Genomic DNA, 57,671 nt, shown 5'->3' with positions numbered 1-57,671 from the left:
CAACCGGCCCAGAAGCGGATCACTTCGATCGGCATCGGCGCACTGGCGCTGGCCGTCCACATCAGCCGGTCCATGCCCGCCAGCCCCAGCAGCGGGTCCAGCACCTGCTCCTTGGCCCGGGCGTACGAGGCTTCGAGCGCGGCCGGCACCTCCTCGCCGCGCTCCCGGTGGGCGGCCCGGGCGCGGGCCAGGTCGTTGGCCGCCTCGATGGCCGCGCGCTGCCCCTCGGGGAGCTGCGCGAGGACCGCGCGGACCGAGGCGGCGAGCTTCTCCCACACCCGGGGCACGCCGAAGAACTGCACCGGGTGCAGCTCGCGGACCGCCCCCGAGACGGCGGCGGGGTCGGCGCACAGCCGTACGTGCGAGGCCCGCAGCAGGGGCAGGTAGATGCCGAGGACCCGCTCGGCAATGTGCGCGAAGGGCAGGTAGCAGATGTGCTCGGCGTGCTCGGGCAGGTCCACGTGCCGGTCGACGCGGATCGCCTGGAGCATGAGGTTGCGGTGGGTCAGCCGCACGCCCTTCGGGTCGCCGGTGGTGCCCGAGGTGTAGACGACGGTCAGCGGGTCCTCGGGGCGCGTCTCCTGCCAGGCCTTCTCGAAGTCGTCGGAGCGGTGGAGCCGGGCCCCGCCGGAGTACAGGGAGCCGTAGGTGGAGTGCCCGCCGGCCTCGGCGGCCTCGGCCACGACGAGACGCTCCAGGGGCAGGCCCGGGTCGGCCAGCAGCGGCTCCCACCGCACGAGTTCGCGGGCGCCCTCGACGACGGCGACCCGGGCCCGGCTGTGCCGGGCGATGTGGGCGAACTGCTCGGGGGCGGAGGTCCCGTACACGGTGACGGGCACGGCGCCGAGGTGGACGAGGGCGAGGTCGCTGAGCCAGTGCTCGGGTCGGTTGCCCATCACCATCAGCACGTGTTCGCCGCGCTCGACGCCGAGGGCGGCGTATCCGGAGGCGAGGACGGCGACCTTGCGGCGCACCTCGCTCCAGGTGAGGGTCGTCCACTCGGCGGCGTCGGGGCCGGCCCGCCAGGAGAGGGCGGGCAGCTCCCCGTGCTCGGCGGCGTTGCGGGCCAGCAGGGCCGGCAGGGTGACCTCTTCAGGTCGTCCGGGCAGTCTCAGATTCGTGGGCATGGGCAGCTCCTCGCCGTTTCACATCGTTGGTGCGACAGCAATACTGTTGAACCCAAGCTGTGGAGCAGAGAGCGAGGCGCAGACGATGGCCGACCAGGCACCCGAGCCGATGCTCACCGTCGACGAGCTGGCGGCCAGGGCGGGCGTCACCGTGCGCACCGTTCGTTTCTACAGCACCCGCGGGCTTTTGCCCCCTCCCGTGATCGGCCCTCGTCGGGTGGGGCACTACGGGCCGGAACACCTGTCCCGGCTGGCACTGATCGAGGAGCTGCAGCACCAGGGCATGACCCTGTCCGCCATCGAGCGCTATCTGGACGCGCTGCCCGACGACCTGAGCGCCCATGACCTGGCCATCCACCGGGCGATGGTGGCCAGTTGGGCTCCGGACGCGGCCCAGGATGTGTCGCGGGAGGAGCTGGAGAAGCGGGCGGGGCGGAGCCTGTCGGACACCGATGTCCGGCGGTTGACGGCGATGAACGTGCTCGCCGCCTCGGGGGACGGGTTCCGGGTGGACGTGGGGCTGCTGCGGCTCGGGGTCGCGCTGCTCGACGTACCGATCGCCCACGAGACGATCCTGGCGGCGCGCCGGGTGCTGATGGAGCACACCAGGTCGGCGGCGCACGAGCTGACGGCCCTGTTCCGGGACGAGGTGTGGGGGCCGTTCACGGAGGGCGAGAGCGATCCGGAGCGGGTGGAGTCGATGAAGGCGCTGTCGGCGCACATGCAGCCCATGGTGGTCCAGGCGCTGGTGACGGCCTTCCAGCGGTCGCTACGGGAGGAACTGCGGGCGGCGTTCGCCTCGGAACCGGAGGCGGAAGCCGAGGCGGAAGCCGGGTCGCGCGACCGGTCGACGCTCCTGCCGCCCGGGTAGTTTGTGGATCATGGCTGTCATTCACCGCACCACCATGTCGCCCGGCAAGCTCGAACTCCTGGCCGGCTGGCTGCCCCGCCGCCCCTGGTACCGGGGCGGCACGGGTACCCCGCAGCTCGCCAAGGCCGGCGGTTTCCGGCTCGACGACCCCGAGGGCGAGGTGGGCATCGAGTTCATGGTGGTCACCGACGCCGCCGGGGACGGGCCGGTGACCTACCTGGTCCCGCTGACCTACCGCGGGGCCCCGCTCGAGGGGGCCGGGGACGGCCTCATCGGCACCTCCGAGCACGGTGTGCTGGGCCGTCGCTGGATCTACGACGGGACCCACGACGTCGTCCTGGTCGAGCAGTTGCTGGCCCTGCTGGCGGGCCGCACGACGGCCCAGGACCAGAACGAGAGCGGCGTCCCCGACCCGACGGTCGAGGTCCTTACCGAGGGGGCCGGGGTGCCGCAGGGCCTGACCGGCCCCGGGACCGTGACGGACACCGCCGACGCGAGCCTCGTCACCATCGGCCCGGCGGGTCAGGAAGGCCCGGTGGCGACCCTGACCGTGCCCCGCGTGCTGCACGACGGTCCCGTCCCCGCCGGGGACGGCGCACCGGGACGGATCCTGGCCGGCTGGTCCGCCCCGGACGGCGCCCGCCAGCACGGGCTGTTCGCCCACCTGGCCGCGTTCGCGGGCTGACCGGAAGGACACCCCCGGGCCCGCTCACGGGCGGGCCCGGGGGTGCCGCGCGGTCAGTCCGCGTAGGTCTCGCCGCGCTCCGACTTCGCGACCAGCGAGGCCGGCGGGATGAAGCGCTCGCCGTACTGGTCGGCGAGCTCGCGGGCACGGGCCACGAAACCGGGCAGGCCACCCTCGTAGCCGTTGATGTACTGGATCACGCCGCCCGTCCAGGCCGGGAAGCCGATGCCCATGATGGAGCCGATGTTGGCGTCGGCGATCGAGGTGAGCACGCCCTCGTCGAGGCAGCGGACGGTGTCCAGGGCCTCCGAGAAGAGCATCCGCTCCTTCATGTCCTCGAACGGGATCTCGTACCCCGGCTTGGCGAAGTGCTCGCGCAGGCCCGGCCAGATGCGGGCGCGCTTGCCCGCCTCGTCGTACTCGTAGAAGCCGGCCCCGCCGCTGCGGCCGGGGCGGCCGAACTCGTCCACCATGCGGTCGATGACCGCGTCGGCGGGGTGCTCGGTCCACGCCTTGCCCTCGGCCTCGAAGGCCTTGCGGGTCTCGTTGCGGATCTTGCGCGGCAGGGTGAGGGTGAGCTCGTCCATCAGCGAGAGCACCTTGGCCGGGTAACCGGCCTGGGCGGCGGCCTGCTCGATCGAGGCGGGCTCGACGCCCTCGCCGATCATCGCGACGCCCTCGTTGATGAACTGGCCGATGACGCGGGAGGTGAAGAAGCCGCGCGAGTCGTTGACCACGATCGGGGTCTTGTTGATCTGGCGGACCAGGTCGAAGGCGCGGGCGATGGCCTCGTCGCCGGTCCGCTCCCCCTTGATGATCTCCACCAGCGGCATCTTGTCCACGGGCGAGAAGAAGTGCAGTCCGATGAAGTCGACCGGCCGCGCAACCCCTTCCGCGAGGCCCGTGATGGGCAGCGTGGAGGTGTTGGAGCACAGCAGCGCGTCCGGCTCGATGACGTCCTGGATCTCCTGGAACACCTTGTGCTTGAGGGAGGTGTCCTCGAAGACGGCCTCGATGACGGCGTCGCAGCCCGCGAGGTCGGCGGCGTCGGCGGTCGGGGTGATCCGGGCGAGCAGTTCGGCGCGCCCCGCCTCGGTGGTCCGGCCCCGGGAGAGCGCCTTGTCGAGCAGCTTCTCGGAGTACGCCTTGCCCTTGGCGGCGGCCTCGGCGGTGACGTCCTTCAGCACCACCTCGATGCCCGCGCGGGCGCAGGAGTAGGCGATGCCCGCGCCCATCATCCCGGCGCCGAGGACGGCGACCTTGCGCACCGTGCGGGGCTCCACGCCCTGCGGGCGGCTGCGGCCCGCGTTGACGGCCTGGAGGTCGAAGAAGAACGCCTGGATCATGTTCTTGGCGGTCTGACCGGTGACCAGCTCGGTGAAGTAGCGGGCCTCGATGGTCAGCGCGGTCTCGAAGTCCACCTGGGAGCCCTCGACGGCGCAGGCCAGGATGTTGCGCGGGGCCGGGTACGGGGCCCCGTTCAGCTGCTTCTTCAGGTTGGCCGGGAAGGCCGGGAGGTTGGCGGCGAACCGCGGGTTGGACGGCGTACCGCCCGGGATCTTGTAGCCGGGTACGTCCCAGGGCTGCTTCGACTCGGGGTTCGCGTCGATGAAGGCGCGGGCCTTGGCCAGCATCTCCTCGGGGGTGGCGGCCAGTTCGTGCACCAAACCGTTGTCCAGGGCGCGCTGCGGGGTGTACTGGGTCCCTTGCAGCAGCACCTTGAGCAGCGCGTCGGCGATGCCCATCAGGCGCACGGTACGGGTGACACCGCCACCAGCGGGGAGCAGGCCGAGGGTGACCTCGGGCAGGCCGATCTTGGAGCCCGGCGCGTCGAGGGCGACGCGGTGGTGGGAGGCGAGGGCGATCTCGTAACCGCCGCCGAGGGCCGCGCCGTTGATGGCGGCGACGACGGGCTTGCCGAGGGTCTCGATCCGGCGCAGGGAGCGCTTGATCTCGGTGCCGGTGTCGAAGGCGATCTGCGCGTGCTCGGGGCGCAGTTGGATCACGTCCTTGAGGTCGCCGCCCGCGAAGAAGGTCTTCTTGGCGGAGGTGTAGATGATGCCGCGGATGGAGTCCTGCTCGGCCTCGGCGCGGTCGGCGATCGCCGCGATGGAGTCCTTGAAGGCCTGGTTCATCGTGTTGGCGGACTGGCCCGGGTCATCGAGGATCAGGGTGACGACGCCGGTCTCGTCCTGTTCCCAGCGGATCGTGGTGGACTCGCTCATGGTCACTGCTTTCGTTTCGGAAGGTCCGGTGGGCAGGGGGAACAGGGCTGATCAGAGGCGTTCGACGATGGTGGCGACGCCCATGCCGCCGCCGACGCAGAGGGTGACGAGCCCGTAGCGCTTGTCCTGGCGTTCCAGCTCGTCGACGATCGTGCCGAGGATCATCGCGCCGGTGGCGCCGAGCGGGTGGCCGAGCGCGATGGCGCCGCCGTTGACGTTGACCTGGTCGAGGGACAGGCCCATGTCCTTGACGAAGCGCAGGACGACGCCCGCGAAGGCCTCGTTGATCTCGACGAGGTCGATGTCGTCGATGGTCAGTCCGGCCTTGGCGAGGGCCTTGCGGGTGGCGGGGGCGGGGCCGGTGAGCATGATGGTGGGCTCGGAGCCGGAGACGGCCGCCGAGACGATCCGGGCGCGCGGGGTCAGGCCGTTCCGCTCCCCCGCCTCGCGGGAGCCGATGGCGACGAGCGAGGCGCCGTCGACGATGCCGGAGGAGTTGCCCGCGTGGTGGACGTGGTCGATCTTCTCGACCCAGTGGTACTTCTGGAGCGCGACCGCGTCGAAACCGCCGAGCTCGCCGATGTCCGCGAACGAGGGCTTCAGCTTGGCGAGGGTGTCGGCGGTGGTGCCGGGGCGGACGAACTCGTCGTGGTCCAGGACGATCAGGCCGTTGCGGTCGGTGACCGGGACCACGGACTTCGCGAAGCGGCCGTCCTTGATGGCCGCGGCGGCGCGCTCCTGGGAGAGGGCCGCGTACTCGTCGACGTCGCGCCGGGAGAAGCCCTCGATGGTGGCGATCAGGTCGGCGCCGATGCCCTGCGGGACGAAGCCGGTGTCCCAGTTGGTCATCGGGTCGGCGAACCAGGCACCGCCGTCGGAGGCCATGGGGACGCGGGACATGGACTCCACGCCGCCCGCGAGGACCAGGTCCTCCCAGCCGGAGCGGACCTTCGCGGCGGCCAGGTTGACGGCCTCCAGGCCCGAGGCGCAGAAGCGGTTCTCCTGGACGCCGGCCACCGTGTCCGGGAGCCCGGCGGCGATGGCCGCGATCCGGGCGATGTCGGAGCCCTGGTCGCCGACGGGACCGACGACGCCGAGCACGATGTCGTCGATGGTGGCGGGGTCCAGGCCGGGGTTGCGCTCGCGCAGGGCGTCGATGAGTCCGACGACCAGGTCGATCGGCTTGGTGCCGTGCAGGGCGCCATTGGCCTTGCCGCGGCCGCGCGGGGTGCGGATCGCGTCGTATACGTAAGCTTCGGTGCTCACTGGTCAAGCCTTTCGGAGGTGTCCACGGGGGAGGTGTCCAAGGGGGAGTTCTCCACGGGGGAGGTGTCCACGCGGAAGGTGTCCACGGGGAAGGTCAGCCGAGCAGCGAACGGCCGATGATCTCCTTCATGATCTCGGTCGTGCCGCCGTAGATGGTCTGGATGCGGCCGTCGGTGAAGGCCCGGGCCACCCGGTATTCGGTCATGTAGCCGTAGCCGCCGTGGAGTTGCAGGCACCGGTCGGCGACGCGCTTCTGCAGCTCGGTGGCCCACCACTTGGCCATCGAGGCGTGTACGTGGTCCAGTTCGCCGTTCGAGTGGTCCGTGATGCAGCGGTCGAGGAAGGTCCGGGTGACGGCGACCTCGGTGGCCATCTCCGCTATCTCGAACCGGATGTGCTGCAGCTTGGCCAGCGGACGGCCGAAGGCCTCGCGCTCCTTGACGTACTGGGTGGTGATCTCCAGCAGGTGCTCGGCGGCGGCGATGCCGGCCATCGCGATGCCCATCCGCTCCTGCGCGAGATTGGTCATCAGGTGGACGAAGGCGCCGTTCAGCTCGCCGAGCAGGTTCTCCTTCGGGACGCGCACGTCGTTGAAGAACAGCTCGGCGGTGTCCTGGGACTTCTGGCCGATCTTGTCGAGGTTGCGGCCGCGCTCGAAGCCCTCCGCGCCGCGCTCGACGACCAGCAGCGACAGGCCGTGCGCCCCGCCCTCGGGGGTGGTCTTGGCGACCACGATCACCAGGTCGGCGAGGATGCCGTTGGAGATGAAGGTCTTGGAGCCGTTCAGCACCCAGTGGTCGCCGCGGTCCTCGGCGGTGGTCCGGATCCCCTGGAGGTCGGAGCCCGCGCCCGGCTCCGTCATCGCGATGGCGGTGATGGTCTCGCCGGAACAGAAGCCGGGCAGCCAGCGGCGCTTCTGCTCCTCGGTGGCGAGCGAGGTCAGGTAGGGCCCGATGATGTCGTTGTGCAGGCCGATGGCCAGGCCGGGGGCGCCCGCGCGGGTGAACTCCTCGGCGATCACGGCGGCGTAGCGGAAGTCGGTGTTCCCGCCGCCGCCGTACTCCTCCGGCACGGCGAGGCCCAGCAGCCCCTGCCGGCCCGCGGCGCGCCAGGCCTCGCGGCTGACGATGCCGTCTTTCTCCCACTGCTCGTAGTGCGGCAGCACCTCCTTGCTGAGGAAGGTGCGCACGGTCTCGCGGAACGCCTCGTGGTCGGCGTCGAAGATGCGTCGTTGCATCGGGGCCCCCTAGAGCCAGCTCTTGACGGTTTCGATCAGCTTGGCCGGGTCGGGGCCGACCGGTGTGACGTTGAGCATGGTGACGCCCGCCTCGCGGAAGGCCTCGACGCGCTCGCGCACGTAGCCCTCGGGCCCGCACAGCGTCATCAGCTCGCAGAACTCGTCCGGGACGGCGGCAGCGGCGTCCCGCTTGCGCCCGGCGAGGTACAGCTCCTGGATCCGGCGGGCCTCTTCCTCGTACCCGTAGGCGACGGCCAGGTCGTTGTAGAAGTTCTTGCCGACCGCGCCCATCCCGCCGACGTACAGGGCGATCTGCGGGCGCGCGAGGTCCCGTGCGGCGGCCGCGTCCGGGCCGATGGCGAGCAGGCCGCCCGCGACGGTCTGGAGCGGGCCGAGGTCCGGCGACCGCTTGGCCGCCCCCTCGGCGAGCGGACCGCCCCACACCGCGGCGGTCTTCTCCGGGATGAAGAGCGTGGGCAGCCAGCCGTCCGCGATCTCGGCGGTCAGCCGGACGTTGGCCGGGCCGAGCGAGGCGATGTAGACGGGGATCTCGGGGCGGACCGGGCGGGTGAGGATCTTCAGCGGCTTGCCGAGCCCGCTGCCCCGCTCCGGCGGCAGCGGCATGTCGGTGATGCCGTGGTGGTCGATCGTCTCGCGGCGCCAGATGCGCCGGCACAGCTCGACCGTCTCGCGCGTGCGGCCGAGCGGCTTGTCGTACGGCTTCCCGTGCCAGCCCTCGACGACCTGCGGGCCGGAGGCGCCGAGCCCGAGCAGCGCTCGGCCGCCCGAGATCGCGTCCAGGCCGGCGGCCGTCTGGGCGATGAGGCCGGGGGTGCGCGAGTAGACGTTGAGGATGGCCGAGCCGATCTTCAGCCGCTCGGTGCGGGCGGCGAGGTAGCCCATGATCGTCGGGGAGTCGAAGCCCCAGGCCTCGGCCACCCACACGGCGTCGAGCCCGGCGGACTCCAGCGCGGCGGCCTCGTCGGCGGCCCGGCGCGGGTCCCCGGCGTAGTCGAGCATCATCGACAGTTTCATCAGGCCTCTTTCGGGAGCAGGGCCGGTACGTCCCAGTCGGCGGCCACCGACTCGGTGTCCGCGCCGGGCAGGGCGGGTTCGGAGGTCACGCGGGTCGGGGTCGCGGAGAACCGCGGAGCGGGCGCGGGCTGGACGATCCCGGCGTACTCGGTGAAGGTCCCGCGGGCGGCGAGGTGCGGGTGGTCCGGGGCCTCGCGCAGCGACAGCACCGGAGCCACGCAGGCGTCGGTGCCCTCGAAGACCGCCGTCCACTCCTCGCGCGTACGGGTCCGGAAGCGCGCGGCGACGGCCTCCCGCAGCTCGCCCCAGCGGGCGACGTCCTTGCGGGCCGGCGCCCGGTCCCCGATGCCGAGGAGCTCCGTGAAGGTGTCGTAGAACTGCTGCTCCAGCGCGCCGACCGCCATGTACTGGCCGTCGGAGGTCTCGTAGGTGCCGTAGAAGGGACAGCCGCCGTCGAGGAGGTTGGCCCCGCGGCGGTCCTGCCAGCCGCCCGCCGCCATCATTCCGTGGATCATGGCGGTGAGGTGGGCGGTGCCGTCGACGATGGCCGCGTCGACGACCTGGCCGGAGCCGGTGGCGCGGGCGTGGTGCAGGGCGGCGAGGACCCCGATGACCAGGTAGAGCGAGCCGCCCGCGTAGTCGCCGACCAGGTTGGCGGGCACGGCCGGCGGCTCTCCCGGCTTCCCGATCATGCCGAGGGCGCCGGTGACGGCGATGTACGCGATGTCGTGCCCGGCGGTCTCGGCGAGCGGGCCGTCCTGGCCCCAGCCGGTCATCCGACCGTAGACGAGCTGCGGATTGCGGGCGTGGCACGCGGCCGGTCCGACCCCGAGGCGCTCGGCCACCCCGGGCCGGAGCCCCTCGACGAGCACGTCGGCCCGCTCGACCAGGTCCAGGACGCGGGCGGGCCCGTCGGCGGACTTGAGGTCGACCAGGACCGACCGTTTGCCGCGGTTGGTGATGTCGTAGGCCGGATCGACCGCGAGCCCTCCGCCGCCGGGCCGGTCCACGCGCACGACGTCGGCGCCCAGGTCGGCGAGGAGCATGGCGGCGAACGGTCCGGGGCCGATGCCCGCCAGTTCGACGACGCGCACCCCGGAAAGCGGGCCGGGCCCGCTCGCGTCCCGGTTCCCGTTCCCTGTCACTGCCATCGGGCCCCCAGCGGCTCTGGTGTGCATGGTGTGCGTGGTGTGCGGCTATGTGACACAACTGATGTAACACCAGTGATGCTAGGAACGTGTTCCATCGAACACAAGCCCCCGGGCGGGGCTCCCGGCGGATCGTGCCGCCCCGGAGTGTCCGGCTCCGCACGATCGGGCGGGGCGCCGTTCTCCGCTGACCGGCGCGCCGTACCCGCTCGCGCTGACGGTCGAGCACCACGCTAGCCTCGGCCACCGAAACCCCCTGGGAGGAGCCGTTCATGAACGCAACTGTCCCGCACGACCGGCCGGAACGCGCCTATGACGTCGTACTGTTCGGCGCCACCGGGTTCGTGGGCGCGCTCACCGCCGAGTACCTCGCCGCGCACGCGCCCGCCGGCTGCCGGTGGGCGCTGGCCGGCCGGGACACCGCGAAGCTGGAGCGGCTGCGCGAACGGCTGGCTTCGATCGATCCGGCATGTGCGCGGCTGCCGCTGTTGCGGGCCGACGCCCAGGACCCCGCGGCCGTACGCGAGCTGGCCGCGTCCACCCGGGTGCTGGCCACGACGGTGGGCCCGTACGTCTGGTACGGGGCGGAGCTCGTGGCCGCCTGCGCCGGGGCGGGCACGGACTACGTGGACCTCACCGGGGAGCCGGAGTTCGTGGACCGCATGTACGTCGAGCACGACGCACGGGCCCGGGAGACCGGGGCGCGGATCGTGCACGCCTGCGGCTTCGACTCGATCCCCGCCGACCTCGGGGCGTACTTCACGGTCCGGCAGCTGCCGCAGGGGGTCCCGCTGGCGGTCGACGGGTTCATGCGGTCCAACGCCTTCTTCTCCGGCGGCACCCTGGCCTCGGCGCTGACCGCGCTGAGCCGCGGCCCCCAGACCCTGGCGGCCGCGCACGCCCGCCGGCTGCACGAACCCCGCCTGCTGGGGCGGCGGGCGCGCGGGCCGGTGGGGGCGCCGCGGTTCAGCCGGGAGACCGGGACCTGGGCGCTGCCGCTGCCCACGCTGGACCCCCGGATCGTGGCCCGGTCGGCGGCCGCGCTGGAGCGGTACGGCCCGGACTTCCGCTACCGGCACTACGCCTCCGTCAAGCACCTGCCCGTCGCGGTGGGCGGTACGGCGGCGCTGGGCGCGGCGGTGGCCCTGGCGCAGGTGCCGCCGGCCCGGCGGTGGCTGATGGACCGCTGGGAGCCGGGCCGGGGGCCGGACGCGGAGCGCCGCGCGCGCAGCTGGTTCAGCGTGCGGTTCGTGGGCGAGGGCGGCGGCCGGCGCGTGCTCACCGAGGTGGCGGGCGGCGACCCCGGCTACGGCGAGACGGCGAAGATGCTGGCCGAGTCGGCGCTCTGCCTGGCCCACGACGCCCTACCGGAGGCGGCCGGGCAGCTGACGACGGCCGTGGCGATGGGCGACGCCCTGATCGCCCGCCTCCAGAAGGCGGGGATCACCTTCCGGGTGGCGGACACCCGCTGACCGGCGTGACCGCCGACCGGCCGGCCCGACCGCCGGCGGGACCGCTGACCAGCGGGCCGACCGGGCAGGGTTCACCGGCCGGGGCCGACCGGCCGGGCGGGTGCACCGGCCGGGTGCGTCAGGAGGCCTCCCGCAACGCCCTGCGGCACAGGGAGTCGGCGTGCCGGGTGGTCTCGGGGATCCGGAAGCGGGGGCTCAGGGCCAGGGCGTGCGCGCAGGCGTTGTCCAGCGAGACCCGGTGCCCTACGGAGACGTAGACGGGCTTGATCCCGTCCTGCGTGCGCAGCGCCCGCCCGACCTCGGCCCCGTCGGCCGCGAGCAGTGCGGCGGCGTCGCCCCGCCGGGCGCCCGGTTCCTCGTAGGTGAAGGTGAACGGATTCTTCGCGACGCCGATGGTCGGGAGCCCGGTGACCACCCCGAGGTGGCAGGCGAGGCCGAAGCCGCGGGGGTGCGCGAGGCCGTAACCGTCGCAGACGACGAGGCCGGGCTCGGTCTTCAGGGAGTCGAGGGCGGCCAGTACGGTCGGCAGCTCGCGGAAGGCGAGCAGCCCGGGCACGTAGGGGAAGCTGACGCGCCCGACGGCGGTGGCCTCCTCGACGACCTCCAGGGTGGCGGCGTCGAGCACCACGGCCGCGGCGGCGACCAGGTCGCGCCCGTCGTCGTAGGCGACGTCCACTCCGGCGACGAGGCCGCGGCCGGGTGGCGGGCCGGGCTCGGTGAGCACGACCTGATGGCGTAGTTCGTCCTGTATCGCCCGGGCCTCGGCCTCGTCGGCGGGGGTCTTCACACTCGTCATGATGCAGCGAGAGTAGCCTGGCGATCATGTTCGTCATGGAGCTCAGCTACACCGCCCCCCTCGAGTCCGTCGAAGAGCAGATGGACGCTCACATCGCCTGGCTGGACGGCTACTACGCCGCCGGCGTCTTCCTCGCGTCGGGGCGCAAGGTCCCGCGCGACGGGGGCGTGATCCTGGCCGGCGGGGTGTCCCGGGCCGAGATCGAGCGGATCGCGGCCGAGGACCCCTTCTCGGTGGCGGGCGTCTGTGACTACACCATCACCGAGTTCATCGCCACGAAGACCTCGGCGGACCTGTCGACGGTGCGGGAGAACCCGGTCACGTAGCGCTGTGACCGGCACGGCCCACCGGTGGCGACGCCCGGCACCGCACCGGACGACGCCGTCCGGGGGCGGACCCCCGGGTTGCCGGACCGCGCCAGGGCGTCCCGTACGAGCCGCGGCCCTTCGCCCGGTACCCCTCCCGGCGGAAGGGCGTGTCCGCAAAGTCCCGCCCGCCCCGCGACGCCCGGCACCGGACGCCGCGGGGCTCGCCTTCCGGGCGGCCGGCGCTACTTTGCGTACACGCCCCAGCCGTGGAAGACGCACCGCACCTGACGCCGCAACCCGGTGACCCCTTCCAGGTCACACCACCAGCCGCGCGGGGACGGCGCCGGCCCTGCCCGACCCGCCGCCTCGCTCCCCCGCCTCGGCCCGCCCTCCTCGGCCCGTCGTCCGGCCCCTGCGTCGGGCTCGACCGGCCCGCCTCCCATGCCCGCCCGACCGCCCCTGCCCACCGGAGTGTCCATGCAGCCGCGCCCCGCCGTTCCCGCCGACGTCCCCGAGCTCATACGCCTGCGCGCCGTCGCCCTCGACTCCCTCGGGGTCGACCCCGGGCCCGCCGACACCGCCTGGCGGCAGATCGCCCGCACCTGGTTCCTCGACCGCATCGGCGAACGCCCCGACGTGCACTGCCTGGTCATCGGCGGAGCTCCCGGCGAACCGCTGCTCGCCACCGGCATGGCCTGGGTCACCTACCACCTGCCCAGCCCCCTCTGGACCGACGGCCGGCGCGGCTACCTCGACGGGATCGTCACCGACGCCGCCGCCCGCGGGCGGGGCCACGGCCGCCGGATCGTCGACGCGCTGGTCGAGTGGCTCGACGGCATCGGCATCCACTACGTCCAGCTGCACGCGAGCCCGGACGGCGAGCCCGTCTACCGGGCCGCGGGCTTCACCGCCGGGCGCTACCCGGGCATGGACCTCGTCACCGCACCGGCGCCCCAGACACCCCCAGTGCCCGGGGCACCCGCTCCCGCGCCCGCTCCCGCGAGCTGATCAGCGCCGCCGTTCCAGCCGCGCCACGCGTCCCTTCTCCCCCGCCGCCCAACATCCCGCGCCGGCCGCGCAGTCGACCGTGTCGAAGGATCCCGCGTCCAGGGACCGCCAGCTGCGGCCCCCGTCCGTGGTCACATCGGTGCCCGTGGGCCCCACCGCGAGGGCCGTCGCCCGGCCGTACGGGAACCAGGCCGCGCCCGAGCGGTAGGCCGGCGGCGGCGTCGCCGCCTGGGTCCAGGTGCGTCCGCCGTCGGCGGACACCGCCGCGGCCTGCGGGGAGGCCTGCCCGGTGCGGTAGTCACCGCCGACCGCCAGTCCCCTCGTACGGTCCCGGAAGGCGAGGGCGAAGACCCCGCGCGCCGGATCGCCCGCCGGGACGGTGGATTCGGCGACCCGCCAGGTCAGACCGCGGTCCGCGGAGTGCAGCACCCGGGCGCGGGCACCACCGCCGGTGGCCAGCCAGACATCGCGCGGGCCGGAGCTCACCAGGCACTGGCCGCTCGCGGCGAAGCCCGCCTCGCCCGGTAGGGCCTCGGGCATGCCCCCGCTCGGCAGGACCCGCCAGTTCCGCCCGCCGTCGTCGGTGGCGAGGATGCGGAACTTCCCGTCCACCGGATCGCTCATCGCCAAGCCGTGCCGGGCGTCGAAGAAGGTGAGGCAGTCGTAGAAGGCGCGCGGGTCGGGGTTGCGGAAGGTCTCGGTCCAGGTGGCTCCGCCATCCTCGGTGCGCAGCACCCTGGAGGCCTCGCCCTCTCCGATGGACAGGGCCACCGCGCGCCGCGCGTCGAAGGCCTCGATGTCGCGGAACTCCAGGGCCTCCGCGACCGCGCCCGGCGGAGAAACGTCACGCCAGCTCCGGCCGCCGTCCACCGTGCGCAGCACGGTCCCCTTCGAACCGGCCACCCAGGCCGTGGTCCGGTCGACCGCAGCGAGCCCGCGGAAGCGCACGTCCTTCCCGGTGTCCTTCAGCGCCCAGCCGGCGCCGCGTAAGTCCTGCGCCAGCGGGGCCGGGTCGGGGGCCTGGGCCGCATCGGCCTGGGCGGGGGCGGCGAGTACCCCCACGACCAGGGCTGCCGCGCACATGCCGATTCCGAGTTCCAGAAGTCTCATGGCGCCGGAAGCTAACGCACCCCGGATGCGCCGTCCAGGGCGCCTTCCGGCCCCTGCCACCCCACGTGTCGGCGCACGTGTCGGCGCACGTGTCGGCCCACGTGCCGGAGCACGTACCCGCGCGCTCGTTCCCCGGTCACAGGCTCGCGGCGCGGTGGGTCACTGTGCCGTCGACGACGGTGAGGAGCACGGGCAGGTCCGGCAGTTCGGTGGCGGCGACGGTGAGCGGGTCGTCGGCGAGGACCGTCAGGTCGGCGCGGTGGCCGAGGGCGATCCGGCCCGCCAGGTGCTCCTCGCCCGCCGCACGGGCGGCGTTGACGGTCATGCCCTGGAGGGCCTGCAGGGCGGTGAGGGCCTGCTCGGGACCGTGCGGGGCTTGGGTCAGGTCGCGGCTGGGGCGGCGGTGGCGGGCGCCGCCCATGACGCCGAGCGGCGGGTACGGGGCGATCGGCCAGTCCGATCCGAGGACCACGGTGGCGCCGGAGTCCCACAGGTCACGACAGCGCCAGGCCCGCGAGGCGCGCTCCTCGCCGAGCCGGCGGGACCAGTTGTCGGTGTGGTCGGCGCGGGTGAAGTCGCAGCAGTGGGTGGGCTGTACGGAGGCGATGACGCCGAGCTCTGCGAAGCGGCGCAGGGTGTCGTCGGGAACGGTCTCGATGTGCTCGACCCGGTGGCGGACCCGGGGCCCGGGCCCACCGGAGGCCTGGGCCTTCTCGACGGCGTCGAGCACGTGCCGTACGGCGGCGTCACCGATCGCGTGGGTGGCGGTGGGCACCCCGGCCCGGTGGAACTCGCCCACGATCCTCGTGTAGACCTCGGGGTCGGGCCAGAAGGCGTGCGTGGACTCGCCGTTGCGGTCCGGGTGTTCCAGCCAGGCAGTGCCGTTGTCGATCGTGCCGTCCATGAAGATCTTCACGCCCTCGGTGCGCCAGAGCCTGCCGCCGACGCCCTGCTGGGCGATGAGCGCGCGCACGGCGTCGGCGTCGATGCCGGGCTGGCACCAGGGCGCGACGCGCAGGCGCAGCGGCAGTCGTCCGGCCCCGTCGAGTTCGGCGTAGAAGTCGAGGCTGTCCCCGTTCGCGTCCATGGCGTGGCCGCCGGTCAGCCCGGCGGCGGCCATCTTGAGCAGCGCCGCGGCCAGCCGCTCGCGGCGCTCCTCGCGGGTGGGCTGCGGGGCGACGCGTTCGACGAGTTCGCAGGCGGCGTCCTCCAGGAGCAGCCCGGTGGGCCGACCGGCCGCGTCGCAGACCACTTCGGCGGACGCCTGGTCGAAGGTCCGCGGTCCGTCGACGCCCGCGAGTTCGAGGGCGCGCCGACTGGCCAGCATGGAGTGGGCGTCGAAGAGCAGGAGGGTGGCCGGCACGCCGTCGAGCACGGAGTCGAAGGGGGCGGTCTCGACGGGCCGGTCCCCGAAGGCGTTCGGGTCCAGGCCCCAGCCGCTCAGCCAGGCGCCGGGCGCGAGTCCGCTTACACCGGCGGCGAGTGCCGTGCGTACCTGTTCCAGGTCGGTGCAGCCCGACAGGTCCAGTCCGTGGGTCAGTTCGGCGCCCGAGACGGGGTGGATGTGGCCGTCGACCAGTCCGGGGGTCACGACGGCTCCCTTGAGGTCGACCACCGTGGTCGAGGCGTCGGCGAGGGCACGGATGTGGCGGTCGTCGCCGAGCGCGGTGATCTGTCCGCCGGAAGCGGCCAGGGCGGTGTCCGGCAGGAACCGGCCCGTGGCCGGATCGAGCAGGCGGGCGTTGAGCAGGACGAGGGGGGTGCGCACGGAGCCTCCAGCGGGGGCGGGGTGGGGTACGTCGGGCGGGGAACGTCGGGCGGGGAACGTCGGGCGGGGAACGTCGGGCGGGGAACGTCGGGCGGGGGGAGGCTCGGGTGGGGAAAGGGCCGGGCGCGAGCGGTCAGGCGTCGCCGGCTGCTTCACCCGCGGCGTCACCGGCTGCTTCGGCGGCGGCGTCACCGGTGAGGGCGCCGCGGGGCAGGCCGAGTTCGCGTTCCGCGGTGGTGACCGCCATCCGGGTCACCGCCTCGGGGCGGTCGCGGTCCTCGGTGTTGGCGTGGACGCCGAGGCCGTCGAGGACGACGAGGATCTGAATGGCCGTCACGTACGGGTCCTCCGTACGGAACTCGCCGCGCTCCACGCCCTCGCGGATCACCCCTTCCAGGCGGCCGCGCCAGGCGGCCTCCTGCTCGGCGACCCGGTCGCGCAGGAGGGGCCGGTAGCGGCTGAGGTGGCGGGCGTTGATCCAGAGTCGACTGATGGCGTCGTAGGCCCCTCCGGACGTACGGGCGAAGAACCGCTCCAGCCGCCCGGTCGGGGTCGACGCGCCCCCCTCCGCTCCGGCCGCCCCGTTCACCCCGGCCGCCCCGTTCACCCCGGCCGACCCGGCCACCCCGGCCCACCCGGCCGGCCCGGCCGCTCCGGGCTCTCCGGGCGGCAGCAGGACCTCCAGCTCGGCCCCGGCGGCCGTCCCGAACGCCTCGGCGACCAAGTCCTCCACCGAGGGGAAGTAATGGCTGATCAGACCCGGCCGGACGGCGAGCTCTTCGGCGATGCGGCGCAGCGTGAGGCACTCCAGCCCTTCGGCCAGGGCGACGGTCGCGGCCGTGTCGACGATCTCGGCCCGCCGGGCCTCGGGGGACTTGCGGATCCGCTTGCGCTGGACGCTTGACGACATACCGGGGATGCTATTGAGTGTGCGACCAATAAGCAAGCGAGGCGGACACGCCCAGCATCCGGAGGTCCCCCATGGCGTCCCCGATTCCCGACCCGCCTCCCGGTTCGCACCCGGCCCCCGGAACGCTCGGACAGGCCGCGCCGACCCCGGAGCGGGCCACCCGCATCGAGGCCCACGGCATCGACCACATCCCCGATTCCGAGCGCCACGGCCGCCCCCGGGACCTCTTCGCCGTCTGGGCGGCGGCGAACGTCAACTACCTCAGCCTGGTGATCGGCGGCGCGCTGGTCCTCATGGGGCTGAGCCTGTGGCAATCCGTCGCCGTGATCGTGGTCGGCAACCTGTTCTGGCTGCTCACCGGCCTGCTCGCCACCTCGGGCCCGGCCGCCGGGGCACCGAGCGAGGTGATCACCCGGGCCATGTACGGAGTCATCGGCAACCGTGTGATGAACGCGGTCGGCGGCTGGTTGGTCTCCGTCTGCTACTTCGCCCTCAACCTGGCCGCCGCCGCGGCCGCCGCCTTCGCCCTCGTGGACCGGGTCGGCATCACGACGAACACCGGGATCAAGGCCGCCGTCATCGTGACCATCGCCGCGCTCACCCTGGCCATCAGCGTCTACGGCCACGCGATGATCATGAAGCTCTACCTCCCGATGACCCTGGTCCTGGCCGCCGCGTTCGCCGTCGTCGGCTTCTCCGTGGTCGGCCACACGGACTTCGCCTACCGGCCCGCCCCGCCCCTGACCGGGGTCGCCCTCTGGGCGGCGCTCCTCGCCGGCACCACCCTCATCGCCTCGGGTCCGCTCTCGTACACCACCAGTGCCGACTTCTCCCGCTATCTGCCCCGCGCGTCCTCGCGGAAGGCGATCATCGGCTGGACCGCCCTCGGAGCCTTCCTGCCCAGCGTGGCCGTCTGCTCCCTGGGGGCGTTCGCCGCGACCGCGGTCGACATGAGCGACCCCCAGGCCGCACTCCAGAAGATCCTGCCCGGGTGGTTCTACCCGGTCTTCCTGCTCGCCCTGATCCTCGGCACGATCTCCGTCAACGCCCTGACCGCCTACAGCGCCGGTCTCGCCCTACAGGCCGTCGGCATCCGCATCCGGCGCTCCGTCAGCGTCCTGTTCGACGGGGCCGTCGCCGTCGCCCTGACCCTCTACGGCCTGCTCGTCTCCAACCTCCTGGACACCGTCAGCAACTCGCTCCAGCTGGTCGTCGTGCTGATCGGCCCCGTCATGGCGATCTACGCGACCGACATCCTGCTGCGCCGGTTCCGCTACGACGGCCGGGCGTTGGCGGACGAGACCCCCGGCAGCCCCTTCTGGTACGTGGGCGGCGTCAACCCGGCGGGCGCCCTCGCGCTCGCGGCTGGCGTGAGCGCGGCCGCCCTGTGCGTCAACACGCTCTACACCGGGCCGGTCGCCTCCGCCCTCGGCGGCATCGACCTTTCCCTGCCCGTCGGCATGGCCGTCTCCGCCACCCTCTACGCGGCCTTGATGCGGACCCTTACGCCGGTGGAGTGATCGGTAACCAGCCCTTCTCCGAGGCACCCCGGACCCACCGCGGATCGGGGCCGCCTTCGGGCACACCCACCATCCGGTCACTCTGTGCGATCACACGGATTGGTTCAAGCCAATCGGTGACACAGCTCACGCAACGGCCCATGCACGGATTTGCCGATTCCGGCGTCTATCGGGTTGCCGGGCTCCACCCCAACGGTCCGGCAGCAGATCCGCCGCAAGGGAGTGAGCCTTGATCACTGTCATCGAGCAGGCCGCACAGGCCCGTCTGGTCGCCACCGCGCCGAAGGTCGAGACCGTGCCCGTCACCCTCTGCTACGACCGTGCGGATCCGTTCGCCGTGCGCATGGCGTTCCCGGCCCCGGCCACGCTGGAGGGCGTCGAGGTGTCGTGGACCTTCTCGCGCGAGCTGCTGGAGTCCGGGCTGGACCGCCCGTCGGGCTACGGCGACGTGCGCGTACGCCCGTACGACGGCGACCGGACCACCATCGAGTTCCACGCGGCGGAGGGCGTCGCGATCGTGCTGATGCTGACGGCCGAGCTCCACCGCTTCCTGGAGCGGGCGGCGACCGTGGTGCCGCCCGGCCTCGAACACCTCTACCTGGACATGGACCACAACCTGGCCGAGCTGATGCGCGACACCTGCTGAATTAATTGCTTTGCGGGCGGCCTCGGCCGCCCGTAGCTTCGAAGACGGCACATCACCGTCGAAACGGAGCAGGACATTGCTCGTCTGAGGTTCGAGACACCGACCACCACGCCCCACGGCTGAGCCGTCGGCTGTCTCCCCGCGTTGCACGCACCACTCACGCAACCTGGAGGCCTCCATGAGTAACGCCCCTACGTTCATCACCTGCTCCGCACTGTCCTTCGACTGGCCCGACGGCACTCCCGTCTTCGACGGGTTCCAACTCACCGTGGGCCCCGGCCGCACCGGCCTGATCGGCCTCAACGGCTGCGGGAAGTCCACCCTGCTGAAGCTGATCGCCGGCGAACTGGCCCCGACCGAGGGCCAATCCTCCGTCGCCGGCTCGGTCGGTTACCTCCCGCAGAACGTCACCCTCGACACCACGCTGCGCGTGGACGAGGCGCTCGGTATCCACACCACCCGCGCCGCGCTCCACGCCCTCGAGGCGGGCGAGGCCACCGAGGCGAACTTCACCGCCGTCGGCGACGACTGGGACGTGGAAGAGCGGGCCCTGGCCACGCTCGACCAGCTCGGTCTCGCCCGGATCGGCCTGGACCGCACCGTCGGCGAGCTCTCGGGCGGCGAGTCCGTACTGCTGCGACTGGCCGCCCTGCTGCTCGCCCGCCCCGACGTCCTGCTGCTGGACGAACCCACCAACAACCTGGACCTGCGGGCCCGAAGCCGCCTGTACGCGGCGGTCGAGTCCTGGTCCGGGGTGATGCTCCTGGTCAGCCACGACCGGGAACTGCTGGAGCGGGTCGACCAGATCGCCGACCTGCGCGACGGCGAAGTCCGCTGGTACGGAGGTAACTTCACGGACTACCAGGACATGCTCGCCGCCGAACAGGAGTCCGCCGAACGGATGGTCCGGGTCGCGGAGGCCGACGTACAGCGACAGAAGCGCGAACTGGCGGACGCCCAGGTGAAATTGGCGCGGCGCAAGCGGTACGGGCAGAAGATGTACGACAACAAGCGCGAGCCGAAGATCGTGATGGGTGCGCGCAAGCGCGCGGCCCAGGAGTCGGCGGGCAAGCACCGGATCATGCACACCGAGAAGCTGGTCCAGGCGAAGGAACGTCTGGACCAGGCGGTGGAGGCGGTGCGCGACGACGACGAGATCCGGATCCAGCTGCCCGCCACCCAGGTCCCGCCCGGGCGGCAGGTCCTGACCCTGAGCGATCTGCGCCTGGCCCACGGAGCCGCCGTACCGGGCGAGTGGGAACTGCGGGGGCCGGAACGGATCGCCCTGGTGGGCTGCAACGGCTCGGGCAAGACCACCCTGCTGCGCACGATCGCGGGGCAGCTCCCGCCGGTGTCCGGGGCGGTCGTGGCGCACGTGACGACGCGGTTCCTGCCGCAGCGCCTCGACGTCCTGGACGAGAGCCGCTCGGTCGTGGAGAACGTGGCGCGGTTCGCCCCGCAGGCCACCAACAACCTGATCCGGGCCCGGCTCGCGCACTTCCTGTTCCGCGGCGCCCGGGCGGACCGTCCGGCCGGCACGCTGTCGGGCGGCGAACGCTTCCGGGCGGCCCTGGCGGCGCTGCTGCTGGCGGAGCCGGCTCCGCAGCTGCTCATGCTGGACGAGCCGACGAACAACCTGGACCTGTCCAGCGTGCGGCAGCTGACCGACGCGCTGGAGTCGTACGAGGGCGCGCTCCTGGTGGCGAGCCACGACGTGCCGTTCCTGGAGTCGATCGGCATCACGCGCTGGCTCCTGCTGGACGGCGAGCTGCGGCCGACGACGGCCGAGGAGGTCCGGGAAAGGCTGTGGTCGAGTGAATGAGACCACGCCGGTGCGGGCGGCCGGCGGCTGACGGCTGGCAGCTGGCAGCTGATAGCCCGCGGCTGACGGCTGGCCGCTGACGGCGGGCGGCTGACGGCTGGCCGCGGGCCGCGGGCCGCGGGCGCCCAAGGGGCGAGTCGGCTCTGGCTCGGGCCGTCACGTGGGGTGCGGTCCCCCGGCTGGCGCGCCGCCATCCGGGGGACCGCAACCACCTCCGCACCGCACCCGCGCTCACCCCCATCGGCCTGCCCCCACGCGTGAACGGCGAGGGCCGGATCGTCGCGCCCCGGGTAAAGCGGAAGCGATTTCTTGCGTCAAACCGGGGGGCGCCAAACCACCTACTGGCGTGATTTCGGCCCCTCGGACCCCCCTCTGACCTCCCATAAACTGCATAGATAACTGGATGTAACCGGACATACACCTGCCGGGGGGTTGGCTGGCCTTGATGTCACGCTTAACCTACGACTCCGTAGGCTACGGAACCGTAGGTAGTTCGCTTTACACCCAGGAGTACCCGTGACGATCACCTCTCCCCACCTCGGCAGCTCGGAGGCGTGGACGGACGCCAAGCTGCTGTTCGCGCTGGAAGAGGTGGTCGAAAAGGAGCTCAACCGCCATCTGAAGGTCACCAAGGACTGGATGCCCCACGAGTACGTCCCGTGGAGCGAGGGCCGGAACTTCCCGGGCTTCTTCGAGGACGGCGAGGCCTGGGACCCGCAGCAGTCCAAGGTCACCGACATCGGCAAGATCGCGCTGGTCGTGAACCTGCTGACCGAGGACAACCTCCCCAGCTACCACCACGAGATCGCGACGCTCTTCGGCCGCAACGGCGCCTGGGGCACGTGGGTGCACCGCTGGACCGCCGAGGAGGGCCGCCACGGCATCGTGATGCGCGACTACCTGCTGGCCTCGCGCGCCGTGGACCCGGACAAGCTGGAAGCCTTCCGCATGCAGCACATGTCGGAGGGGTTCGAGTCCGACAACCGCCACTCGATGCTGCACTCGGTGGCGTACGTGGCCTTCCAGGAGCTCGCGACCCGCATCTCGCACCGCAACACCGGCCACCAGTCCGGTGACCCGGTCTGCGACCGGATGCTGGCCCGCATCGCGCAGGACGAGAACCTGCACATGGTCTTCTACCGCAACCTGCTGGGCGCGGCCTTCGAGCTCGCCCCGGACCTGACCATGCAGGCCGTGCGCGACGTCGTCGTCAACTTCCGGATGCCCGGACACGGCATGCCCGGCTTCGAGCGGATGGCCGCGCAGATGGCCATCGGCGGGGTCTACAACCTGCGGATCCACCACGACGACGTACTGAGCCCCGTGATCCGCTTCCTCAAGATCATGGACATCGACGGCCTCGGCCCCGAGGGCCAGAAGGCCCAGGAGGAGCTCGGGCTGTTCATGAACGGCCTGGACTCCGAGGCCCGCAAGTTCGACGAGAAGCTGGCTGCCCGCGCGGCCCGCCTCGCCGCCCGCAAGGGCTGACCGATTTCCGCTCGCTCGGGCGAGTGATGCCGATTGCCCTGGCAGGGCCCCGCTCTGCCAGGGTTTCGCGTCATGACCTCGCTCCAGGTGGACATCGACCAGCTGACCCGTCTGACACGCGCTCTGGACTCCTCGCTGGTCTCCCTGCGAGAGGCCCGGCGCGCGCTGAACCACGTACGACCCGACCAACTGGGCACGGCGGACCTCGACGCGGCGTGTGACGGCTTCCAGGAACGCTGGGCCTACGGCACGCAGGAGCTGACCAAACGCGTCAAGGACGTGCGGGAGGGCGTGGACCGCAGCGCCGCGGAGTACGCGGAGCTCGATCAGGCCGTCCGTGCGGCCTTCCTCCGGGCGGCGGCCGCGCGTGGCTGAGTACGCGGCGCTGGGCTTCGACCCGGCCCCCGGAAATCCCGCGACGGTGCTGGCCCTGGCCAAGAAGCTCAGCGCCTCGGCCACCTCCCTCGGGGAGGCCTCCCGGGTGGTGAAGGACCTGGTCTCCCACAGCTCGGCCTGGCAGGGCGAGGCCGCCACCGCCTTTCGCGCCTCCCTCTCGCGGGACCTCCCCCGCTACCTCGGATCGGCCCACACCTCCCTCGCGGAGGCGGCCCGCCGGCTCACGGGGTGGCACGACATTCTGGTCTCCCACCGCGCACTGGCCACCCGGTACGAGGCCCAGGCCGCGGCGGCGAAGACGGAGGAGGCCCTCACCGACGCCCGCCGCCTGGCCCGCGAACTCGCCGCCGAGCACGGCACGGCCGCCCGCCGGGTTGCGCAGACCCTGAACGCGGCGACGGACCGACTGGCCCCCGAGGAACCGGGCCTGCTGACCTCGATCTGGAACAAGATCGTCGACGATCCCGCGGACGCGATGTCGAACGCATCGGCGATCCTGGGTGCGATCGGCGCGGGCGTGGCCCTTGTCTGCCCGCCGGCAGGGCTCGCGATCATGCTCGTCGGGAGCGGCCTGTCCTTGGCCGCTCTGGCAATGCACACCTCGGACCCGAAGTTCCGCAAGTCCCTGTCCGACGGCTTCACGAAGGGCCAGTTCGACGCCGACTTCTGGAAGAGCAGCGTGACACTCCTCGGAGACACGGTCGGCACGGTCCCGGGTGTGGCCGCGGTCGCCTCCGGCGCCAAGGCGGGCACGGCGGCCGCCCGAGCGGCGATGGCCGCCGCCCCGGAGGGCAGCGCTGTCGCGGGCCTCGCCCCTGGGGCCACCGCGTTCCGGCAGGCGGCGTGGAGCACCTCGGACGACCTGCGGCAGCTGGACAGTCCACTCACCGGATGGGCCATGCGTTCGTCAAGTCAGCACGCCAGAGACCGGGTGGGCGCAGCAGTGGCGGGTACTGGTGCGCTGACCGCCGCAGGAGATTACGGCCCCGACAGCGAAGCTATCGAACACAGCTCGACGGCTGTGGACGGCACGCGAGGAGTCCTGGACGATGCTCCTTCAGCCATCAGGAAGTCGGGCCACGTCTGGTCGGCGCTGCGGACATGACACAGGAGAACAGCGTCCCGCCCGTCTGGTTCCGCCTGCCTCCGGGCTTCCATGACATCGGCCCTGGCGACGCAGCACCGTTGAACGCAGTCGCAGATGCCTTGGACAGCCCGGCTGCCCAAAAGGAACTGTCGCAGCTTATGGACAGCCTTGAGGAACTGGCGGGGCACGACGTCGTCCACACCGCGCTCGGCTTCCATCCCGAGGATCCGGCCGGGGTCAACACCTCCCTGTTCTCCCTGACGATCCGGCGGGTCGAGCAGCCCAACCCCCGGCTCGCCGTGGCACGTACGGCTCTGGCCATCGCCCGCTCATCCCTGTGGACCAGAGCCGTCCGTAGGTTCATTGACCTACCGTCGGCTCTGCCGTGTTCTCTGGTCGCCGGGATCATTTCCGTACCAGATATCGAGCGTCACCTGTTTCAGGCCAGGGTCGCAACGCTGCATCCCGATGGACTCCATTTACTCGTCCTCGATCTGACCAGTGCCTGCACCGAGCATGCCGCTGCCTATACGGACATCCTCGAAGCGGTCGCGCACACCCTCCAGTTCACCGACCCCGACCCAAGTGCGCCGAAGGCCACCGGAACCTCACGCATCCTGGAGGTACTCCTATGAGCGTCACACTCACGAAGACGGCCTGGGACCACCCGCCAACGGCGATCGGCTACAAACGATTGGTCGTCCGCCGCCTCAATTGGGTGCTCAGCCTCGGTGTTCCTCCGCTGACCGCCCTCGTCTGCGTCGGTCGTGTCCCGCACGCGGCATGGGCCTTCTGCGTCATGCTCATTCTCGTCACGCCCTACTTGCCCTGGGTGATCGTCGCCTACTTCCGCCGACGCCGCGTCGTTGCGGTGCTCCAGTCGTATCCGTGGCGTGAGTGGCCGTGCCGACACCCGCGCAGGCCGCCCGGAAGCCCCGCGACCGTCGCGATCCCCTTCAAAGACGACTTCACTGCCCTGTTCCGGATCATCCCGTTCCCTGTCGAGCCAGGGACGCTGAAGGGAGACCACCCGGACCGGATCTGGTTCGCCGGGGACCCGCGCTTCGGTGGCGTCGTGTCGCCCGTCGGGGGGCACTATCCCGTCCGCGTCGTGCCCCACACGCCACGCCGGGAGGAGTGCGGTGGTGAGGGGTTCGACCTCGCGCGGCGCGTGGGGCTGGTGCGTGGGAGCGGGAAGGGGACGCGCACCTGATCAGCTGCGGCGGGAGCGCAAGGCCAGGCGCTCGGCTTCCGAGAGGCCGCCCCAGACTCCGAAGCGCTCGTCATTGGCCAGGGCGTACTCCAAGCACGCCGCCCGTCCCTCGCACGCCCCGCACAGCCGCTTCGCGTCGCGAAGCGAGGAGCCGGGCTCCGGGAAGAAGAAGCCGGGGCCCGTCTGGGCGCACAGGGCAAGGTCGTACCAAGCGGTGTCAGTGGTTGCGGCAGTAGTGTTAATCGACATGCCGGAGATACTGACCGCTGCCGATGGACGTCCGATCAACGGCTGATCAACACGTCGTCATGACCCGGGCGCGGGCATGCTGGCTATGACCGCGAATCGCGCCCCGAAGGGGTCCGCCAGCTTGGCGAACCGGCCGACTCCCTCCATGGACACCGGGGTGAGGCGAACCTTGCCGCCCGCCTCCTCCGCCTTCGCCGCCGCGGCATCGCAGTCGGCCACCTCGAAGTACGGCGTCCAGTACGGTCGTTCGGCGTCCTCCACCGGGTCCGTGGAGATCGGCACCATGCCGCCGAAAGCCGCCTCGTCCGTCGTGCCGGCCGGCTTGGCCATCGTGTACGTACCGCCCTCGTAGGGCATCGCGCTGGTCTCCCAGCCGAAGACCGCGCGGTAGAACTCGGCGGCCCGGGCCACGTCGCCCGTGTACAGCTCCGTCCAGCACAAGGCGCCCACGTCCGTCACCGCGCCCAGGACGGTGTTCACCCTGGGCTGCCACACCCCGAAGCCCACGCCCGCCGGGTCGGCGCATATCGCCATCCGGCCGAAGTCGAGCACGCTCATCGGCGCGAAGGTCACCGTGCCGCCCGCCTTCGTCACGGCCGCGGCCGTCGCGTCCGTGTCCGCGCTTTGGAAGTACACCTGCCAAGCGCAGGGGCCCTGCTCCGCCGGCACGTTCATACCGCCGGCGACGGTCTTGCCGCCGAGGTGGAACATCCCGTACCCGCCGACCTCCTCGCTGCCCGCCTGGAAGTCCCAGCCGAACAGTGCCCCGTAGAAGTCGGCGGCGCCGTCGATGTCGGGCGCGCCGAGGTCCACCCAGTTCGGGGAGCCGTCCTTGTAGTCCGTGGTGAGCATGGTCCGCACTCCTTCCGACCTCGTCTTCGAGCCCTGTCCTTCCTCCTCGAGCATCGCACCCGCCACTGACATCGCCACTGACAGCGGCCGCCTTCCTCCACCGAGTGAACGACCGTGCGTTCGGTAAGATGGTGGTATGGCTGACGGACGCGTGGAACGCGGCAACCAAACGCGGCGGGCCGTTCTCGACCGGACGATGAGCATCGCTTCCGTGGACGGTCTGGAAGGCCTGTCCCTCGGGAAGATCGCCGCGGATCTCGGCCTGAGCAAGAGCGGGGTGTTCGCGCTCTTCGGCTCCAAGGAGGACCTACAGCTCGCCACCGTCCGTGCCGCCGTGGACGTGTTCAAGGACGATGTGGTGCGGCCCGTGCACCGGGACCCGGACGGTCTCGCCAAGGTGTGGCGGCTGTGCGAGCGCTGGCTCGACTACTCCGGACGCCGGGTCTTCCCCGGCGGATGCTTCTTCTACTCCGTCTCCGCGGAGTTCGACGCGCGCCCCGGCCCCGTACGGGACGAGATCGCCAAGGCACGGTCCGACTGGACGCGCTACGTCGAGCGACTGCTGGACGAGGCCCGGCTGACGGGCGGGTTCCGGGACGCATCCGATGCGGACGAGGTGCCGCAGATCGCCTTCGAGCTGACGGCCCTGATGGAACGGGCCAACGCGCATTCCGTCCTGCACGGCGACCCCCTGGCGTACGAGCGGGCCGGCCGGGGGATCCTCCGCCGGCTGCGCGCGGTGGCGGCCGCTCCGGACGAACTCCCGGAACGACCGCCCGCGTTCAGCTCGCCTTCCTGACCCCGCTCCTCACCACGTACGTCGCACGGTCACGGACGTGGGCGGGGTCGTGGGCGCGGACGCAGGCTCGCGTTCAGGCTCGGACCGCACGAAATCGACCGCTGTCGCGATGACGTCGGGGTCGGCCAGGATGCGGCGGTGGCCGAGGCCCGTGGTCTCGATCAGGCGGGCCTGCGGGCCGTAGGCGGCGGCGATCGCGCGGGACTGGGCGGGATCGATCACGTCGTCCTGCGTGTCGTGGACGAGGAGGATCGGCGCCCGCATGCCGGAAAGGCGACGGCGGGCGTCGAGACGCTGCCAGACGTCGGGGTCGCCGGGGAAGAGGCGGCGCTCGACATGGGTGCGCAGGGCGCGCCCGATTCCCTCGCCGAGGTTCAGCCCGGCCCGGAACCGCTCCACGAGGTAGTCGAACTGGGCCACTCCCCCGAGGCCGACCACGCGGTCGACCCGCATGCCGTCGTGCAGCATGGAGAAGGTGGCGAGCACCCCGAAGGAGTGGGCCACGACGGCCGAGAAGTCGCCGTGCTCCGCGTGCAATCGGCCGATGATGGCCCGGTAGTCGAGGATCGTGGAAGCCCGGCCGTCCGACTCGCCGTGCCCCGGCGCGTCGAAGGCGATCACGGTACGCCCCTGGGCGCGCAGGGCCTCGACGAAGCCGGCGAACCGCGAGGCGCGCGAGGACCAGCCGTGCACGATCAGCACGGGCCGGTCCCCGTCCCCCCAACGGTAGGTGGTCACGGGCGTGCCGTGCACGATCATCCGCCCGATCTCCGCCCGCGCCATCACCTCCGCCTCTTCGGGCCGTAGTCGCGCGCGCCCGAGGGGCCGAACGAAGAGCGCGAAGGCCCGGGGCCCGGACAGTCCCGGGGCGAGGCGGGTGGTGATGTTGAGGGTGGTGCTCAGGAGTGAAGCCATGGGGTGCATGTGCGGGTTCTCCGGAATTCTCCTCAGGGCAGCCCGATGCCCGTGGCGAGCCAATGACAAGATATTAGCACGATCGTTCGTGTTGTTTTGTGGGGCCGCCCTCGCCCACCCTCAATCGACGGAGGTGTCGACCGTCATCGAATCGAGGCGCTTGCACCGGGGGTGCTGGATGCCCGTCTCTGCCGGGGTGGATCTTTCTCCGTCACGACGCTCGCTCGTGAACCCGTCGCGGGCGGCGTCACGGGCGCCGGCGAGGGAAACCTCCCGGCGCCCGACAAGGAACCCCGGGATCGAACTCAAACTCGCCCTGTTCTCCGCCGAGTTGTGGCAGCAGCTGGCTGACGTGCTGCCGTCCCGCATCGAGTACGCCCGAAGGGCAGCCCGGTCGTCGCCTCCGACGAGAGCGGCATGCGGGCCCTGCGCGACTTCGCCGCCGGCGAGGAGCCGGCGGGCGTACACGCGCTGGCCGCACTCGACGAATCGCCCGCGCCCCCGGTGACCCCCTCCATCCGGCACCCCCTCCCCGGGCGATGGCCGTGACCGGCGGACCGCGCAGGGCTCAAACCGCCCGGGAGGGCGTGTCCCACACCTCGCGCAGGACGTCCCAGACCTCGCCGACCGTGGCGTACGCGGCGAGGGCCTCCTTCATGGGATAGAGGACGTTGTCGACGCCTTCGGCCGCCCTCTTCAGCCGGACGAGTGCGTCATGCACCCGCAGGAAGTCGCGTACGGCACGCAGCTTGCAGAGACGTTCGGCCTGCCGGACCTCGACCGCGAGATCGGTGACCGTCGTCCGCGCGGCGAAGAGGAAGGAAGGCCGGGGCGCGAAGTCGTCGGCGTCCAACCCGGCGGCCGCCGTGCCCCACTTCGGCATCTCGGCCTCGCAGTACCGGAAGACGTCCGCGATCAGCCTCATCGACGGCTCGGGCGGGAAGGCGTACGACTCCCGCTCGACGTACTCCTTCCGCACGTACTCCGTCAGCACGTCGCTCTGGAGCGTGCCGGCGAGCCGGCCCGCCGCGACGCCCTGTTCCTCGCCCACCAGTTGGCACAGCAGCAGGAACGGCGCACCGCCCGGAGCGTGGATCTGCAGCGACGTGGAGACCTCGGCCAGCGGGATGCCGCCGAAGAGCACCCGCATGTCGTCGATGGAGTCGATGGCCACCCCGGCCCTGCCCACGTTGCCGGACGCGATCGGGGAGTCGCTGTCGTGGCCCATCCGGCTCGGCAGGTCGAAGGCCACCGGCAGGCTCGTCGAGCCGCTCGCGACCAGCTGCTTGAACCAGGCGTTGGACTCGGCCGCTGAGCCGAGTCCGGCGCACTCGCGCACCGGCCGGGACTCGCGTGTCACATGCTGTGCGTCGATGAGAGTTCCTCCCGCGTAGCGGTTTCGCCCAGCTCCCGCACGCCCTCTTCGAGGTCGATCCGCGAAGTCGATCCGCGGGCGGTGCCCGAACATCGGAGCGGAGCCCTTCCGCCGGAGAACCCCTGCCCGGTCGTCAGGATCGCGAAGACCCGGAGGATTTCGCGTCGGGCCCCGATCGTCATTCTTGTCGTTCATGCGGAGTTCGGGCAGCTTAATTGCGGCTGCGCCTCATCGAATGAGCCAGAGCGAAGCAGCACGTGGTTGTGGCCTCGTCTGCACGAACATCTCGAACAACTCATGCCTCAGTCAAGGTCATGCTGGACAACCCCTCACATGTGTCAGGTAGTTGCCATTCTCCGCGGCTGCCCGGACGGGTTGCGCGTCGCCCGCTGCCTGCGGATATCGCGAAGATCCGGGGTGGTTTCCCATTCTTCGGGACGAGAATTACGGCGCATCCTCACGCCGCGAACGCTAGTTGACCGAATGGAGGTCAGCCAATCTCCGACCGGCCGATTTCGTCACCACCGGGCGCTCCCGAGGTCCGCTTGGTTCAATACGTTCATCCAGGCGGCATCATGCGCTCGCGGCTTGGCAGCTTGCGGACAACAGCATGGCGGAGAGGTGCGATCCACGCGACGATGTGCTTCGCCGATGTCGTCAGCACGTCGTCCGGCCCGGCACGACCGAGAGGAAGCGGAATTCATGGCGCAGATCGGTGACCGAAGTGACCTGTGGATACGGGGAGTTGGTCGCACGGTTCGACAGGACGCGCCCGTACGCCTGGTGTGCTTCCCGCACGCGGGCGGTGCGGCACCGTTCTACCACCCCCTGGCTGCCGCGGTGGGTGAGGCGGCCGAGGTGCTGGCCGTGCAGTACCCGGGACGACAGGACCGCCGCGACGAACCGGCGTGCGTGTCCATCCCCGAACTGGCCGACCGCGTCCACGACGAGATCCAGGCGTGGACGGACCGGCCCCTGGTGTTCTTCGGGCACAGCATGGGTGCCGTCGTCGGCTACGAGGTCGCCCGCCGCATGCAGCGGCAGGGCGATCACAACCCGCTCGGGCTGATCGTCTCCGGCCGCCGTGCGCCGTGCTTGCCCAGCGTGGAGCGGAACATCCACCTCAGGGGCGACGTGGGCCTGATCGACGAGCTGCGACGACAGAACGGCACGGCCTCCAGCCTCCTGGAGGACGAGGAGGTCGTGCGGATGATCCTGCCGTCGCTGCGCGGTGACTACCGTGCGATCGAGACGTACCGCCACCAGGAGGGTCCCGAACTCACTTGTCCGATCACGGGGTTGACCGGCGACGAGGACCCGGGCGCCACGGTGGAGCAGGTGGCGGCGTGGGAGAACCACACCCACGCGGCCTTCGAGATGCGCGTCTTCCCCGGCGGCCACTTCTATCTCAGCGAGCAGTGGGACGCGGTCGGCGCGGCCGTACGCGACTGCCTCACCGCGTTCGCCCGGCCCGTGGCCACCCACTGAACGGGCGGGCCGGTCCCCCGTGAAGCTCTCGACGAAGACGCTTCGCGTGGGGCAGCCGATGGAGCCGGTGGCACTCCCCGGGAAGGGGGGAGCCGCCGCAGCTGTGGCTGGTGCATGCGCAGGAGGAGTACGCGGCGGCGACCCGTTCGGCGTCCAGCCGCCGCGGGACCGAGCTCTCCGTGGAGGGCACCGGCTCGATGCCGACCGCTTCCGCGACCGGCGCCGGGGTGAGCAGCCGTAGGTTCCGCAGGCATTCGTCGCGCACGATGCGGAACGTCCAGGAGGCCAGGAGGCCAGGGGGCCGGAGGCGCGGAGCGTGCCGATCTCCCGGTAGAGGATGATCCATGCTTCGAGCCGCTTCCTCGGCGTCCTGGGGTGTGGCGCACAGCGACAGTGCGAGCCTGCGCACACGGGGCTGCGATTCCATGACCACGGCGGTCAGCGAGGTGACCCCGCCGCCCTGGGCGGCCTCGAGCAGCCGCTCGTCCGGCCAGGAGCGGCTGCGGCTCATGCCCCTGCCCGTGCCCCCTGCCCGTGTCCAGTGATCCGCCGCGGTGGCCGGTGCGGATCGACCACGGCTCCGGCTCCTCCGTTCGAGCAGCGTCACGCTGCACACGTAGACGAGCAGCACTCCGACCACGGTGACGATCGCGATCACCATGCTTCGTCCTCCTCGTGGCTGCCGGCCCGCGCGGCCCCTCCACGCACCCCAGGCGGTGGAGGCGGAAGAGGATTCAGCCCCGTCGCCAGGGGTGGGTCGGGCCACGTCGTGCCTACGGCGTATCCGAGGCCGCGCCCGTCCACGCGGCGCGCAGCGCCCTCTTGTCCACCTTGCCGATCTTGGTCATCGGCAGCTGGTCCAGCAGGACCGTCCTCCGGGGCGTGTACAGGTCTCCCAGCTCGGCGGTGACCGCCGCGCCGACCACGTCCGGGTCGACGTCAGCGCCCTCGGCCGTGGCCAGGAAGATCTGCACGGCCTCCCCGTAGTCGTCGTCCGGAACGCCCAGCGCTGCCGCGTTGCGCACGCCGGGCAGCGTGAGGAGGAAGTCCTCCAGGACCCGGGAGTAGACGTTGTCGCTGGTGCTGCCGGTGACGATAATGTCCTTGGCCCGGTCGACGAGATAGAGATACCCATCGGTGTCGAGATAGCCGATGTCCCCGGTGCGCAACCAGCCGTCGTGCATCGCCTCCGCGGTGCGCTCCGGGTCCTCGTAGTAGCCGAGCATCACCGACTTGCCCCGGACGCACACCTCGCCGACCTGCCCGATGGGCAGCGCAGCCGTGCTGCCTTCGCCACGGATCTCGATCTCGGTGTGGGAACCCGCGCGGCCGCAGCTGCGCCAGAGTTCGGGCCGCCGGGCTCCCTCCGAGGCGAGGGCCTCCGCGCTCAACCCGGCGATGGTGAGCGCCTCCGACTGCCCGTAGCCCTGGCTGAGTACGGGCCCGAAGACCTCGACCGCCTGCTGGAGCCGGCTGGGTGACGTGGCGGCGCCGCCGAAGAGGATCCGCTGCAGCGCGGGCAGTGTGCCCGGCCCGCACTCCGGGTGGTCGAGAAGTGCGTACAGCATGGGCGGTACGAACATGGTGGCGGTGATCCGCTCCTCGCGCAGTACGGCCAGTGTGGCGCCCGCTTCGAACTCGGGCAGCACGACGAGGGTGGAGCCCGTCAACAGCGCCTGAAGCGAGGTGAGGTGGCCGCTGCCGTGAGTGAGCAACGTGGCGACGAGCACCCGGTCCGGGCCGGGGTCTGCGGTCGGGTCCGTAGCCGGGCAGGAGTCAGCGGGGCAGGAGTCAGCGGGGAGGGAGTCCCGCTGGGTGTCCTCCACCAGGTCCAGCAGCGCGTCGTAGAGCCGGTGGCTGTGCGCGGCGAGCTTGGGGCGGCCCAGGGTACCGCCGGTGTAGAGGACGGTGATGGGCTCGTCCGCTCCCGGGGCGGGCACGCTTTCGGGGCGTACCGCGGGGCACTCGGCGGCCACGGCCAGCAGGTCCGTACACCGCTGCCCGCAGGGCCCGAGACCGAGCAGCACAGGTGCGTGGACGCTGCGGCCGGCGGCGTCGGCGGCCCGCCCCGCGAACAGCGGGTCGGTGACCACGGCGCGCGCCCCGGACTGCTCGACCAGCGCGGCGAGCTCGCCGGGCCCCGGCTCGGGCGGCAGGAACACGACGCGGCAGCCTATGAGGTGGACGGCGAGCTGTACCAGGACGGAGTCCAGGCGATTGGCCAGGAACAACCCCACTCCGTCGCCGGGCGCGAGTCCCAGCCGGCGCAGCGCGTGCCCCAGTTGGAACAGCCGCTGCCGCGCCTCCCTCCGGGTCAGCCGCTGCGCGCCCTGGACGAGTACCTCGGTGTCCTCGTCCTCGTGCCAGTGCTCCAGGATGTGGTCCACGTACGTCTGAGGCTCGGACGTTACCCGTGCGTTGACGATCATGAACCTATGCAAACACGCCTCTCGGGAACCGTGTTTTCCCAGGGGACAACTTCGGCCATCGGCCGGCCGAGCACTCTGCCCCGGTCCGGGAGGGTTGGTCGGCTCTCCACGGTCGGTGTCGGCGAGGTGGGTTGATCCGGGGCCGCAGCAGCGCCGCCCCCGTGCTCGCCCGCGCCCCTGGCGGGTTCGTGCGCGCCCGAACTCCGTTGCAGGACAACCCCGTCGTGTCCGTGCACGACGGGGTTGTCCTGGGTTTTCGGGGCGCCTCGACGGCAGAGGTTAGGAACGGCGCGGCACGGGGATCACGTACCGGCTGAAGACCAGCTCACGCAGGACGTCGTCGCCGCCTTCGACGATCGAGACGTAGCGAATGTCCCGGACCAGTTTCCCGATGGGCATCTCGTTGGTGTACCCGAGCCCGCCGAACATCTCGGACCCGGTGCTCGCCACGTCCCAGCCGGCCTGGCCGCAGAACATCTTGGCGGTCAACGCCGACTTCAGCGTGCCCTGCCGGGCGAAGACGCCGGCCGCGTCGGGGCCTTCCATGATCTTGTCGTAGTCACGGGCCGCCCTGAGACAGTGGCTTTTCATGACGTCGATCTGCATTTCCATCTGTCCCAGCCGCTGCGCGAAGACCGGGCTGTCCAGCAGGGTGCCGTCCCTGAAAGGCTTGTTCTTGGCGTAGACCATGCAGTGGTCACGTATCCGCCTGGCGACCCCGATCGCGGTCGCCGCGATCAGGATCCGGCTGGCGTTGAGACCGATCTCCAGCAGCCGGAGCCCGGAACCCTCCAGCTGGTGGCTGGCGGGGACCCGGCAGTTGTCCAGCTTCACCTGGTACGTGTACGAAGCTCGCAGGCCGATGACGTCCCACCGCTTGACGATCTCCACACCGGGAGTCCCCCTCGGCACCAGGACCGCGTGGTAGGCCTCCGGATCGTCCGCCGACCTGGCGACGACGATCAGGAAGTCCGCGAAATCCGTGTTGGTGGAGAAGAACTTCGCGCCGGTGACGACGAGTTCGTCACCATCACGGGAGACAACCGTCTCGATCTTGCTGAGTTCGCTGCCCGCGTTGCGCTCGCTGCCCAGCGTCGCACAGAAGGATCCGCGCGTCGCCATGGAAGCCAGGTACTGGGCCTTCAGCTCGTCGGACCCGTACAGCTGCACCATGCTGGTGCCCAGGACCGAGATGAACAGGGTGAAGGCCACCCCGGCGTCGCCGTAGGCGAGTTCATTGACGATCTCGACGCTGTCCTCCAGGCCGAGGCCGCGGCCGCCGAGTTCCTCGGGCAGCCACCAGTTCGAGAGGCCGGTCTCGCGGAACTTCTCGTACACGTCGAGAGGCTTGTCGGACAGCGCGTCCACCTGCGTGTTGTCCCCACCGAGTTCGTCCTTCACGAACCGGCGAACAGTCTTGAGCTCTTCGGATTTCACCGTTCCACCTTCACTTGAACCACTCGACTCACTCGCAGCACTTGACTCACTCGAAGCACTTGACTCACTCGAAGCACTTGACTCACTCGAAGCACTTGACTCACTTGGGTTACTCGGCTCGCCCGGCTCACTCGACGAACGCACGCTTGATGAGGCTCTCGACGTCCATGGCGTCGAGCTCCTCGTCCACCTCGTCCGCTGCCCCGGCCTCGTCGTCCTGCGCCTGCGGCGACTCCGCGTCCGGCGCGTCCTCGGGGAACAGCAGTTCCCGCAGCCGTTCCGCCAGTGCCATCGGGGTCGGGTAGTTGAAGATCACCGTCGCGGGGACCTGAATCCCCGTGTCCTTCTTGACCTGGTTGCGGAACTCCACCCCGCTCAGCGAGTCGAAGCCGATCTCCTTGAAGGACAGGTCGGCGTCGATGTCGTCGACGTCCGGGTAGCCCAGCACCACGGCCGCGGTGGACAGCAGCAGATCCAGCAGCTCCTCGAGCTGCTTCTCGGTCGACAGATCCCTCAACCGCTGCGCGATCGACGGCTCGGTGCGCTCCTCGACCCGCTTGCGCTGTGGCTTGACCAGGCCGCGCAGCAGCGCGGGTACGGATTCGGCCTGTTGCAGCGCGGCCCTGTCGAGTACCGCGGGCACCACCGACGCCGCATCCAGTGCCAGCGCCGCGTCGAACAGCGCGGTCCCCTTCTCAGCGGCCAGGGGCACCAGCCCGCTGCGCCGGAACCGCGCCAGGTCGGCCTCGCCGAGGGTGCCCGCCATACCGAGCTCCCACGGGCCCCAGGCCAGTGAGATCGCCGGCAGACCGGCGGCTCGCCGGTGCGCGGCCAGGGCGTCCAGGAACGTGTTCGCCGCGGCGTAGTTCGCCTGACCGGCATTGCCGACCGTGCCGACGACCGACGAGTACAGGATGAAGGCCGACAGCCCCAGGTCCTTCGTCAGTTCGTGCAGGTGCCACGCCGCATCGACCTTCGGCTCGAACACCCGGCTCAACTGCTGCGGCGTCAGCGACTCCGAGGCGCCGTCGTCGAGCACGCCCGCCAGGTGGACGACCGCGGTGAGCGGCGCTCCGGCCGGGATCTCTGCGATCCGCTCGGCCAGCGCGGCCGGGTCGGACACGTCGCAGACCGCCTGGGTGACGTCGGCTCCGAGCGCGGTCAGTTCCGCTTCCAGTTCGGCCGCACCCTCGGCCGCCGGTCCCCTGCGGCTGAGCATCAGCAGGTGCCGCACCCCGCGTTCGGCCACCAGGTGCCGGGCGAACAGTGCGCCGAGGGCGCCCGTCGCCCCGGTGAGCAGCACCGTGCCCTGCGGGTTCCACGCCGTCCGTCCGGCCTCGGCCGACGGCGCCGGCGCCGGAACCAGGCGGGGTACGTGGGCGACGCCGCCGCGGATCGCCAGCTGCGGCTCGCGGGACAGCTCCAGCGTCTCCAGCGCGCGCAGCGATTCCTCGTGTCCGTCCGTGTCGACCAGGACGAACCGGTCCGGGTGTTCCGCCTGGACCGACCGGACCAGGCCCCAGACCGGGGCACTGGACAGATCGGGGGCCTCGTCCCGGGTGACCGACACCGCGTGCCGGGTCACGATGACCAGTCGGTTCTCGTCGGACCGCTCGCCCCGCAGCCGCTTCTGCACGAGGTCGAGCACCTCTTGGGCGGTCGCCCGTGCCGCCGCGGGGACGTCGCCCTCGCCGCCCGCCGCCACGTGGGCGAACTCCAGCTCCGGCGCCGTGCGGCCGGGGTCGGCCGCCTCGGGCAGTGCCGACCAGTCCACGGCGTACAGCGAATCGGTCACCGCACCGCCGGTGAGCTGCTCGACGGAGGCGGGCATGAGCGTCAGCGACTCGACGGACAGCACGGGGGTGCCGCTGGGACCGGTGATCCGCAGCGACACCTCGTGGGTGTCCTTCCGCGCCACCCGGACCCGCAGCTCGGTGCCGCCCAGCGCGTGGAACGAAACGCCCGACCAGGAGTACGGCAGGAGCGTCTGCGGGCCGTCCGAACCGGCGAGCAGCGCCAGCATCGGGTGCAGGGCCGCGTCGAGCAGTGCCGGGTGGACGGCGAACCCCGCGGCGGACCGCGGTGCGTCGTCGGGAAGCCGGATCTCGCCGTAGGCCTCGTCCTCCGAGCGCCACATGGCCCGCAGGCCCCGGAAGGTCTCGCCGTACTCGTAACCCCGGTCGACGAGGTCCGGGTAGAAGTCGGCCGACTCGACCGGCGTCGCTCCCTCCGGCGGCCACACGTCCAGCCCCGGTGCGTCCGGTACCTGACCGGGGTCGGCGGACAGGACGCCGGTCGCGTGCCGCGTCCACGGCCCTGTTCCGCCGGACACCGCACGGGAGTAGATCCCGATGTCGCGCCGGCCCGAGTCCTCGGGCGCGCCGACGACGATCTGGAGCTGTACGGGGCCCTCGCCGAGCATCAGGGGGGCTTGCAGGGTCAGTTCTTCGATGCTCAGGCAGTCGGCGCCGTCCATGGCGTGCACTGCCGCCTCGACGAAGGCCGCTCCCGGGAACACCACGTTGCCGAAGATGGCGTGATCGGCCAGCCAGGAGTCGTCGTCCAGGGAGATCTGGCCGCTGAGGACCAGCTGGTCGCCGACGGCGAGGTCGGTGGAAGCGGCGAGGAAGGGGTGCTCGATCGCGGCGAGTCCCGCGCTGCTGACATCGCCCTGCGGCTTCGCCTGAAGCGCCCAGTACCGCTGCCGGTCGAAGGCGTAGGTGGGCAGATCGACGTGGCGTCCCGCGACCCCCACGGCGGCGAGGTACGCGCGCCAGTCGACCGGCACTCCCGCGACGTGCAGTCGCGCCAACGCCTCGGCGGCCGAACGGGATTCGGTCCGGTCCTTGCGGACGACCGGTATCGCGGGCAGGTCCGGGGCGACCTCGGCCAGGGTCTCCTGGGCCATGGCGGAGAGGACTCCGTCGGGGCCGACCTCGACCAGGACCTCGGCCCCGGCCTCGACCGTGGCCCGGATGCCGTCGGCGAAGCGCACGGCCTCCCGGACGTGGCGCACCCAGTACTCCGGCTGCTCCAGTACGCCTTCGCCGGCGATGGCGCCGGTGACGTTGGAGATGATCGCGATGCGCGGCGCCGCGTAGGACACCGACTGCGCCACCTCGCGGAACTCCTCCAGCATCGGCTCCATCAGCGGCGAGTGGAACGCGTGCGAAACCCGCAGCCGGGTGGTCTTGCGGCCGTCCACCGCGAGCGTCGCCTCGACCTCGGCGACCGCGTCCTCGACACCGGAGATCACCGTGGAGGTGGGGCCGTTCACCGCGGCGATGGAGACGGACTCCTCGTAGCCCTCCAGCGCGTCGCGGACCTCGTCCTCGTCCGCCTGGACGGCCACCATCGTCCCGCCCTTGGGCAGGGCCTGCATCAACCGGCCGCGGGCGGCCACCAGACGGGCGGCGTCGGCGAGCGAGAACACGCCCGCCACGTGCGCGGCGGCCAGCTCTCCGATCGAATGCCCGACCAGGACGGAGGGCGTGACCCCCAGCGATGCCAGCAGGCGGTACGCCGCCACCTCGAACGCGAAGAGGGCGGGCTGCGTCATCGCAGTCTCGTTCAGCAGGCGCGCCTGCTCGGAGTCGGGCTCGGCCGCCACCACTTCGTCGACGGAGTGTTCCAGCAGCGGGTCGAGCACGGCGCAGACCTCGCGCCACGCCTCGGCGAACACCGGGAACGTGCGGATGAGTTCGCGACTCATGCCGAGCCGCTGGCTGCCCTGTCCGGAGAACAGGACACCGACGTTCGGCGCGGTCGCCGCACTGCTCGTGCCCACGATCAGGCCCGCAGCGCGCTCGCCCTTCGACAGCGCGGCCAGGCCGGTCAGCAGCTCCTGACGCCCGGTGCCCAGCACCACCGCGCGGTGGTCGAACGCCGTGCGGTCCGTGGCGAGGGAGAGCGCCACATCGGCGACGTGCGGCGCCGAATCGTCGGCCGCCGCCGTCCGCAGCCGCTCCGCCTGTCCCGTCAGCGCGTGGGCGCTGCGCGCCGACACCAGCCACGGTACGACTCCGGCGGGCTCCCGCCCTTCGGCCGGGTCGAGGGCCTCGTCGGGGTCGCCCTGCTCGATGATGACGTGCGCGTTGGTGCCGCTGATCCCGAACGACGAGACGCCGGCCCGCCGCGGCCTGTCGGTGGCGGTCCACTCCCGCGGCTCGGTCAGCAGTTCCACGGCGCCGGACGACCAGTCGATCTGGCTCGACGGTTCGTCGACGTGCAGCGTCTGCGGCAGGATCCCGTTCCGCATCGCCATGATCATCTTGATGATGCCGGCGGCACCCGCTGCGGCCTGGCTGTGTCCGATGTTCGACTTCACCGAGCCCAGCCACAGCGGCTGCTCGCGGTCGTGTCCGTACGTCGCCAGCAGCGCCTGGGCCTCGATCGGGTCGCCCAGCGACGTGCCCGTGCCGTGCGCCTCGACCGCGTCGACGTCCGCCGGGGAAAGACCGCCACTGGCCAGCGCCTGGCGGATCACCCGCTCCTGCGAAGGGCCGTTGGGCGCGGTGAGACCGTTGCTCTCGCCGTCCTGGTTGACCGCCGAGCCGCGCACCACCGCCAGCACCCGGTGGCCGTTGCGCCGTGCGTCCGACAGCCGCTCCAGGACCAGTATGCCCACGCCCTCGGACCAGCCGGTGCCGTCGGCCGCGTCCGAGAACGCCTTGCAGCGGCCGTCGGCGGCGAGGCCGCCCTGCCGCGCGAACTCGACGAACATGCCGGGCGTCGACATCACCGTCACACCGCCGGCCAGGGCCAGGGAGCAGTCCCCCGACCGCAGGGACTGGGCCGCCATGTGCAGCGAGACCAACGACGAGGAGCAGGCCGTGTCGACGCTCACCGCGGGCCCTTCGAGGCCCAGTGCGTAGGCGATGCGGCCGGAGACCACGCTGGTGTGACCGCCGGTCAGCGCGTGGCCGGCGAGGTTGTCGGGTACGTCGCTCAGGCGAGGCAGGTAGTCCTGGCTCATGGCGCCCATGAAGACCGCGGTGCGGCTGCGGCGCAGTGCCGCCGGGTCCTGGCCGGCCCGCTCCAGCGCCTCCCACGCCACTTCCAGCACCAGTCGCTGCTGCGGGTCCATCGCCAGGGCCTCGCGCGGGCTGATGTGGAAGAAGCTCGCGTCGAAGTCCGCGGCGTCGGCCAGGAAACCGCCCTTGCGGGCGAAGTCGGCGTGGGGGTCCACGTGCCAGCCGCGGTCCTCCGGGAAGCCCGAAATCGCGTCCACGCCCTCGGAGACCAGCTGCCACAGATCCTCGGGAGAGGACACGCCACCGGGCAGCCGGCAGCTCATGCCGATGATCGCGATCGCGTCGTCCTCGGCGCTGGAGCCGGTGGGTACTCCCAGGCCCGGAGAGACGGAACTGCCGTCCTGCGTAAGCCGGTTGTCGCCGCCGGTTCCGGACACCTTCTCGTGGATGTGCTGGACCAACAAGGCGGGGGTCGGGTAGTTGAACAGCAGCGAGGTCGGCAGCCGCAGTCCGGCCGCGGTGTTCAGCCGGTTGCGCAGCTCCACCGCCGTCACCGAGTCGAAGCCGAGCTCCTTGAACGTGCTGTCGGGGTCCACCAGTTTGGGGTCGGCGAGCCCGAGTACGGCTGCCGCATGGGAGCGGACCAGCGCCCGCACCTCCTGCTCGGTCATCCCCGGGGACAGCGCCTCCTCGAACTCCGCCCCGGCCGGCTCCGTCCCCACGGCTCCGGCCGCCGGGAGCGCGCGCGGCTCGACGCGCTCACCGGTGACCCAGAACTGCTGGCGCTGGAAGGCGTACGTGGGCAGCTCCACGCGGTGGGCGCCCTCGAAGGCAGGCCGCCAGTCCAGGGCGACGCCCTTGGTGTACAGCTCGGCCATCGACAGCAGCAGGCGCCGCGACTCGTCCTCCTGCCTGCGCAGCGTGCCCTGGACCACCGCGGTGTCCACGGTGTCCTGGATGGGCATGGTCAGCACCGGGTGCGGGCTGATCTCCACGAAGACGGTGTACCCGTCGTCCGCCAGCTTCTGGATGGTCTCCGAGAAACGCACTTCCTGACGGAGGTTCTGGTACCAGTACCCGGCGTCCAGATCCGCCACGTCCGTGCGGCGGGCGGTGACCGTGGAGTAGAACGCGATGTCGACGGCGGTGGTCGCGATGGAATCGGCGACCCGCAGCACCTCGTCCCTGATGGACTCCACCTGGACGGAGTGGGAGGCGTAGTTGACCGGGATGACCCTGGCGGGGATCCCGCGCGCCTCGCACTCGGCGACGACCTCGCGCACCGCGTCGACCTCGCCGGAGATCGCGACCGCGTTCGGGCCGTTCACCGCCGCGACCGATACCCGGTTGCGGTCCACGTCCGCGGCCGGCATCGCCAGCGAGCCCATCGTCCCGTGGCCCGAGAGCCCCGCGTCGATGGCCAGGCTGCGCCCGACCACCAGCCGCATTCCGTCGGCCAGGGAGATGATGCCCGCGGCGCAGGCGGCGGCGATCTCGCCCTGCGAGTGCCCCACGACGGCGTCGGGGACCACGCCGACCGAACGCCACACCTCGGCCAGGGAGACCATCACCGAGAAGAGTGCGGGCTGCACCACGTCCACGCGGGCCAGCGCGTCCTGGTCGTCGAGCACGTCGCGCAGCGACCAGTCGACCAGACCGTTCAGCAGTTCCTGGCACTCCGTCATCCGGGCGGCGAACACCGGGGAGGAGTCCCACAGTCCGCGGGCCATCCCGACCCACTGGGAGCCCTGGCCGGGGAAGACCCACACCACGCCGGATCCGGCGGTGGTGGAGCCGGCCACGATGTTCGGCGACGCCTCGCCCGTCGACAGTGCCGTCAGGCCGGCCAGCAGTTCGGCGCGGTCTCCGGCCACGACGACTCCGCGGTGCTTCAGCGCCGAACGGGTCGTCACCGCGGAGTAGCCGACGTCCGCCGGGCTCAGGTCCGGGGCGGCCTCCAGCCACTCGTGCAGTCGCCCGGCCTGGGCGCGCAGCGCCGAAGCGGACTTGCCCGACACCACCACCGGAACCGGGGTGGCGATCTCGGTTCCGGATGTGGCGCCGGATTCCGTTCCGGGGGTGGTCGCCGCTTCCTCCGCCGGTGTGCCGGGGTGCTCGGCGACGACGATGTGGCAGTTGGCGCCGCCGACGCCGAACGAGTTGACGCCGGCGATCCGGCGGCCCTCGGGCCAATCCCCCGTGGCCGCGTTGACCTGGAGCTTCCACTCCTCCATGGGGATGGAGGGGTGCGGCTCGACGAAGTTGAGGCTCGCCGGGAGGGCTCCGTGCTTCATCGACAGCGCGACCTTGATCAGCCCCACCACTCCGGCGGCGGCGTCCAGGTGCCCGATGTTCGTCTTCACCGACCCCACGAGCAGCGGCTGTCCGGCGTCGCGGCCCGAGCCGAGCACCGCACCGAGCGCACCGGCCTCGACCGGGTCGCCCGCCCTCGTTCCGGGGCCGTGCAGCTCGACGTAGCGCACGTCTTCGGGTTCGACCCCGGCCCGGTCGTACGCCTCCCGCAGCAGGGCCCGCTGCGCGTCGCCGTCGGGGACGGTCAGCGCGGAGCCGTCGCCGTCGTGGTTCACCGCCCCACCGAGCAGTACGCAGTAGACCGGGTCGCCGTCGGCGACCGCGTCCGCGAGGCGCTTGAGGACGACCACTCCGGCGCCCTCGCCCCGGACGAACCCGTTGGCGCGCGCGTCGAAGGTGTAGCTGCGGCAGTCCGGCGACAGTGCGCCGGCGCGGGCGAGGGCGAGCGTGCTCTCCGGGACCAGGTTCAGGTGCACGCCGCCGGCCAGTGCCAGCCGGGTCGCGCCCGACAGCAGGCTCTCGCAGGCCATGTGTACGGCGACCAGCGAGGAGGACTGGACGGTGTCCACCGTCAGGCTGGGCCCGTGGAAGCCGAGTTGGTGGGACACTCGGTTGGCTATCAGCCCCCGGCTCAGACCGGCCAGCGAGTGGTGGGACACCGCGTCCGGTCCGTGCCGGTGGACGAGCGAGGCGTAGTCGTCACCGGTGGCGCCCAGGAAGACCGCGGTGGAACTGCCGCGCAGACCGTCCGGTGCGGCGCAGGCGTCTTCCAGCGCCTCCCAGCTCAGTTCGAGCGCGAGGCGCTGGCGCGGGTCCATGGCCGCGGCCTCGCGCGGGGAGATGCCGAAGAACCCGGCGTCGAAATCGGCGACGCGCTCGAGGAAGCCGCCCCGGCGGAAGGGTGCGAGCTCGGGAGCGTCGTACCCCCGGTCCGCCGGGGCGTCCGTGATCGCGTCGACGCCGTCATGCAGTAACTTCCAGAAACTGGGGATGTCTTGAGCCCCCGGGACCCTGCACGACATGCCGACGACGGCAACGGCACGGTCGTTCATCGGTATCTCCTGGCCATTGGGCCGCCGCTCGGCCTGATTCTCGTGCATGAGTTCCGGATCTCCCCGTTCCCAAACCAAAGCAAGTCCCGTCGCGCATGTGCAGCGAGACTCACGAAACAGATTCCTTCATTACCGCCGTGGCAGCCGCTTCAGTCGCTGCGGCTACCCGCAGCCATTGCGGCTGCGCGGCGTCTACTTCGGCAGATCGACTCAGGTCAGCCCGCAGCCTGGTCCTGCCACCTGCGCTCGATCGTTCGCATCAGCTTCGGGTACACGATCGCGTACCGGATCGGCTTGATTCCGGCCATGTAGACCTTGCCGAACTGACCGTTCGGCTTCACCAGTGCGGCCATCTGACCGTGGTACCCGTCGCCGGTCTTGTCCTTGACCCAGCCGACGTGCATCAGTACGTGCACCGTCTGGTTGGCCATTTCGGCCACGTACTCGTCGTGTGTCTGATAAACCCCCTTGAACGGTGCCGCGCGGAAGTCCGCTCCGCGCGGCCCCTCGAGGAGGTCCTCCGGCAGTCGGTCACGCAGCGACGGAACCCGCTTGCCGATGCCGGCCTCGGGCTTGTCCCAGCCGAGCACCGCCCCCAGCTTCCAGCGGATTTCGAAGAGCGCACGGACGGCCGGGTTGGCAGGGCGCGCTCCGTCGCCGGAGGTCATCTGCCGCACCAGTTTCTCGAGCCCGTCGGGGCCGCCCGGTGTCGGTAATTCCCATACGTCCTCGACCGTGAAATCGCTCGCCACGTCATGGATTCGCCAGGGTTGCGCAGTGTGCGCAGCATTCGGAAGCCTCATGCGCGGATCTCCACCCATCTTGGATTGACAATGCCCTGGAAGAGCATTGTGCGGCTGCCCTTTTCCTGGTCTACTCTACGGCGACCTTGTCCGGTGCGGGCGTCGCACGCCGCGCCGGAATCGCCAACGCGATCGGCACGCCGACCAGGGCCAGAACCGCTGCGGTGGCGATGGCAGCGGTGAATCCATCGCTGAACTCCTGAGCCGAGCCGTAACCGCCCACAGCGGCGAATACAGCGGTGGCTATGGCGATCCCGAAGGCGCCGCCGAGCTGGCGCAGACTATTGAGCGTGCCCGACGCCGACCCCGATGCCTCGTCCGGGACCGCGCCGAAAACCGCGGTCATCACGGCCGGAATCGCGATCGAGATGCCGATGCCGCCGATGACGAACGGCCCCACCATATCGCCGTAGGCCATGTCCGGTTCCGCGATGATCGCAAACCAGCCAGATGCGATGGCCTGGAGCAGCAATCCGGCGGTGACGAGCGGCCGCTCGCCGATCCGGCTCACCAGCTTTCCAGCGATCGGCGCGAAGAAGAACACGGTCACCGTCCACGGCACCAGTCGCACGCCGGAGTCGAGCGCACCGTAATGCATCACGGTCTGTAGGAACTGCGCGTAGAAGAACAAGCCGGCCATGGCCGAGCCGAACAGCAGGAACATGGCGGCGTTGCCCGCCGAGAACGCCCGGGCGCGGAAGAAGTGGATCGGCATCAGCGGCTGCGGGGTGCGCAGTTCCCACAGCACGAACCCGACGAGCGCGGCCGCGCCCACCACGAACCCGCCGACGGTCTCGAGGCTGCCCCAGCCCGCCTCGTTGCCCCGCACCAGACTCCAGCCGGCCCCGAATGCGGCGACGGTGGCCAGGCCGATGCCGCCGAAGTCGAGCCGGCGCGCTTCGCCGACGCTCTCGCCGAGCTTGGTGAGGACCAGCGGGACCATCACGAGCCCGATCGGCACGTTGATCCAGAAGATCCACTGCCAGGAGGCGTATTCGACGATGACACCGCCGATGACCGGTCCGCCCAGGGTCGCCAGGCCCGTCACAGCACCGAACAGGCCCATGGCCTTCGGCCGCTCCTCCGGGGTGAACGCGGCGCTCAGATGGGCCTGGGCGACCGGCACGATGGCCGCCGCGCCGACGCCCTGCAGCGCGCGGGCCGCGATGAGCCAGCCGATCCCGGGGGCGAGGGCGCAAGCGACCGACGCCAGCGTGAACACGACGAGTCCACCGGCGAACACGCGCTTGCGGCCGTACCGGTCACCCAATGCCGCGCCCGCCATCAGCAGTACAGCGAATGGCAGGAGATAGGCGTTGACTGTCCATTCCAGTTCTTCGACTGACGTTTCCAGATCGAGTCTGATCGCTGGCAGCGCTGTCGTCACCACCAGCGCGTCCAGGGCGGTTATCAGCGAGGCCAGTGAGGTCAGCACCAGGGCCCACCGCTGTTTGACAGTCATGTCGTCTACTTCCTTGAAATCGCTCGCGAGTGGCGCATCTCGACGGGTGGACGCGTCCGCCCGTCGCGTCGCCTGGAAATCCCCCGCAGTCAGCACCCGGTGCCGGGACCGTTCCCGGCCTCCGTCACCCGGTGTGCCGACTCATCGCACCGGGTCTAGGCCAAGGACGCCTCCACCTTCCGGGGCCTGAGCTCCATCAGGGTGTCGTGCTCGGGCACGATGACGACACCGCGGCTGCGCGTGCCCTCCGGCTTCGGGTCGGCCCGGTGCAGCTCGCACGTGGACAGCACCTCGCGGAGCACGACCTTGATCTCGTGGATCGCGATCCTGTCGCCGAGGCAGCGCGTGTGGCCGCCTCCGAACGGGATCCAGGTGTACATGCCGGGCTTCGTACCGACGTAGCGCTCCGGACGGAACTCATCGGGCTCGTCGTAGCGGGTGGGGTCGCGGTTCAGCAGATGGGCGCTGGCCCACAGCTCCATGCCGGGCTCGTAGCGCACCCCGCCGATCTCGATCGGCTTCACCACCTTGCGCAGGATGATGTTGGGGAGCGGCGGCCACAGGCGCAGCACCTCGTTCACGACCGCCGTGAGGTAGTCGTCGTCGGTGCCCTCCTCGATCTCGGCGAGCACGCGCCCCAGGACCTCGGGTTCGCGGCTCAGGCACTCGATGGCCCGGCAGATGGCCGACGCGGTCGTCTCCGTGCCGGCGATGAACATCGTCATGATCTCGTCGCGCAGCTCCACCGAACTCAGCGGAGTGCCGTCGCCGTGCTTGATGCCGAGCATGACGGAGAGCATGTCGTCGCCGAGCTCGCCGGAGTCGATGCGCTCCTTGAACGCCTCGGCGAGCAACTCGTCCGCGCGCGCACGGTGCTTGAGGAAGTCGTGCAGACCCGTGCGCCGGAACGCCGTGAGCCCCTTCACCACCAGACTCGGCATCTTGTGGAGCATGAGGACCGTCGCTATGTGGTTGTTGAACTCCACGACACCCATGACCTCGTCGAGGAGCTCCTCCCAGCGCTCGGGGTGCTTCTCCCCGAAGACCACCTCGCCGATGACCTTCATCGTGTAACGGTGGACGTACGGGTGGAGCGCGGTGACGTGGTTGCGCGGCCACGTGGCGACCTCCTCCTTGGCCCTCCTCGTGGCCGCGGCCTCGATGCGCCGGAACGCGTCGCCCTTGAAGCTCGGCATCAGGGACCTGCGCCGGTTCAGGTGCTCCGACTCGTCCAGGAAGGCGAGCCCGGTGTTGCCGAAGAACTTCTGCAGCACGTCGCTGCCGTTCCCGGTGTGGAGGGAGTCCCGGGGGCTGAGGAACATCGCCTTGACGTCGTCGGGGTCCGAGAGCATGTAGATGTCGGAACCCGGCCTGATGTTCAACCTCACGCGCGTGCCGTAGGCGTCGCGGAGCTGTGTCAGCCAGGTCGTCCGGAGCGTCCGGTACTTCCAGAGCTGCTTCAACATCGGTTCCCGCGGACCGGGCAGCCCGGCGGCGGGGATGACCGCCTTGGGACGCGCGGCGGTGTGGTCGACCGGGCACCCGGCGGCCACTGCCGCGCCTCCCGCAGCACCGACCTCCTGGTGCTCACCTTGGGGTGAGTTGGCAGTATCCATTGCTGTGTTCCTTCTTCCTTTCACGTAAGCCGAGAGGTCAGACGGTCTGTCGTGGTGCTGTGGCGGACAACTCCGGTGCAGGGGCCGAAGTACGACGCTGCTCGGCTCCGATCGCGAGCAACGCGAGTCCCCCGGCGACGCCGCAGGCCGCCATGAAGAGGAATGCGGTGTGGAAGGCCGAGACGTCCGGTCGGACGTTGAGGATGGCCGTGACTGCCGCGACGCCGAGCGCGCTCCCGACCTGGCGGCACATCGTCGCCATCGCGGTCCCGGTGGCGAAGCGTTCGGAGGGAAGGGATGCGGTGGCCGCCATCGACAGGCACGGCAGCATGAGGCCGATGCCTATCCCGCCGATGACCGACCCCGGAAGGAAGCTGGCGGCGTACCCCTGACCGGTGTCCGTCACCACTGCCCACCAGATGCCCCCGGCGGCGAAGACGACGCCGCCTACCATCCCGATCCCGCGTACGCCGTGCCGGGTGGCCACCAGACTGGCGGGCACGGCGCACAGGGTGGCGACCACCGGTCCGGGACCCACCTCCAGGGCGGCCCGCAGGACCGAGTGGCCCCACACCTCCGTCAGGAAGAGCGTCGAGGAGATCACCATCGCCCCGAACCCCGTGAAGAACAGCAGCGTCGCGAGGTTGCCGAGCGCCACGGACCTGATCCGGAGGATGGCCGGCTCGATGACGGGGGAGGGATGCCGGAACGCGCGCCGTGCGGTGAACGCCGCACCGAGCACACCCACGGCGATCAGGCCGAGGACCCGGGCGCTGCTCCACCCCCAGGGCTCGCCCTGCACGACCGCCGTGACGAGCGCCCCGACGGTCGCCGCGAGCACCAGGATGCCGAGCACGTCGGGAACCGCGCGCCCCTCCTCACGGACCTCCGGGAGCGTCCGCACGCCAATGAGCACCGCTGCCACGCCGAGGGGGACGTTGACCAGGAACGCCCACCGCCAGTCGATCTGTACGAGGAGTCCGCCGATCGGCGGCGCGAGGGCGGCGCCGGCTCCGTTCACCGCCGTCCACAGCCCGATCGCGGCTCCGCGCCGCTCGGCGGGGAAGAGAGCGAGCAGCAGACCGAGCGAACTCGGCATCATCAGAGCCGCGCCGATCCCTTGCAGGACACGTGCGGCCACGAGCACGTCGAGCGAGGGAGCGGCGGCGCAGCAGGCCGACGCCACCGTGAAGAGCGCCATGCCGATCAAGTACGCCCGCTTGCGCCCTGACTGGTCCGCCCACCGGCCGCCCGGCATGAGCAGCGCCGCGAACGTGATCGCGTAGGCACTCAGCACCCACGAGAGGTCGGTCAGGCTCGCCGAAGGGAACGAGCGTTCCAGGTCGGGGAAGGCGATGTTGACGATGAGTACGTCGAGCGCCGAGGCGAAGACACCGACGAGTACGACGGCGACAGCGCTGCGCCGGGACGCACTGCTTCGTTGGGACGGGCTGGCTTGTCGGGGCACGCCGTCTTGTCGGGGCACGCTGCCTTTCATGCCTCGATCCACCTCTCCATCGCGGTCGCGGTCTGCGCCGCCGCGGGCCCGATCAGGCCGAAGTGATCGGCCTCGACCTCGACTTGGTCGCTCACGTCCTGCCAGGTGGCCCACCCCGACGGGGTGTCGCCGCCGCCGAGCGACACGGCCGCCCGTATCAGCAGGGTCGGAGTCTCGATCCGCTTCGCGGGTCGCTCGCCCAGCAGGCGCATGTACGTGCCCATGGCCAGCCAGTCCGCGTCGTCGACCGACGCGGTCTGTTCCGCACCGCCGAGGATGTGGGTCATCACCTGGGAGAAGATCCGGCCGACCTCTTCCTCGCCGCCCTCGGGCGCCGGAGTGTCGATCAGGACGACGCCCGCCGGAGCGGCGCCCGCGTCCTCGAACCGGGCGGCCAGGGAGTGCGCGACGGCGCCTCCGATCGAGTTGCCGACCAGGACGAAGGGGGAGTCGCCGATCGTCCGGCGGATCGCGCCCTCCAGAACCTCCATCGCGGCGTCCCAGGATGCCGGCGCCGGATCGGTGCCGCGGAACCCCGGCAGCGAGCAGACGAAGACGTCCCGCTTCCCCTCGAAGTGATCGGCGATGCGCATGAACTGATGCGGGCTGGAACCCACCACGAAGGACGGCACGCAGACGAGCTTCGGCAGTCCCTGGCCGGAGGCGAGCTGGACGACATGCCCGTTCTCGCCGCCCTGCTCCCCGGACGACGCGAAGGTCGGGCGGAACCGCGACGCCTCGATCAGCCACGGCAGTGCTTCGAGCAGCGCCCCCGAAAGGTGGGCGTGGCGGAGCAGCGTGCCGAGCGTCCCTTCGACGCCCCCGCCCGCGGCCTCGTGTCCGGGCTCCGACGGGGACCGGCCGAGGTCCCCCAGGATCAGCCGTGCGGCATCCGCCGGGGTCGGGTGGTCGAAGACCAGGGTGGCGGGCAGCCGCAGCCCACTGGCGCGGGCGAGCCGGTTGCGCAGCTCGACCGCGGCCAGCGAGTCGAACCCGAGCTCCTTGAACGGCCGTTCGGGGTCGATCGCCGCGCCGGAGGCATGCCCGAGGACGGATGCGACCTGTGTCTGGACCAGTTCGAGTACGACCTGCTCCCGGTCGGCCTGTGCCACTGCGGCCAGCCGCTGGGCCAGCGACCCGCCCGTGGACTCGGCGCGCCGAGCCGGTACGCGCACCAGTCCGCGCAGCAGGGGCGGCAGCACGCCCGCACGGGCCTGCACCCGCAGCGCGGCCGGATCGAGCCGCACCGGCACCAGCAGCGCCGTGTCCGCACCCAGCGACTGGTCGAACAGTTCCAGCCCGCATTCCGCCGAGAGCGGCGCGACACCCATCCGCTCCAGCCTGGCCAGACCCCGCTCGTCCAGCCCTTCCGTCATGCCGGTCGCGTCCGCCCACATGCCCCAGGCCAACGAGATACCGGCCAGTCCTGCCGCCCGCCGCTGGTGCGCGAGCGCGTCCAGTGCGGCGTTGGCCGCCGCGTAGTTCGCCTGACCCGGGTTGCCGATCAGCGCGGCCCCCGAGGAGAACAGCACGAACGCCGACAACTCCGTGTCTGCCGTGAGCTCGTGCAGATGCAGCGCGGCGTCGACCTTCGGGCGCATCACGCGCGCCAGTCGCTCCGGGGTGAGCGCCTCGATGACACCGTCGTCCAGCACACCGGCCGCATGGATCACCGCGGTGAGCGGGTGCTCCAACGAGCCGATCAGCTGAGCCAGTTGGTCCCGGTCGGACACGTCGCACGCGGCGACCCGGGCCTGAGCGCCCAGCTCTTCCAGCTCGGCGACCAGCTTGTCCGCGCCATCGGCGGCCGGGCCGCTGCGGCTGACCAGCAGCAGCCGCTTGGCGCCGTGCCGCTCGGCCAGGTGGCGTGCCAGCAACGCTCCCAGACCCCCCGTACCGCCGGTGATCAGAACCGTTCCCTCCGCGTCCAGCGGAGCCGGACCGGAGAGCACCGTACTGGCACGGGCGAGGCGGGGAGCCAGCAACCGGCCCTCGCGTACGGCCAATTGCGGCTCGTCCGGATCGAGCAGCGTCTCCCAGCGGGGCTCGCCGTCGCCCTCATCGCCGTCGATGTCGACGAGTGCGAGCCGGCCAGGGTGCTCGGACTGGGCGCTGTGCACCAGACCCCACGCCGCGGCCTGCGCCGCGTCCGGCGCCCGGTCGTCCACCGCGACCGCGTTACGGGTCACGACCATCAGCTGTGACCCGCTCAGCGACTCGTTCGCGAGCCAGCGCTGCACCAGCTCCAGTGCCCGCCCTGCCGTCTCCCGCGCGGCCTCCGCCGGATGGTTCGTTCCGGCAGGTGCCGCGATCGCGGTGACGACCACCTCGGGCGCCGCCGCTCCGTCGGCGAGTGCCTGCTCCAGGACGCCCAGATCCGCGAACCGGTCACCGACCCCGGCCAGATCGCCCAGGATCGCCGCCTGCCGCGACGGCTGTCGCGACGGCTGTCGCGACCCAGCTGTGACCGGCGCCCAATCGAGCTGGAACAGCGAGCTCTGCCCGGTCCGGCCCGCCGCTTGCAACTGCGCCTGCTCGACGGGGCGGACAGCGAGCCGTGCGATGGTCGCGACCGGCTCGCCCTGGCCACCGGCGATGTCGATCCGCGATGCGGAGTCACCCGCCGGCAGGATCCGCACCCGGACCCGTGTGAGGCCGGCGCCCTCCAGTCGCACCCCCGACCACGAGAACGGCAGCACAACGGAGTTCGTCGGCCTGTCCTCCAGAAGTCCACCGTGGAGCGCGGCGTCCAGGAGGGCGGGGTGGATCCCGAATCCTGCCTGGTCGGCGTTGTCGTCCAGGGCTACTTCGGCGTAGATCTCATCGCCGGAGCGCCATGCTGCCCGCATTCCTTGGAAGGCGGGGCCGTACTCGTAGCCCGCATCGGCCAGCCGCTCGTAGAGCCCTTCGACGGCGATGGGTTCGGCGCCGGCCGGGGGCCACTGGAGCGGGAACGGCTGCGAAGGCTCGACGTCCGTGGCCAGCCAACCGCGCCCGTGGCACGTCGCCTCGGGCACACTGTCCGCCTCGTCCGCGGTTTCGAGGCGCGAGTAGATCGCGACCTCACGGCGCCCGTCCTCTCCCGCCGGACCGACCGCGACCTGAACCTGCCGGGCGACGTCCTCTTCCAGGACCAGCGGCGCCTCGAGCACCAGCTCGTCGAGCACGGGGCAATCCACTTCACGCCCGGCCGTCAATGCCATCTCGACCAATGCCGTACCCGGCACCATCACCAGCCCGAACACCATGTGGTCACGGGTCCAGGCCTGTGCGTCCTGCGAAAGCCGCCCGGTGAACACCCACTCGTCGCGGCCGGCGAGTTGCACGCTCGCGGCCAGAACCGGGTGTGCGACCGTGCCGAGGCCGGCAGCAGCAGCGTCCGCAGCCCCCGCACGGGGAGTCAGCCAGTACCGCTCGTGCTGGAAGGCGTAGGTCGGCAGTGAGACCCGCTTGGCGCCGGCACCGTCGAACAGGGTGGGCCACTTCACGCTCACGCCGGTGACGTGCGCTTCGGCCAGCGAGAGCGTGAACCGTCCCAGACCACCTTCGTCACGCCGCAGGGAACCAACGACACCGACACGGTCCTCGGCGCCATGAGCCGTGATCGTTCCTTCGACGGCCATCGTGAGGACCGGGTGCGGGGAAACCTCGACGAAGCAATTCACACCGCTGTCGATCAGCGCACGGATCGCGGGCTCGAAGCCGACCCGGCCACGCAGATTGCTGTACCAGTAGGCAGCGTCAAGAGACTTCGTGTCGATGAACCCGCCGGTGACCGTGGAATAGAACGGAATCTGCCCGGAGACCGGCTCGACCGGCGCCAGGACCTTCAACAGTTCGGCCTCGATGGACTCGACGTGCACCGTGTGCGAGGCGTAGTCCACCGCGATCCGACGAGCCCGCACCTCATCACGCTCACACAACGCAATGAGCTCATCCAGCGCCCCGGGCTCCCCCGCGATCACCACAGAGGCAGGGCCGTTCACCGCGGCAACGGACACCCGGCCCTCATACGCCTGCAAAAGGTCCTCGACCTGGTCCACCGGCAGTGCCACCGAAACCATGCCACCGCGACCGGCCAGCTCCTCCAGGACCAGCCGGCTGCGCAGGGCCACGATCCGGGCCCCGTCGGTGAGAGAGAGGCCACCGGCGACACATGCGGCAGCGATCTCACCCTGCGAGTGACCCACCACCGCCGAAGGCTCCACACCATGCGCACGCCAGAGCGCAGCCAGTGACACCATCACCGCCCACAGAGCGGGCTGGACCACATCGACCCGCTCCAACGAAGGCGCACCCTCCACACCCCGCAGAACATCCTCAAGACGCCAATCGACGAACTCCGAGAGCGCCCCACCACATGCCGCGATCTCCTCGGCGAAGACCGACGAAGACTCCAAGAGCTCCACGGCCATGCCCACCCACTGCGAACCCTGACCCGGGAAGACGAACACCGTCTTCCCAGTGACCGGGCGACCCTCGAAGACATGGGCTGCAGGGTCTGCCACGGACAGTGCGCCCAGACCGGCCAGCAGTGCGCCACGATCCGTGGCCACCACCGCGGCACGCCGCTCCAGCTGCGCCCGCGTGGTCACCGACGAGAAGCCGATGTCCAGCAGCGATACCTCGGGGTGCGAGACCAGATGCGCGCGCAGGCGGTCGGCCTGCTCCCGCAACGCAGCCTCGCTCCGGGCCGACACCAGAACCGGCACCGCAGACAACGGGCGCGACTCAACCTCGGCCAACTCCTGGGCCGGTGCTTCCTCCAGGATCACGTGCGCATTCGTGCCGCTCGCACCGAAGGACGACACTCCCGCACGCCGGGGATGCTCTCCGGCGGGCCACTCCTGCGCCTCGGTCAGCAGGTCGATCTCGCCCGCTTCCCAGTCGACGTGCGGGGACGGCGCATCCACGTGCAGGGTGGCGGGCAGCACGCCGTGCCGCATCGCCATCACCATCTTGATCACACCGGCCACACCGGCGGCCGCCGAAGAGTGTCCGATGTTCGACTTGATCGACCCGAGCTTGAGGGGACCACGGCTCCGCTCGCGGCCGTAGGTCGCCAACAGCGCCTGAGCCTCGATCGGGTCACCCAGCTTCGTACCCGTCCCGTGGCCCTCGACGGCATCCACATCGGCCGTGCTCAGCCCCGCGTTGGCCAGCGCCTGGCGGATCACCCGCTCCTGCGAGGGTCCGTTGGGGGCGGTCAGGCCGTTGCTCGCACCGTCCTGGTTGACCGCGCTACCCCGCACCACCGCGAGCACATGGTGACCCTTGCGGCGCGCGTCCGACAGGCGCTCGAGGACGAGGACGCCCAGGCCGTCGGAGAAGCCGGTCCCGTCGGCCGCCGCCGCGTACGCCTTGCACCGGCCGTCGGGCGACAGGCCGCGCTGCCTGCTGAACTCCACGAACAGGGCCGGCCCGGAGAGCACGGTCACGCCGCCGACCAGCGCCATCGAGCACTCGCCCGAACGCAGGGACTGCGACGCCTGGTGCAGGGCCACCAGCGACGAGGAGCACGCCGTGTCCACCGTGACGGCAGGCCCTTCAAGGCCCAGCGTGTAGGAGATGCGCCCCGACAGCACACTGGTCAGCACCCCCATGCGGTACCCCTCCAGCTCCGGCGGCATCGCATCGCCGTACTCCGAGCTGAAGGCGCCGGTGAAGACGCCGGTGTCGCTGCCGCGCAGCGAGGTGGGGTCGATGCCCGCGTCCTCGAGCGCCTCCCACGAAGCCTCCAGCAGCAGCCGCTGCTGGGGGTCCATCGCCAGCGCCTCACGCGGACTGATCCCGAAGAACTCCGCGTCGAAGTCTCCCGGCCGGTCAAGGAATCCACCGCCCCGCGTGTACACCTTCCCGATCTGGTCGGGGTCCGGGTCGTACAGCCCCTCGACGTCCCAGCCGCGGTCGGTCGGCAGCCCCGACACCGCGTCGCGGCCCGAAGCCACCAACTCCCACAGCTCCTCCGGCGACGTCACACCCCCGGGGTACCGACAGCTCATACCCACGATCGCCAACGGCTCGCTCGACTGCGCCAGGAGCCGCCGGTTCAGCTGCCTGAGGCGCTCGGCCTCCTTGAGCGACTTCCGCAGGGCATCGACGAGTTCGTTCTTCTCGGTAGCCACGCCTACTCCTCCGCGTCCGGGCGCCCAGTTGCCGCTACGTTCCCGACTGTCGTCATTCCACGTCCTCTTGGGCCATCCGGATCAGGGCGGCGGCGTCCATGTCATCGATCGACTCGGCAGCCTCGTCCGTCGGTGCGTCGTCGTGCAGATCGCCGGCGGCCAGCTCGCGCAGCGTGTCGAGCAGCCCCGCCTTGCGCAGGCGGTCGACGGGGATCGCGGCGAGCATGGCGCGGATCTGGTCCTCTTCCGTCTGCCGATGCCCGTCCGTCCCGGCGCCCGGTATGACGACTGGGATCAGATACCGCGTGACGTCCGCGGGGGTGGGGTGGTCGAAGACCAGGGTGGCGGGCAGCCGCACACCGGTGGCGCGAGTGAGCCGGTTGCGCAGCTCGACCGCGGCCAGCGAGTCGAACCCGAGCTCCTTGAAGGCTCGGTCGGGGTCGATCGCCGCGCCGGAGTCGTGGCCGAGAACGGCCGCGACCTGCGCCTGCACCAGTTCGAGCACGACGCGTTCCCGGTCGGCCTCCGCCACTCCGGCCAGCCGTCGGGCCAGCGATCCGCCCGTGGACTCCGCGCGCCGCTCCGGTGCCCGCACCAGTCCGTGCAGCAGGGGCGGCAGCATGCCCGCCCGGGCCTGTGCCCGCAGTGCTGCCGGATCCAGCCGCACCGGCGCCAGCAGCGCCGCATCCACCCCGAGGGACTGGTCGAACAGGTCCAGTCCGAACTCGGCCGGCATCGCACCGACACCCATCCGCTCCAGCCGTGCGAGCTCGGCCTCGTCGAGCTCACCGGTCATTCCGGTCGCGTCCGCCCACAGGCCCCAGGCCAGCGAACTCGCGGGCAGTCCCGCGGCCCGCCTGACCTGCGCCAGCGCGTCCAGGGAGGCGTTGGCCGCCGCGTAGTTCGCCTGCCCCGGGCTGCCGATCAGAGCCGCCATCGAGGAGAACAGGACGAACGCCGACAGCTCCATACCCGCCGTGAGCTCGTGCAGGTTCCAGGCCGCGTCGACCTTCGGACGCATCACCCGCGCCACCTGCTCCGGAGTGAGCGATTCGATCACCCCGTCGTCCAACACACCCGCCGCATGCATGACCGCGGTGAGCGGCTGCTCCAACGAGCCCAGCAGTTGCGCTAGTTGATCCCGGTCGGTGACGTCGCAGGCGGCGACCCGGGCCTGAGCGCCCAGCTCTTCCAGCTCGGCGACCAGCTTGTCCACGCCATCGGCGGCCGGACCGCTCCTGCTGACCAGCATCAGTCGCTTCGCACCGTGGCGGCCGGCCAGGTGCTTGGCGAACAGCGCGCCCAGACCACCCGTACCACCGGTGATCAGCACCGTTCCCTCGGGATCCAGCGGAGTCGGAACCGTCAGCACGATCTTGCCGATGTTGCGGCCCTCGCGCAGGAAACGGAACGCGTCCTGCGCCCGGCGCACGCCCCAGGTGCGGATCGGCGACGCCACGAGCACACCCTGCTCGAACAGCCGGGTGATCTCGACCAGCATCTCCTGGATCCGCTCCGGGCCCGCCTCCAGCAGGTCGTAGGAGCGGTACCGCACGCCCTCGTGCTCGCGAGCCACGACTTCCGGGTCACGGATGTCGGTCTTGCCCATCTCGATGAACCGTCCGCCGCGCGGCAGCAACTCCAGCGTGGCGTCCACGAACTCACCCGCCAGCGCGTCCAGGACCACATCCACCCCGGCCCCGCCGGTCGCCTTCAAGAAGGTGTCCCGGAAGCCCAGGTCACGCGAGGAAGCGATCCGCTCGTCCGGGATGCCGAGGGCCCGCAACGCGTCCCACTTGGGCTGACTCGCCGTAGCGAAGAGCTCCGCACCGAAGTGGCGGGCCAGCTGCACCGCCGCCATGCCGACACCACCGGCAGCGGCATGCACCAGCAGCCGCTCACCCGCACGCAAGCCGGCAAGATCGACCAGACCGTAGTACGCGGTCAGGTACACCACCGGAACCGCCGCCGCCTCCACGAACGACAGGCTCTCCGGAATCGGCACGATCATCTGCCGTTCCGTCACCGCCATCGTCCCGAAGCCATCGATCATCAGGCCCATGACGCGGTCGCCCGGCGCCAGGTCGGTGACGCCCGAGCCGACTTCGAGGACGACTCCCGCCGCCTCGCTGCCCAGCGGGGTCTCGCCCGGGTACATCCCGAGTGCGATCAGTACGTCGCGGAAGTTCAGGCCCGCGGCCCGTACTCCGATCCGCACCTCGCTCGCGCCCAGCGGCCGGTCGGCGTCCGACGCGGAGATCTTCAGGTCCTCCAGCGAACCCTTCCGCTCGATCGACAGCCGCCAGGCACCCTCGCCGGCACCCGCGGGTGCCGCGGGCACGCGGGCGAGCCGCGGCGCCAGCAGTCGGTCGCCGCGCACCGCGAACTGCGGCTCGTCAAGGTCGAGCAGCGAAGCCCACTCCGGCTCGCCGTCGCCCTCATCGCCGTCGATGTCGACGAGTACGAACCGGCCAGGGTGCTCGGACTGGGCGCTGTGCACCAGACCCCACGCCGCGGCCTGCGCCGCATCCGGCGCCCGGTCGTCCACCGCGACCGCGTTACGGGTCACCACGATCAGCCGCGACTCGGGCAGCCACTCGCTGGCCAGCCAGCGCTGCACCAGCTCCAGTGCCCGCCCGGCCGTCTCCCGCGCAGCCTCCGCCGGATCACCGGCCGCAGCCGGGGCCGGAATCCCGGCGAGGACCGCGACCGGCGTCGCCGCTCCGTCGGCGAGTGCCTGCTCCAGGGCGTCCAGATCAGCGAACCGGTCGCCCGAAGCCGCCAGTTCACCCAGGACCGCCAGCTGCGCCGGCTCCGGTGCTCCGGCCGTGACCTGTACCCAGTCGAGCTGGAAGAGCGAGCTCTGCCCGGCCCGGCTCGCCGCTTCCAACTGCGCCTGGTCCACCGCGCGGAACGCGAGCTTGGCCACGCTCAGCGCCGGTTCGCCGGTCTCGCCGACGACGTCGATCCGCAGCGCGGACTCGCCCGTCCTGCTGATCCGTGCGCGCAGCTGAGTCAGGTTGGTCTGCCCGACCTGTACCCCCGACCACGAGAACGGCAGGTCGACCGACGATTCCGCGCCCTTGTCGAACAGTGCGCCGTGGAGCGCGGCGTCCAGGAGGGCGGGGTGGATCCCGAATCCTGCCT

At 71.3% G+C, this 57,671-nt stretch carries 40 protein-coding genes (2 of these 40 cut by a window edge); 16 read left to right on the top strand and 24 right to left on the bottom strand.

Annotated elements, in window-relative coordinates:
* On the bottom strand, positions 1–1,127 hold the 5' portion of the coding sequence (locus OG594_RS35395) for a long-chain fatty acid--CoA ligase (protein ID WP_266606465.1). 727 nt of this gene lie to the left of the window's left edge; only the first 1,127 of its 1,854 coding nucleotides appear in the window; the start codon lies at positions 1,125–1,127; its stop codon lies off the left edge, out of view.
* A gap of 85 nt (positions 1,128–1,212) precedes the next feature.
* On the opposite strand from OG594_RS35395, the gene OG594_RS35390 reads away from it, so the two are divergent.
* A complete protein-coding gene (locus OG594_RS35390) occupies positions 1,213–1,998 on the top strand; it encodes a MerR family transcriptional regulator (RefSeq protein WP_266606464.1) in 786 nt (261 codons plus the stop codon).
* 10 nt (positions 1,999–2,008) lie between these two features.
* Positions 2,009–2,683: a 1,4-alpha-glucan branching protein gene (locus OG594_RS35385; RefSeq protein ID WP_266606463.1), complete on the top strand. Its 675-nt coding sequence runs from the start codon at positions 2,009–2,011 to the stop codon at positions 2,681–2,683.
* 53 nt (positions 2,684–2,736) lie between these two features.
* Here the strand turns inward: OG594_RS35385 and OG594_RS35380 are convergent, their stop codons facing one another.
* From OG594_RS35380 to OG594_RS35360, 5 genes are all read right to left on the bottom strand, one after another.
* Positions 2,737–4,908: a 3-hydroxyacyl-CoA dehydrogenase NAD-binding domain-containing protein gene (locus OG594_RS35380; protein ID WP_266606462.1), complete on the bottom strand. Its 2,172-nt coding sequence runs from the start codon at positions 4,906–4,908 to the stop codon at positions 2,737–2,739.
* Between the two features lie 51 nt (positions 4,909–4,959).
* Complete coding sequence (locus OG594_RS35375; RefSeq protein WP_266606461.1) at positions 4,960–6,174, bottom strand: acetyl-CoA C-acetyltransferase; 1,215 nt, start codon at positions 6,172–6,174, stop codon at positions 4,960–4,962.
* A gap of 94 nt (positions 6,175–6,268) precedes the next feature.
* Positions 6,269–7,411, bottom strand: coding sequence for an acyl-CoA dehydrogenase family protein (locus tag OG594_RS35370; protein ID WP_266606460.1), 1,143 nt, complete (start codon positions 7,409–7,411; stop codon positions 6,269–6,271).
* 9 nt (positions 7,412–7,420) lie between these two features.
* The gene (locus OG594_RS35365; protein ID WP_266606459.1) at positions 7,421–8,446 is read right to left on the bottom strand and encodes an LLM class F420-dependent oxidoreductase; all 1,026 of its coding nucleotides are present in this window, start codon (positions 8,444–8,446) and stop codon (positions 7,421–7,423) included.
* Positions 8,446–9,597 carry a CaiB/BaiF CoA-transferase family protein gene (locus OG594_RS35360; protein WP_266606458.1) on the bottom strand — a complete coding sequence of 384 codons (1,152 nt, stop codon included), beginning with the start codon at positions 9,595–9,597 and terminating at the stop codon, positions 8,446–8,448. Before OG594_RS35360 ends, OG594_RS35365 begins: the two co-directional genes overlap by 1 nt.
* Positions 9,598–9,866: 269 nt before the next feature.
* On the opposite strand from OG594_RS35360, the gene OG594_RS35355 reads away from it, so the two are divergent.
* Complete coding sequence (locus OG594_RS35355) at positions 9,867–11,066, top strand: trans-acting enoyl reductase family protein (RefSeq protein WP_266606457.1); 1,200 nt, start codon at positions 9,867–9,869, stop codon at positions 11,064–11,066.
* A gap of 118 nt (positions 11,067–11,184) precedes the next feature.
* On the opposite strand, the gene OG594_RS35350 is transcribed toward OG594_RS35355, so the two are convergent.
* Positions 11,185–11,862, bottom strand: a complete 678-nt coding sequence (locus OG594_RS35350; RefSeq protein ID WP_266606456.1) for an endonuclease V — start codon at positions 11,860–11,862, stop codon at positions 11,185–11,187.
* A 26-nt stretch (positions 11,863–11,888) separates the two neighbouring features.
* On the opposite strand from OG594_RS35350, the gene OG594_RS35345 reads away from it, so the two are divergent.
* Both OG594_RS35345 and OG594_RS35340 read left to right on the top strand, forming a co-directional pair.
* A complete protein-coding gene (locus tag OG594_RS35345) occupies positions 11,889–12,188 on the top strand; it encodes a YciI family protein (RefSeq protein ID WP_266606455.1) in 300 nt (99 codons plus the stop codon).
* 459 nt (positions 12,189–12,647) lie between these two features.
* Entirely contained in the window at positions 12,648–13,178 is a 531-nt protein-coding gene (locus OG594_RS35340) for a GNAT family N-acetyltransferase (protein ID WP_266606454.1), read from the top strand.
* On the opposite strand, the gene OG594_RS35335 is transcribed toward OG594_RS35340, so the two are convergent.
* The 3 genes from OG594_RS35335 to OG594_RS35325 form a co-directional block, all read right to left on the bottom strand.
* Positions 13,179–14,261 (bottom strand): oxidoreductase, encoded by a 1,083-nt coding sequence (locus tag OG594_RS35335; protein ID WP_266606696.1) that lies wholly within the window; start codon positions 14,259–14,261, stop codon positions 13,179–13,181. It lies immediately after the preceding gene.
* Between the two features lie 163 nt (positions 14,262–14,424).
* On the bottom strand, positions 14,425–16,056 hold the full coding sequence (locus OG594_RS35330) for an amidohydrolase (RefSeq protein ID WP_266606453.1): 1,632 nt from the start codon (positions 16,054–16,056) through the stop codon (positions 14,425–14,427).
* 133 nt (positions 16,057–16,189) lie between these two features.
* Positions 16,190–16,966, bottom strand: coding sequence for a TetR/AcrR family transcriptional regulator (locus OG594_RS35325; protein WP_266606452.1), 777 nt, complete (start codon positions 16,964–16,966; stop codon positions 16,190–16,192).
* Positions 16,967–17,037: 71 nt separating this feature from the next.
* On the opposite strand from OG594_RS35325, the gene OG594_RS35320 reads away from it, so the two are divergent.
* From OG594_RS35320 to OG594_RS35285, 8 genes are all read left to right on the top strand, one after another.
* On the top strand, positions 17,038–18,486 hold the full coding sequence (locus tag OG594_RS35320) for a cytosine permease (protein WP_266606451.1): 1,449 nt from the start codon (positions 17,038–17,040) through the stop codon (positions 18,484–18,486).
* A gap of 229 nt (positions 18,487–18,715) precedes the next feature.
* Entirely contained in the window at positions 18,716–19,132 is a 417-nt protein-coding gene (locus OG594_RS35315) for an SsgA family sporulation/cell division regulator (protein WP_266606450.1), read from the top strand.
* A 178-nt stretch (positions 19,133–19,310) separates the two neighbouring features.
* Complete coding sequence (locus OG594_RS35310; protein WP_266606449.1) at positions 19,311–20,954, top strand: ABC-F family ATP-binding cassette domain-containing protein; 1,644 nt, start codon at positions 19,311–19,313, stop codon at positions 20,952–20,954.
* A gap of 516 nt (positions 20,955–21,470) precedes the next feature.
* Positions 21,471–22,442 (top strand): acyl-ACP desaturase, encoded by a 972-nt coding sequence (locus OG594_RS35305; RefSeq protein WP_266606448.1) that lies wholly within the window; start codon positions 21,471–21,473, stop codon positions 22,440–22,442.
* 72 nt (positions 22,443–22,514) lie between these two features.
* Positions 22,515–22,817 (top strand): hypothetical protein, encoded by a 303-nt coding sequence (locus tag OG594_RS35300; RefSeq protein WP_266606447.1) that lies wholly within the window; start codon positions 22,515–22,517, stop codon positions 22,815–22,817.
* Positions 22,810–23,943, top strand: a complete 1,134-nt coding sequence (locus OG594_RS35295; RefSeq protein WP_266606446.1) for a hypothetical protein — start codon at positions 22,810–22,812, stop codon at positions 23,941–23,943. Before OG594_RS35300 ends, OG594_RS35295 begins: the two co-directional genes overlap by 8 nt.
* Positions 23,940–24,560, top strand: coding sequence for a hypothetical protein (locus OG594_RS35290; RefSeq protein ID WP_266606445.1), 621 nt, complete (start codon positions 23,940–23,942; stop codon positions 24,558–24,560). Before OG594_RS35295 ends, OG594_RS35290 begins: the two co-directional genes overlap by 4 nt.
* Positions 24,557–25,138, top strand: a complete 582-nt coding sequence (locus OG594_RS35285; protein ID WP_266606444.1) for a hypothetical protein — start codon at positions 24,557–24,559, stop codon at positions 25,136–25,138. The genes OG594_RS35290 and OG594_RS35285 overlap by 4 nt, the downstream gene beginning before the upstream one ends.
* Here the strand turns inward: OG594_RS35285 and OG594_RS35280 are convergent, their stop codons facing one another.
* On the bottom strand, positions 25,139–25,387 hold the full coding sequence (locus OG594_RS35280) for a WhiB family transcriptional regulator (protein ID WP_266606443.1): 249 nt from the start codon (positions 25,385–25,387) through the stop codon (positions 25,139–25,141). It abuts the gene before it with no gap.
* Positions 25,388–25,444: 57 nt separating this feature from the next.
* The gene (locus OG594_RS35275; protein WP_266606442.1) at positions 25,445–26,239 is read right to left on the bottom strand and encodes a VOC family protein; all 795 of its coding nucleotides are present in this window, start codon (positions 26,237–26,239) and stop codon (positions 25,445–25,447) included.
* A 136-nt stretch (positions 26,240–26,375) separates the two neighbouring features.
* Here OG594_RS35275 and OG594_RS35270 point away from each other — a divergent pair, with 136 nt between their 5' ends.
* Positions 26,376–27,038 carry a TetR/AcrR family transcriptional regulator gene (locus OG594_RS35270; RefSeq protein WP_266606441.1) on the top strand — a complete coding sequence of 221 codons (663 nt, stop codon included), beginning with the start codon at positions 26,376–26,378 and terminating at the stop codon, positions 27,036–27,038.
* Positions 27,039–27,047: 9 nt separating this feature from the next.
* On the opposite strand, the gene OG594_RS35265 is transcribed toward OG594_RS35270, so the two are convergent.
* Positions 27,048–27,953, bottom strand: coding sequence for an alpha/beta hydrolase (locus tag OG594_RS35265; RefSeq protein ID WP_266606440.1), 906 nt, complete (start codon positions 27,951–27,953; stop codon positions 27,048–27,050).
* Positions 27,954–28,370: 417 nt separating this feature from the next.
* Between OG594_RS35265 and OG594_RS47195 the strand changes: the two genes are divergently transcribed.
* A complete protein-coding gene (locus tag OG594_RS47195; protein WP_323185389.1) occupies positions 28,371–28,502 on the top strand; it encodes a hypothetical protein in 132 nt (43 codons plus the stop codon).
* Between the two features lie 19 nt (positions 28,503–28,521).
* Here the strand turns inward: OG594_RS47195 and OG594_RS35255 are convergent, their stop codons facing one another.
* On the bottom strand, positions 28,522–29,313 hold the full coding sequence (locus OG594_RS35255; protein WP_266606439.1) for a methylmalonyl-CoA mutase family protein: 792 nt from the start codon (positions 29,311–29,313) through the stop codon (positions 28,522–28,524).
* 717 nt (positions 29,314–30,030) lie between these two features.
* Here OG594_RS35255 and OG594_RS35250 point away from each other — a divergent pair.
* Positions 30,031–30,816, top strand: a complete 786-nt coding sequence (locus OG594_RS35250) for a thioesterase II family protein (RefSeq protein WP_266606438.1) — start codon at positions 30,031–30,033, stop codon at positions 30,814–30,816.
* Here the strand turns inward: OG594_RS35250 and OG594_RS47190 are convergent.
* From OG594_RS47190 to OG594_RS35200, 10 genes are all read right to left on the bottom strand, one after another.
* On the bottom strand, positions 30,782–31,477 hold the full coding sequence (locus OG594_RS47190) for a hypothetical protein (RefSeq protein ID WP_323185387.1): 696 nt from the start codon (positions 31,475–31,477) through the stop codon (positions 30,782–30,784). The genes OG594_RS35250 and OG594_RS47190 overlap by 35 nt on opposite strands.
* A 112-nt stretch (positions 31,478–31,589) precedes the next feature.
* Positions 31,590–33,245 (bottom strand): class I adenylate-forming enzyme family protein, encoded by a 1,656-nt coding sequence (locus tag OG594_RS35240; protein WP_266606437.1) that lies wholly within the window; start codon positions 33,243–33,245, stop codon positions 31,590–31,592.
* A 279-nt stretch (positions 33,246–33,524) separates the two neighbouring features.
* Positions 33,525–34,682, bottom strand: a complete 1,158-nt coding sequence (locus OG594_RS35235) for an acyl-CoA dehydrogenase family protein (protein ID WP_266606436.1) — start codon at positions 34,680–34,682, stop codon at positions 33,525–33,527.
* Between the two features lie 127 nt (positions 34,683–34,809).
* On the bottom strand, positions 34,810–43,020 hold the full coding sequence (locus OG594_RS35230; RefSeq protein ID WP_266606435.1) for a type I polyketide synthase: 8,211 nt from the start codon (positions 43,018–43,020) through the stop codon (positions 34,810–34,812).
* 215 nt (positions 43,021–43,235) lie between these two features.
* Positions 43,236–43,841 carry a DUF2867 domain-containing protein gene (locus OG594_RS35225; protein WP_266606434.1) on the bottom strand — a complete coding sequence of 202 codons (606 nt, stop codon included), beginning with the start codon at positions 43,839–43,841 and terminating at the stop codon, positions 43,236–43,238.
* Between the two features lie 52 nt (positions 43,842–43,893).
* A complete protein-coding gene (locus OG594_RS35220) occupies positions 43,894–45,285 on the bottom strand; it encodes a DHA2 family efflux MFS transporter permease subunit (RefSeq protein ID WP_266606433.1) in 1,392 nt (463 codons plus the stop codon).
* A gap of 155 nt (positions 45,286–45,440) precedes the next feature.
* On the bottom strand, positions 45,441–46,901 hold the full coding sequence (locus OG594_RS35215; protein ID WP_266606432.1) for a cytochrome P450: 1,461 nt from the start codon (positions 46,899–46,901) through the stop codon (positions 45,441–45,443).
* A 37-nt stretch (positions 46,902–46,938) separates the two neighbouring features.
* Entirely contained in the window at positions 46,939–48,399 is a 1,461-nt protein-coding gene (locus OG594_RS35210; RefSeq protein WP_266606431.1) for an MFS transporter, read from the bottom strand.
* The gene (locus OG594_RS35205) at positions 48,396–54,524 is read right to left on the bottom strand and encodes a type I polyketide synthase (RefSeq protein ID WP_266606430.1); all 6,129 of its coding nucleotides are present in this window, start codon (positions 54,522–54,524) and stop codon (positions 48,396–48,398) included. Before OG594_RS35205 ends, OG594_RS35210 begins: the two co-directional genes overlap by 4 nt.
* Positions 54,525–54,576: 52 nt before the next feature.
* Positions 54,577–57,671: the 3' portion of a type I polyketide synthase gene (locus OG594_RS35200; protein WP_266606429.1), read on the bottom strand. The gene runs 3,373 nt beyond the window's last position; the window shows 3,095 of its 6,468 coding nt (coding positions 3,374–6,468); the start codon falls outside the window, past its right edge — the gene reads right to left on this strand; it ends in the stop codon at positions 54,577–54,579.

The sequence above is a fragment of the Streptomyces sp. NBC_01214 genome, from assembly GCF_026340975.1.
GTDB lineage: Bacteria > Actinomycetota > Actinomycetes > Streptomycetales > Streptomycetaceae > Streptomyces.
The sequence above is the reverse complement of the archived record's forward strand: the minus strand, read 5'-3'. Positions and strand labels throughout refer to the sequence as shown.

Excerpts from the sequence above, each read along its gene's own strand:
- OG594_RS35390 (WP_266606464.1), top strand. The coding sequence starts at position 1,213 with ATGGCCGACCAGGCACCCGAGCCGATGCTCACCGTCGACGAGCTGGCG.
- OG594_RS35385 (WP_266606463.1), top strand. The coding sequence starts at position 2,009 with ATGGCTGTCATTCACCGCACCACCATGTCGCCCGGCAAGCTCGAACTC.
- OG594_RS35380 (WP_266606462.1), bottom strand. The coding sequence starts at position 4,908 with ATGAGCGAGTCCACCACGATCCGCTGGGAACAGGACGAGACCGGCGTC.
- OG594_RS35370 (WP_266606460.1), bottom strand. The coding sequence starts at position 7,411 with ATGCAACGACGCATCTTCGACGCCGACCACGAGGCGTTCCGCGAGACC.
- OG594_RS35365 (WP_266606459.1), bottom strand. The coding sequence starts at position 8,446 with ATGAAACTGTCGATGATGCTCGACTACGCCGGGGACCCGCGCCGGGCC.
- OG594_RS35360 (WP_266606458.1), bottom strand. The coding sequence starts at position 9,597 with ATGGCAGTGACAGGGAACGGGAACCGGGACGCGAGCGGGCCCGGCCCG.
- OG594_RS35355 (WP_266606457.1), top strand. The coding sequence starts at position 9,867 with ATGAACGCAACTGTCCCGCACGACCGGCCGGAACGCGCCTATGACGTC.
- OG594_RS35350 (WP_266606456.1), bottom strand. The coding sequence starts at position 11,862 with ATGACGAGTGTGAAGACCCCCGCCGACGAGGCCGAGGCCCGGGCGATA.
- OG594_RS35345 (WP_266606455.1), top strand. The coding sequence starts at position 11,889 with ATGTTCGTCATGGAGCTCAGCTACACCGCCCCCCTCGAGTCCGTCGAA.
- OG594_RS35340 (WP_266606454.1), top strand. The coding sequence starts at position 12,648 with ATGCAGCCGCGCCCCGCCGTTCCCGCCGACGTCCCCGAGCTCATACGC.
- OG594_RS35335 (WP_266606696.1), bottom strand. The coding sequence starts at position 14,261 with ATGTGCGCGGCAGCCCTGGTCGTGGGGGTACTCGCCGCCCCCGCCCAG.
- OG594_RS35325 (WP_266606452.1), bottom strand. The coding sequence starts at position 16,966 with ATGTCGTCAAGCGTCCAGCGCAAGCGGATCCGCAAGTCCCCCGAGGCC.
- OG594_RS35320 (WP_266606451.1), top strand. The coding sequence starts at position 17,038 with ATGGCGTCCCCGATTCCCGACCCGCCTCCCGGTTCGCACCCGGCCCCC.
- OG594_RS35310 (WP_266606449.1), top strand. The coding sequence starts at position 19,311 with ATGAGTAACGCCCCTACGTTCATCACCTGCTCCGCACTGTCCTTCGAC.
- OG594_RS35300 (WP_266606447.1), top strand. The coding sequence starts at position 22,515 with ATGACCTCGCTCCAGGTGGACATCGACCAGCTGACCCGTCTGACACGC.
- OG594_RS35290 (WP_266606445.1), top strand. The coding sequence starts at position 23,940 with ATGACACAGGAGAACAGCGTCCCGCCCGTCTGGTTCCGCCTGCCTCCG.
- OG594_RS35285 (WP_266606444.1), top strand. The coding sequence starts at position 24,557 with ATGAGCGTCACACTCACGAAGACGGCCTGGGACCACCCGCCAACGGCG.
- OG594_RS35280 (WP_266606443.1), bottom strand. The coding sequence starts at position 25,387 with ATGTCGATTAACACTACTGCCGCAACCACTGACACCGCTTGGTACGAC.
- OG594_RS35275 (WP_266606442.1), bottom strand. The coding sequence starts at position 26,239 with ATGCTCACCACGGACTACAAGGACGGCTCCCCGAACTGGGTGGACCTC.
- OG594_RS35270 (WP_266606441.1), top strand. The coding sequence starts at position 26,376 with ATGGCTGACGGACGCGTGGAACGCGGCAACCAAACGCGGCGGGCCGTT.
- OG594_RS35265 (WP_266606440.1), bottom strand. The coding sequence starts at position 27,953 with ATGGCTTCACTCCTGAGCACCACCCTCAACATCACCACCCGCCTCGCC.
- OG594_RS47195 (WP_323185389.1), top strand. The coding sequence starts at position 28,371 with ATGCGGGCCCTGCGCGACTTCGCCGCCGGCGAGGAGCCGGCGGGCGTA.
- OG594_RS35250 (WP_266606438.1), top strand. The coding sequence starts at position 30,031 with ATGGCGCAGATCGGTGACCGAAGTGACCTGTGGATACGGGGAGTTGGT.
- OG594_RS47190 (WP_323185387.1), bottom strand. The coding sequence starts at position 31,477 with ATGGTGATCGCGATCGTCACCGTGGTCGGAGTGCTGCTCGTCTACGTG.
- OG594_RS35240 (WP_266606437.1), bottom strand. The coding sequence starts at position 33,245 with ATGATCGTCAACGCACGGGTAACGTCCGAGCCTCAGACGTACGTGGAC.
- OG594_RS35230 (WP_266606435.1), bottom strand. The coding sequence starts at position 43,020 with ATGAACGACCGTGCCGTTGCCGTCGTCGGCATGTCGTGCAGGGTCCCG.
- OG594_RS35225 (WP_266606434.1), bottom strand. The coding sequence starts at position 43,841 with ATGGGTGGAGATCCGCGCATGAGGCTTCCGAATGCTGCGCACACTGCG.
- OG594_RS35220 (WP_266606433.1), bottom strand. The coding sequence starts at position 45,285 with ATGACTGTCAAACAGCGGTGGGCCCTGGTGCTGACCTCACTGGCCTCG.
- OG594_RS35215 (WP_266606432.1), bottom strand. The coding sequence starts at position 46,901 with ATGGATACTGCCAACTCACCCCAAGGTGAGCACCAGGAGGTCGGTGCT.
- OG594_RS35210 (WP_266606431.1), bottom strand. The coding sequence starts at position 48,399 with ATGAAAGGCAGCGTGCCCCGACAAGACGGCGTGCCCCGACAAGCCAGC.